We start from the raw sequence: 57,671 nt of genomic DNA on the forward strand, positions 1-57,671 counted from the left end.
TGGCTCCCCAGACTGGACTCGAACCAGTGACATACGGATTAACAGTCCGCCGTTCTACCAACTGAACTACAGGGGAATCGTTAAAGCAACTCGTCGTTGAAGACGGAGCGCATATTAAATCGCTCTTACACACGAGTCAACTCAGGTAAGGGAAAAAAGTGTAATTATGCTGTTAAGTGCTCAACTAACGCGCATCGTGTCGAGATAGTCATCAAATTGTTTATCTTATCTGCAGTTTCTCATGTTGTTAGGCTAACTGCCTGTTCATTAATTAATAAATGGCTAATTTAAGTGGCTGAATTCTTAATAAGGTTTCAATTGTAGTAAAATTACATAAACTAACAGCTTCAGCATTTTTTAATGATATACGCTTAAGGCCACGGTTTTACTACGTTTGCGTAAGTTATCCACTAAATCTGTGGATAAACCTGTGGGTGATAAAAAAAAATGGCTGCCAAAGCCCGATGGCTGTTGAAATGTGGTTAAAAAGCGTAAAATTTACTTGAAATATATAAAGTGTTAAATTACAAGTGGTTATGGTTAAGCGATTCGGTAAAGTGTTTAGCTACGTTCTGTTACATTTATGTAATGTTTTTCTGTGCGGTTGTTGTGCATTAATCTCCCCAATATTGGCGGTTTTGGTCTGTTTTTTGTTCAATTATTTGCAATATCCCCTTTGTATTAAAGTTTCATGTCAGTTTTATGTAATGGCCTTATCAATGGGGCTACTTTATCTAATTGCTACCTTGCTGATATTTATCTCATCACTCCATTGGCTAACGTCAGTGAGTCAATTACTATAGAAGGCTAAAGATTATGGAGGTCTTTGTGAGTGAATCCCCGTTTCAATTAGTCTCACCATATAAACCAGCTGGCGATCAACCTAAAGCCATTGCTCAACTCGTTGATGGCTTAGAGGCTGGATTAGCGTGCCAGACCTTGCTGGGTGTGACTGGCTCAGGTAAAACTTACACAATTGCCAATGTGATTGAGCAGATGGCACGCCCGACGATTATTATGGCGCCCAACAAAACATTAGCGGCGCAGCTCTATGGCGAGATGAAAGAGTTTTTCCCCCATAATGCGGTGGAGTATTTTGTTTCTTATTATGATTATTATCAGCCAGAAGCTTACGTTCCCTCAACCAACACATTTATTGAGAAAGATGCCTCGGTTAATGCGCATATCGAACAGATGCGTTTATCAGCCACAAAAGCCCTGCTTGAAAGAAAAGATGTGGTACTGATCGCCTCGGTTTCTGCCATTTATGGTTTAGGTGACCCAGATTCATATTTGAAAATGCTATTGCACCTGCGTCAAGGTGATTTCATGGGGCAACGGGAGATTTTAAAGCGTCTAAGCGAATTGCAATACACCCGTAATGATATCGAACTGCAGCGCGGCACCTATCGTGTACGCGGAGAAGTTATTGATATCTTCCCAGCAGACTCAGAGCGTGATGCCATTCGCGTGGAGTTGTTTGATGATGAAATTGAGCGGCTGAGCTTATTCGATCCGCTCACCGGCCATATTTTGCAACGTATTGCGCGAACCACTGTTTACCCTAAAACTCACTATGTGACCCCAAGAGAAAAAATCTTAGCGGCGACCGATCATATTAAGCAGGAGTTAAGAGAGCGTAAGCAATTTCTGCTGGATAACCATAAGCTCGTTGAAGAGCAAAGGATTTCTGAACGAGTTCAATATGATATTGAAATGATGACAGAGCTAGGTTACTGCTCTGGTATTGAAAACTACTCTAGGTATTTATCGGGACGCAGACCCGGTGAAGGGCCGCCAACGCTGCTTGATTACCTTCCCGCAGATGGCTTACTTATCATTGATGAGTCGCATGTTACCGTGTCCCAAATTGGTGCCATGTACAAGGGCGATCGTTCACGTAAAACCAATTTGGTTGAATACGGCTTTCGTTTACCTTCAGCCTTAGATAACCGTCCACTTAAATTTGAAGAGTTTGAGGCGTTAATGCCGCAAACCATCTTCGTTTCTGCAACGCCAGCGCAGTATGAGCTAGATAAATGTGAAGGTGAAATTGCCGAGCAGGTGGTTAGGCCAACAGGATTACTTGACCCTGAGATTGAGGTGCGCCCTGTTGGCATTCAAGTCGATGATCTGCTGTCAGAAATCGGAAAACGTGTCGCGGTCAATGAGCGGGTTTTAGTCACTACGCTCACTAAGCGTATGTCAGAGGATCTTACTGAATACTTGGATGAGCATGGGGTTAAAGTTCGTTACCTGCATTCAGACATCGATACTGTAGAGCGGGTAGAGATCATTCGTGATCTGCGCTTAGGCGTGTTTGATGTCTTAGTGGGTATTAACTTGTTGCGCGAAGGCTTGGATATGCCTGAGGTCTCTTTAGTCTGTATTCTCGACGCCGATAAAGAGGGGTTCTTGCGCTCAGAACGCTCATTGATCCAAACCATTGGCCGTGCTGCTCGCAACTTGAACGGTAAAGTGATCCTTTACGCTGACAAGATCACCAAATCAATGGAGAAAGCGATTGGCGAAACAGAAAGGCGCCGAGCCAAACAGCATCAGTTTAATATCGACAACGGGATTACGCCTAAAGGGGTGTCCAAGTCGATTACAGATGTGATGGATGTTGGCGAGCAAAATAAGCATACCGCAAAGGTGCTGCCAGCCTATCAACGGGTGGCTGAACCTAATGCAAAATACCAAGGCATTGATGCGGCGAGTTTAAGTCATCAAATTGATCAGCTTGAAAAGCAGATGCACCAACATGCTAGGGATCTTGAGTTTGAACAGGCGGCAGCATTGCGTGATCAGGTGCACGAGCTACGAGAAGCGTTAATTAAAGCCTAAATTATCGTAAAACACGTCGCGAAGAAAAGTCTGCGCGACGTGTTCGGTATCTAAACGTTATCTGTTTCCATTCGTCGGTATGGGCTATTTGGCTAATTTGCGAAATGCCCAGTAGCCAATAAAGCAAAGTATCCCCGTTACCACGCCGATAAGGTGTGACTCTGTTGCCACTCGCGCGTTGATTAACTGGGTGATTTGCTCTGTGGCACCATAATATTGCTCATAAATGACTTTGACACACACGCCAGCAACTAGCAGGTAGCCGGATCTTAGTCCTTTCTGGATATCCCTGAGTGCGCCGAAGGTAAAGAGTCCGTGCAGCATGCCGCTGAGTCCGACATAACCTAACAAGCTTGGGAAGAAAAGATACAGCCCAGCTCCTTGAAGCAAGCAGAGGCCAATAAACAACAGCGTAAAATTACTCAGCCGATAGTGGCACTCATGTAAGAAAGCGATAACCCAAAGGCCCGCGAGATTCATAACCAAATGCCAGTGATTGGTATGTAACAAGTTTCCCGTAAGTAGCCGCCACCACTCGCCATGACCAATCGCAGTGCGACGATAAGCCAGCTGCGAGTCTAATGGCAAAAAATAGAGTAGGGTGCACAACAGAGTGATAAACATCACCACTCCATAGGGGTTTGCACCGCTCTTAAGTTTGTTTAGCATGTTGCATCTAACTGCGCTAACACAGCGCTTTTATTGTCTAGATAATCTTGAAGGCCTTTACTGCGTAGCAGACAAGCAGGACAAGTGCCGCAACCAGAGCCTATGATACTGTTATAGCAAGTCAGGGTGTGATCTCTAACTAAGGTTAAGCTGTCATACTTATCGGCTAAGGCCCAAGTCTGTGCTTTATTTAACCACATTAATGGTGTTACCAGGTTTAGTGGTCTATCCATACCTTGCTCTAACGCTGTTTGCATCGTTTTAATAAATTGATCGCGACAATCTGGGTAACCTGAGAAGTCTGTTTCACATACACCAGTGATCACGGCTTCAGCGCCGAGTTGGTAGGCGTAGATGCCAGCTAACGTAAGGAAAAGAATATTACGACCTGGCACAAAGGTGTTAGGTAATCCGTTTTCCATTAGCTCGTTTGACACTGCGATATCGTCTCGGGTAAGAGCTGAAATAGCTAACTCGTTTAATACGTTAACATCTAACACTTTATGGCTAGCAACACCAAGCTGTTGACCTAATGTTTGTGCAGTGATGATCTCTTCTCTATGGCGTTGTCCATAGTCGAAGGTAATGGCATGGACTTCATCATATTGATGGAGAGCTTGAATTAGGCAGGTTGTGGAATCTTGTCCACCACTAAATACAACAACAGCTTTTGACATAAATTTGGATTAGGTAATCAATGTTAGGCGCTAGTTTAACTGAGCCAGACAGGGATGCAAAATTTCTTGTGCGGTCAAAATTAGGAAAAGAGGCGCCATTTATCTGATTTATACTTGCTTGTGAGGCATAAATCTCTTATAAAAGCCGACCGATAACGATGAGGTTTAAAATGAAGTATCCGGTAAATGAAGTGTTTGAGACCATACAAGGCGAGGGCGTGTTTACGGGTGTGCCAGCGATCTTTGTTCGCCTGCAAGGCTGTCCTGTTGGCTGCGCGTGGTGTGACACTAAACACACATGGGAAACCTTAGCCGAAAATCGTGTCGATCCCGCGTTAGTCATTCAGGTCGACGGAGAAGTCGGCCGTTGGTCAGAACTCGGCGCAGGGGAGCTGATTGATGCGCTTAAGCAAAAAGGCTTTACCGCTAAACATATCGTCATTACTGGTGGCGAACCCTGCATGTATGACTTACAGACACTGACTCAGATGCTTAGTGAAGCGGGCTTTCAATGTCAAATTGAAACCAGTGGAACGTTTGAGGTGAAATGCGATGATAGAACGTGGGTGACCGTATCGCCAAAGGTTAATATGAAAGGCGGCTTTGAAGTGTTATCTCAGGCATTAGAAAGAGCCAATGAGATAAAGCATCCCGTTGCTAAAGCCTCTCACGTCGCCGAGTTAGATGCGCTGCTAGAAGGGATAGTGCTCGACAGTAAAACTATTTGTCTACAGCCCATTAGTCAGAAGCCTCGTGCCACCGAGTTGGCAATGAAAGTCTGCATCGAACGTAATTGGCGACTATCGATACAGACTCATAAATACTTAAATATTGATTAAGTTAACTGACCAGATTGATTAAATTGCATTAACTGCGCCTCGTATTGGCTGATATCACCTATTTGCTGCGCAACCCAATCGGTGTTGTAGTAAGTGTCGAGATAGCGTTCTCCCGAATCACATAACAGGGTCACGATTGATCCTGTTTGATTCTTTTTCTTCATTTCACAAGCCAGTTGTAACGCACCGTAGAGGTTAGTTCCTGTTGAGGGACCCGCTTTACGGCCGATTAACGCCTCTAGCCAATTCATGGTGGCGATGGATGCAGCATCTTTAACTTTAACCATGTTATCAACCACGCCAGGTATAAAGGATGGCTCGGCTCTTGGCCTGCCAATCCCTTCTATACGACTGCCTTGAGTACAAGTGACTTGGTCATCACCACTGTGGAAATAGTCAAAAAATACTGAATGTTCTGGGTCAACCACACACAGTTTGGTCATTTCTCTTTGGTAGCGAATATAACGGCCTATGGTGGCTGATGTGCCGCCAGTCCCAGGACTCATCACTATCCATGTGGGCACCGGATGAGGCTCTCTCTGCATCTGCTCGAAGATTGAATTAGCGATATTGTTGTTACCGCGCCAATCAGTGGCGCGCTCAGCATAGGTAAACTGGTCCATATAATGACCAGATAGCTCATCGGCTAATCGTTGCGATTCGGCGTAAATCTCACTGGAGTGTTCTACAAAATGGCAACTTCCACCATAAAACTCGATCTGCTGGATCTTCTTTTTTGCTGTAGATTTAGGCATGACCGCGATAAATGGCAGTCCCAGTAAGCGGGCAAAATAGGCTTCAGATACGGCAGTGCTGCCAGAAGAGGATTCAATGATTGGGGTATCTTGTTTTACCCAGCCATTACACAAGGCGTAAAGAAAAAGCGATCGTGCTAAACGATGTTTCAAGCTGCCTGTAGGGTGGGTGCTCTCATCTTTAAGGTAGATGTCAATCCCGGTCAGGCAGGCAATATCCAATTTGATCAAGTGGGTGTCTGCACTGCGTTGATAATCGGCTTCAATTTTAGCGATTGCTTGGTTTACCCATGATCTTTCCATTGTTATTCCTGTAACGAATTGATTAAGAAATATGAACTCTATTGCTTGGACATTAATACCGTAACTGAAGGTACTTTATAAAATGATAGCACCACAGCAGCCCCCAATCTTGATACGTTGCGCCTCAAAAAGGGAATTAAGGTAACAAGATCCACCATCTTAGATAATCGCATCATACTCAATTTAAAAAGGTAATTCAGTAGTTGGTATGTAAAGTATGTGGTAGGGATGTTACGACAGTAAGCTGGGGAGCTTGGCAAGCTATATAGTGACATTGAGGTTATCAATTACATGATGCACTGTTTATGCGTGTGGCTTGTTAAGTAACGGGCGTGCTTATTTGTTGATTGGATAGCTGATAATGGACGGTAATAGCAGTAAACGAACGGTAATAGCAGTAAACGGACGATAATAACAATAAAGATTATAAGGTGCTGGTTTGGATATTGTTTTTGTAGATATGTTACGAAGAGATACTTTGAGCGAAGAGTGCGAAATGGTGGAGGGAGAAGGATTCGAACCTTCGAAGGCTGAGCCGTCAGATTTACAGTCTGATCCCTTTGGCCACTCGGGAACCCCTCCACGAATATCTCTATATCAAATTGCCGCAAATGGTGGAGGGAGAAGGATTCGAACCTTCGAAGGCTGAGCCGTCAGATTTACAGTCTGATCCCTTTGGCCACTCGGGAACCCCTCCTCAATTGCGGCGGCAATAGTAGTCAGAAACAGCCGCAGTGTAAAGGCCATAATTGAAATTATTTCTAAAGTTTCTGTTCAAGCGGTCGATTAAATAGCAACAGGCTGTTTAATCGATGTTTTTTTATGCAAACAACGCAAGTATTACTTTCAGAAGCTCATTTAGGCACCAAACTCAATCACGCCATCTCTGGTGAGCGTAGAGGAGAGTTCGGTTTGCTGTTGGCAATGTTGTCGGCCGATGCGCGTGACATGGCACAGTTCCATCTTAAAGGTTCGGACAGAGAGATTGAGCAACGTTTACATGAACAGTTTGAACTGCCTAAATCGCAGCCGCTATTAAGTGATATGTCTAAAGAACAGGTGATAGATCATAGCCTAGTATTTCAGCAGCAGGGGCTCGCCGCATTTCACTTATCGCAATGTTTGCAACCAGAGGCCGTCGTAACAAGGGGGGCTGTCCCGATAGAGGTGAGCCAAGTATTGGCAAACTGTTCATTGGTTAGCAAGGCTAAATATACGGGTGATCTGACAGATGAGGATCTGTCGATTAATACGCCGCACTTTGTTGACCAGCTCGTTCAACAGCGCTTACTTGCAGAAATAATTGTTTAGTTATGAACTGCGTCTCGAACTCATAGGCCAGTTGATACTATAATTACGCCTATTAACACCACATAGAAGTTAACGATGAAAAACATTCAAAAAGCACAGTCAAATTTAGTGAATGACACCTGTACAGATTGCGGTAGTTACGCCGATATTGGTGCAGTGATTGACGAGTATGATACGCAATTAGTCATTGAAAGAGTTGGAGACGATGCCAAGGAACAAGCACAGCAATTAATTGATCTGGCTTGCAAACGATTTGGTGACCTTCAGTGCTTAGTTTCCGAAACTGAAGGGGGCGTAAGTCTCACTATCACGTTTAACTACAGTGCAGAAAAAATGATCTTCCAACTTGAAAATAACCTTTGATTATTATCAAGATATTAGTATTGAAAAGCCTATGGCGCATGGTGTAGTCTACCGTCGAATAGCAAAAAAATAACATCAGTGAAACTTTTGGCTGTCATTTGACGGCTTTACCTCAGCAGCAACCATTTTTCCGCTGCTGGCTTTAGGATGATATGAGCAAACGCCAATACCAATACCTGTTAGAGTCGATCGTGAACTCGGTAGAAAAACAGGAAGGACAATTTGAAGAAACCGCTCAGTTAGCCGTTAGTCTGCTCACTGACGCGCTTCCTATTGGCGGTGTCGGTGTTTGCCTATTTTCAATCGATCGTGATGAGACTGTTATGGTTGCCAATACAGGTCTTATCGATACCCATTCGTTGATACGTCCGCGTCCCAGCCTTTGTCCCCATTATCTCTCGCTATTAAAGTCTGAACGGGTAATCGATGCCATTGATGTTAAGCATGAGCAAAGACTTACAGAGCTCACTACCGCGTATTTTGACAACACTCCCGTTGCGAGGACACTTGATGTTGCCATTCGTATTAATGGCCATTTAGAAGGCGTACTTTATCTAGAATGTATAGAAAACAATGAGTGGAGCGATGCTGAGGTTCACATCGTGGCGCAGGTCGCCGATCAACTAGCACTCACGTTGGCCACGCAGCGGGCGTATGCGACAGATGAACGCCTAGCGCTCTTCTTTACTGCTGTAGAGCAGTCTGAACAGATTAATATGGTGGTAAATTTGACCACCAATGTGGTCGAATATCTGAATGGTGCACACCATGCCGTCTCGGGTATACCGAAGCATAAAATTGTTGGTAAAACCTTAGATCACCTCGACTTCTTTAAGCAATCTCCAATACAGGCGAATCAGGCGTTGGCTAACGCCAAAATGGGCAGTCCAGCAAAAGGCAATGCGAAAATTGTAAGGTCTGATGGTCTGAGCTATTGGCTAAGATATTCGGTAAAACCATTTACCACGCCACGCGGTAATCATTATGCTTTAATCACGGCCGAAGATTGCTCTGAGGAGCGTCAATACCAGCAAGAGTTAGAGCGGCTAGCTTGGCAATGTGGATTAACTTCACTCTACAATCGAAGTTATTTTAATCGTGAATTAGAACGAATTGTATCGGGTCATTTAATGCTTATTGATCTGAGGGGGTTTAAACGTTTCAATGATACCAATGGCCATCAGAAGGGCGATAGGATGTTGATTGAGATGGCCCGGCGTATTAAGCATTTTGCCAGTTGTAACGATACAGAATTAGTTGCGCGGGTGGGCAGCGATGAGTTTGCCGTGGTTGTTGAAAGTATTAAAAACCAAGACGAGTTGCAATACGCCATCAAGCGCTTATATCATCAGCTCAATTTGCCAGTAAAAATTGGCCATGAGCACTTTGAGGCAAAACCTGCATTATCTGTGGTACATATTGACACCCTTGAGCCGTATTTTCCTCCGATGACCTGTGCCGACATCGCCATTCAATTTGCGAAAAAGAAACAAGGTGACGCGATACAGCTATTCAATAATGCCTTGCTAAATACATTTAAGACAGATGCTAAAATTGAACGTGATCTGCAAACTGCACTGAAAGGTCGTGAGTTTGAGTTGTATTATCAGCCACTTAAAGATTTAAAACAGCGTAAGTATATCGGGGCTGAAGCGCTTATTCGCTGGCACCACCCCAAGAGTGGTGTGTTATATCCAGGCGCCTTTATCGATATCGCTGAACAAACAGGTATGATTACCGCAATCGGTGAGTGGGTGTTAGAAGCGGCTTGTAAACAACTCAATTTATGGCAGCACCATAACCTGAATCTCTCCATGCACGTTAACGTCTCGGCTAAACAGTTTTTTAGTGCGAGCTTATATGATCAGGTGTGGCAGCTAGTTACGCGATATCGACTTAAACCAAATACGCTAATTTTAGAGATCACCGAAACCGAGTTGATGGAAGATGTGGTTTATGCGACCAACCTGTGCAAAGAGCTTGCTGAACTAGGTGTTGGGTTGGCGATAGATGATTTTGGTACCGGTTACAGTTCAATGCGTTACCTAAAGCAGTTTCCAATCTCTAAATTAAAAATAGATCGCTCTTTTATCTCTGATTTAGGTGTGAGCCATGAAAGCCGCGAAATTGTTAGCGCCATTATCGCTATGGCTTCGGCGCTTAACATTTCATTGACTGCCGAAGGGGTAGAAACCACTGAGCAAGAGCAGTTCTTATCTGGACTCAATTGTCATCAAGCCCAAGGGTTTCTCTATAGTCCAGCATTAAGAGAAGCTGAATTTAGTGCGTTTTTAGAAGAGTCGTTATTACAGAAATTGCATTAGTGCATTGCAGCGCCTTACGCTGATAGGTGTCAACAAAGGGCTTGTTTTACTCATTTTCGATGGATTAATTTGCTAGTGCGATGCAACACTGTTTGAACTTTTTACCACTGTGACACAAACAAGGCTCATTTCGCTTAGGTAAAATAGCGTTAAACTGCTGGCCTTCGGTATAAAGCCATTTGCCATTTACCCATTTAAACTGTGAAACTTCATGGATAGCATCGAGCTTTCCATTTTCAAGATACCAAGCTTGAAATGTTACTAGCCCTGTTTGCCCATTCTTTTTAGCGTTTATGATCTGTAGACCGTGCCAACGGGTTTGATTATCACTATCTAATATGGCTCGGGTCAAGCCATTGAGAAAGTCAGGATGATGGGTTGCGATAAGGTAATCATGGCGCCTTAATACAAAGGCACTGTAGCGGCTGCGCATCAACAATTCAGGGTGGCTAGGAAGATCGCCTTGATGAAAGCGGTGACAGCATTCAGCATAGGAAAGACGCTGTCCTAGTATGTCTTGTCCACAAGGACATAAGTTAATGGGCTGATTCATTGTTTGTTGTCTGACACTACTTCAGTAAACTGGCTGCCATAATACAAATTTGGTGAGGGCTTCGCATTAAAATAAAATGAGGGATCTGAGCGGTTATTGGTATCAACGGTTAGGTACCATTTCCCATCAGCTTTCTTCTTGGACACGGTAACGAACTTGCCAGCGAATTCACTGACGGGCTCTTCGGTTTCTTTTGGCGGGTGGAACCGGATCAAGTAATAACCAATATCGGTGGCATTCTCAACTTCCATTTGACGCTCTACCACGCGAAAGTCCACCTCAATACGAGCATTTTTATGTTTGATTTTGCCAAAAAAGGTTCGGTATAGATCAACAATATTCTCTCGACCTATAGTGATCTCTTTGCCTTGCTGCTCGGGTATGTAACAGGCATTCTCAGCGTACATATCTTCGATAACAGACGCATCAAGCTGGTCAAAAGCACTACTAAATTGGGTGTAAAACCGATTAAGGGCTTCATTATCACTGGCCTGACTCTGTGCCTGAACTTGAACAGCACAGAGCGTTATCAAGGTGAGTAAAGCTATTCTAATAAAATTCATTTAGCCATTCATTTCTGCTAATACTGACGTCACTATAATTGATGGACTTATTATTCGAAAGTGTTAGTTCTTTACAAAGTGTGTATCGGCGGCAATATGAATAAAATATCATCAAGAGTAGCGCTTAGTGAGGGCAAGCATATTGGCTAATTAGTCATCATCTGTATTTAATAGGTTGGATATGCGTTGAGCCTATGGATAATTTCAGCTAGATTTTGCTTATTGCCCACGCGTTAACTTAGGAGTCCATGTTATGGATAGCACAGAGTCTGCGCTTTTTCTCGCATCAATGGAAGATGTCGTTCCCTTAAAAGGAGAGCGGCGTGTGCCTACTAGTGTCGATCGCGAAGAGGAAGTACGCCGGTATCAAGCTGCGAAACGTCTGCAAGCGATCGGTTTACTCAATCACGACGTGTCGTGCATTACACCTGTTGACTCGCTGGCAGAGCTAAGTTTTCGAAAGCCTGGAATTCAGGGACAGGTTTTTAAGTTGTTTCGCCAAGGAAAATACCCTGTTGACGCTCAACTATCGCTAAAAGGTGTTGGGTTGCCGTTAGCTAAGGAGCGGCTATATGATTTTATTGAGAATGCTAAAGGAATGGGGTTTCGTAATGTCAGTGTGGTACACGGCACTGGCATAAATAATAAGCCCTTTCCAGCATTGGTAAAATCGAGTGTGGCCCAGTGGCTGAAGTCCTTGGATGGGGTTCTTGCTTATCACAGTGCACCACAGTTTTTAGGCGGAATCGGTGTCACACTAGTGATGTTGGTCAAGTCTGATGAGGCAAGATTAGTGAGCCGTGAAACCAATCACAAAGGAGTCAAGATTCGTTAACCTGCACTAAATTAAGAAGCCCCGCAATGCGGGGCTTCTTTTAAGGTGGTTACAGTTTACTGGGTAACCACTACCAGCCACATTGTCTATTGGCTGACTTGTTTTGGTCATCTAGCCATACTTTTAACGGAGCAAAGTAATCGAGTACGGCTGTTGCATCCATGCCTTTATTGCCGGTGACAACGGCTAAAGCTTCTGGCCATGGTTGGCTTTGGCCCATCTCTAACATGGTGTTAAGTTTAGCACCGGCTTCCTTATTGCCGTAGATGCTGCAACGATGGACAGGTCCTTTATCCCCTGCAACATCGCATAATGCTTTATGGAATTGAAACTGTAATATATGCGCTAAGAAGTAGCGCGTGTAGGGCACATTGCCTGGTACATGGTATTTAGCTCCAGGGTCGAAGTCCGATTCATCCCGTGTAATCGGCGATTTGACTCCTTGATACTTTTCTCTGAGCTCCCACCATGCCTGGTTGTATTGTTCTGGTGTAATTTCGCCACTAAAGACTTTCCAGCGCCATTGGTCAATCATTAAACCGAAGGGAAGGAATGCGACTTTATCAAGTGCCTGCTTTAACAGTAGGCCGATATCTTTAGATGCATCAGGGACTTCATCAAGTAAGCCAATCTGTTTTAAATAGTTGGGTGTGATGGAAAGTGCAACGGTATCGCCAATGGCTTCGTGGAATCCATCGTTTGCGCTATTTTTAAAGATAAAAGGTTGCTCTTTATACGCGCGCTGATAAAAGTTGTGACCCAGTTCGTGATGGATAACGGTAAAGTCTTCAGCGGTTTTTTGGATACACATCTTAATGCGTATATCATCGAGATTATCTAGATCCCACGCCGAGGCGTGGCAAACAACATCTCTATCTTCTGGCTGAACAAATAGTGAGCGACTCCAAAAGGTGTCTGGCAGTGGCTCGAACCCTAATGATGTAAAGAAGCTTTCGGCTTGCTTAACCATCTTATGTTCATCATAACCCTGTTTAGCCAATAGTTCGGTGACGTCATATCCGGGATCTGCGTTATCTGGTGCAACGGAATCGTAGATATTACCCCATTGTTGTGCCCACATATTACCAAGTAAATGGGCCGGTATTGGACCATTATTCGGTGCAACATCATCGCCATATTGTTCGTTTAACTCGCCGCGAACATAGCAATGAAGCGATTCATATAAAGGTTCAACTTGACCCCAGAGGCGATCGAGTTCAGCCGAAAATTCATCTGGCTTCATATCATATTGGCTACGCCACAGTTCAGACAGGTTGGCGTAGCCAAGATCTTTTGCGCCTTCATTCGCGAGCTCAACTTCTCGCTCAAACAATGGACGCATAGGTTTTGCGATATCACGCCATCCTTTCCAGACTTCTAATAACTGGGCTGGATCTTTTGACTCACCCATGATGCCTGATAGCTGTGGTTGGGTGAGGCAACGACCATCTTCGAAGCAGTATTTCCCTTTACCGTATAAGCCATTTAATTCAGCACTGATGTTTGCAAGCTCGGCATTTTTGGCGGGATCTAAGGGGGCGGGTAGGACCAGTGAACTGCGCAAGATATTAAGCTTACGCTGACTTGCTGAGTCTAAATCGAGGTTGACATAATTAGCCGCTTGAGTGGCTAATTGTACCGATGTCGCGGTTTGGCGCTCAGCAACCGATGCTGCGAGGGCAGCTGTATCTTCGGTGATAAAATTACTGTAGATCCATTCGGCTCTATTTTGTTCTATCGATAATGCCGCCAAATCAGTTTCAGCTTTTGCTAAAAAGTCATTAGCTTCTGCCACGGCATCTTTAGGTTGGCTAATCGCTGATGACTCAGCCTGTGTATTACAGCCACTAGTGGCTATTGAAAGTGCTATGGCTAACGATAAGTGCGACAGTTTTGTGCGTGCGGTGATCATCTTACCTTCCTTTGTTATTTTTCTGTGGCATAGTTTACGCAGTTTTGTGGCAATTTGCAGCGGGAGTTTTTAGAATCCCTGACCGATAACGAGCGTGACTTAACCTTAGCGACAGAATTTAATTTGACAAAAAGTGAACCAGTGTTTAATTTAAACGCATGTTTAAATCAGAGTTAAGGTCACGGAATGGCAAATCGATCCGACACTAAAACAAGAATACTGGATGCTGCAGAAAAGCTGTTTGCTGAACGTGGATTTTCAGAAACGTCACTACGGTTAATTACCAGCAAAGCCGAAGTAAATCTTGCATCGGTAAATTATCATTTTGGTTCGAAGAAAGAGTTAATTAGAGCTGTTTTGGCGCGATACCTTGATCGTTTTATGCCTGCGGCTTCAGATGAACTTGTTCAGCTTAAAGCGTCGAGTGAACCGTCATTAAATGAAATATTTTCCTCTTTAGTAAAGCCTTTACTTGAGCTTAATAAATTCAAAGCCGAAGGAACACGTACATTTTTACAACTGTTAGGCCGCGGCTATATTGAAAGCCAAGGCCACCTTAGATGGTTTATTACTACCCACTACGGTACGCATTTGAACGAGTTTGTTAAAGCTGTTGCAGAAAGTGCACCACATATTCCTCCCGCCGAGATGTTTTGGCGTTTACACTTTACCTTAGGCACTGTGGTATTTACGATGGCATCAGCCGATGCGTTAACAGAGATCGCTGCCGCTGACTTTAATGAACACAATGATATTGAAGCTGTGATCCGAAAGGTGATCCCATATCTTGCTGCTGGTGTAGCAGTACCCGTTACTTCCCAATAGGGGGCGTTATGACACTCTTAATCTTGGCACTATTAATCATAATAGTGCTTTTTGCCGTTAAAAATATCCGTATGCAGTTAATCACTCGCCCAGTGTTTGCATTCTTTAAAAAGGTACTACCGCCGCTATCGAGTACAGAGAAAGAGGCGATGGAAGCGGGCGATGTATGGTGGGAGGGTGAACTGTTTAGAGGTAAGCCTAATTGGGATACGCTGCATAGCTATGGTAAACCAACGCTGTCTGATGAAGAAAAGGCCTTCATAGACAATCAAGTAATGACTGCGCTGACGATGATTGATGACTTTGATATCGTTCAAAACCGTAAGGATCTGCCGCCAGAGTTATGGGACTTCTTCAAAAAAGAGGGCTTCTTTGCGCTAATTATCCCCAAAGAATATGGCGGTAAAGCATTTTCTGCTTACGCAAACTCAACGATTGTGGCCAAGCTTGCCAGCCGCAGCGTGAGTGCGGCCGTAAGTGTCATGGTGCCAAACTCTTTGGGTCCAGGTGAGCTATTAACTCATTACGGCACTAAGGAGCAGCGTGAATATTGGTTACCTAAATTGTCAACCGGAGAGGCGGTTCCATGTTTTGCATTAACTGGCCCAGAAGCTGGCTCCGATGCTGGCGCAATTCCAGATGAGGGCATCGTTTGCCGTGGTGAGTTTAATGGCGAACAAGTTTTGGGGCTCAAACTTAACTGGAACAAGCGCTACATTACTCTGGCACCTGTTGCGACCGTATTAGGCTTAGCGTTCCAAATGCGTGACCCAGATGGTTTGCTAGGAGATGTTGAGGATCTTGGTATTACCTGCGCCCTTATTCCAACAGATCATCAAGGGGTTGAAATTGGTCGTCGACATAACCCACTCAGTATGGCCTTTATGAATGGGACAACGCATGGCCGCGATGTGTTTATTCCACTCGATTGGATCATCGGTGGACCACAGTATGCGGGTCGAGGCTGGCGTATGTTAGTGGAGTGTCTGTCGGCAGGACGGGGGATTTCACTGCCCGCATTAGCGACGGCATCGGGTCATGTCACGACCAAAACCACTACGGCTTATAGTTATGTTCGTCATCAATTTGGTCTCGCTATCGGTCAATTTGAAGGTGTGCAAGAAGCGATGGCGAGAATTATTGCTAACACTTATCAATTAGAAGCGGCGCGTCGTTTGACCACCACAGGCATTGATTTAAAAGTTAAGCCCTCAGTGGTAACGGCTATAGCGAAATATCACATGACTGAGATGAGCCGTGATGTGCTAAATGATGCTATGGACATTCAATCTGGTAAAGGGATACAGCTTGGACCAAAGAACTATCTTGGTCATGCGTATATGGCAAATCCTATCTCGATTACAGTTGAAGGGGCTAACATTTTAACCCGTAGTCTGATGATTTTTGGCCAAGGTGCAACGCGTTGCCACCCCTATGTGCTTGCTGAAATGGAAGCGGCCGCCATGGACGATAAAAGTGAAGCCTTAGAGCGCTTTGATAACCTACTACTGGGTCATATTGGTTACGCAAGTCGCAATGCGTTCAGTGCTTTATTTAGCGCGTTAAGCGGCAGCTATTTTAATAGTGCGCCCGTGAGTGGCTGCACTAAGCAGTATTATAAAGATATGACGCGACTGTCTGCAGCATTGGCATTTATCACTGACCTGTCTATGTTGATTATGGGCGGCGATCTGAAGCGTAAAGAGATGTTGTCGGCGAGATTAGGCGACGTATTAAGTGAGCTTTATCTTGGTTCCGCCACCCTTAAGCTGTTTGAAGATAATGGGCGTCAACAAGATGATCTACCTGCGGTTCATTATGTGATGCAGATGCGTTTACAAAAAGCGGCGTTGGCTTTGCAGGGAGCGCTGAGGAACTTCCCTAATCGCCCGGTGGCTTGGTTGATGAGGGCGATCGTATTCCCAATGGGTAACCACTTTAATGGACCATCAGATAAAATGGCCGTAAACCTGTGTAGTGGCATGTTAAAGCCTGGACCTGCTCGAGATCGATTGACCTTCTTATGTCCTGATTTTGACGGTGACCAAGGTGGTATAGCCGAAGTGGAACAAGCATTTATCGCACAATATAAGTGCCAAAACCTTTACCGCACGTTGAAAAAAGCACAGCGTAATGGTGATTTACCTAGAAAATTACCGCCTCTGACACTGTTTAAGTTAGCTAAAGAGCAAGCCTTGTTATCTGATAGTGAATATCAGCAGTTAGTTGATGCAGACAAACTAAGACTGGCGGCAATTAACGTCGACGATTTTGATGTTTTGTAGAGACCGTTAATCTCAGATACAAAAAAGGTACGCATTGCGTACCTTTTTTATCAGTAATTAATTTGCCTTAGGCAACAATTAACACTTTACTGGTATTGGTGCCACCGATGGTTTCCATCGCGTCACCTTTAGTCATCAGCACCATGTCACCGCTGTTAAGGTAACCAGCTGCTTGAAGTGCTTCTAACGCTTTCTTCGCTAACTCTTCGGCACTATGTGCTGTTGAGTCGAAGAAGAAAGGCTGCACACCACGATACAATGCCATTTTTGCAAGTGTCACGTCATGACGAGACAAAGCGAAAATAGGCAGTGATGAACTGATGCGTGACATCAACTGCGGTGTTGCACCCGACTCAGTTAAGGCGACAATTGCTTTAACGCCTTCTAAGTGGTTAGCTGCATACATGGTAGACAGCGCGATGGTTTCTTCGACCGAAGTAAAGCGCTCATCTAGACGGTGCTTAGAGACTTGAACACTTGGATGTCCTTCAGCGCCTAAACAAACATTGGCCATTGCCATAACGGTTTCTTCAGGGAAGTCACCCGCTGCAGTTTCAGCCGATAGCATGACGGCATCAGTGCCATCTAGTACAGCGTTAGCCACATCCATCACTTCAGCACGTGTTGGCATTGGGCTAGTGATCATCGACTCCATCATCTGGGTCGCAGTGATCACGCTCTTGTTAAGTTGGCGAGAACGACTGATAAGCTTCTTCTGTACAGCAACAAGTGCTGCATCACCAATTTCAACACCAAGGTCACCACGAGCAACCATGACAGCATCAGAGGCTAAGATAACATCATCCATTGCTTCATCAGAAACAACGGCTTCTGCGCGCTCAACTTTAGAAACGATTAATGCATTGCTACCTGCTTTTTGAGCTAGTTCACGTGCATAGTTAAGGTCAGCGCCACTACGTGGGAAAGAAACGGCTAGATAGTCAACTTTAATTGCTGCTGCCGTAACAATATCACGCTTGTCTTTTTCAGTAAGTGCTGCAGCTGAAAGGCCACCGCCTTTTTTGTTGATCCCTTTATTGTTTGAAAGGGGACCTGCAACCGTTACTGAGGTATGAACCTTATTGCCTTCAACTTTCTCTACACGAAGTTGAACACGGCCATCGTCCAGCATAAGGATATCGCCAATGACAACATCTTTAGGTAGCTCTTTATAGTCGATACCAACTTGATGCTCATCACCTTGACCTTTTTCTAGGTCGGCATCCAAGATGAATGCTTGACCTAGGTCAAGTTGGACTTTTTTATTGTCCTTAAAAGTTGATACACGGATCTTTGGACCTTGTAGGTCGCCTAAGATAGCAACATGAACACCAAGTTCTTTTGCTATGTTACGTGTGTCAGTCGCACGTTTTAGGTGATCTTCAGGTGAGCCGTGAGAAAAGTTAAGGCGAACAACGTTTGCGCCAGCTTTGATAATACGACGTAGATTGTCGTCACGATCAGTTGCTGGGCCTAGAGTCGTTACAATTTTGGTTCTGCGGAACATGAGATACTCCGTTAAGTTTAAAAAATCTTACTCTATATTAACAGACAAAACCGACTTTTGTAGGAAAATTACAAACAAAATGATCTACCTCAAGTTATTAATTTTGTGAAGTACTACGACTTAAAGGTAAAAAAAAGGCGGATTGGGTAAACCAAGCCGCCTAAAATCCTTACAAAACTGGACTATAGTATCGGGTCTTTTTCGATACGAGACTCTTTTAACACCTCTTTAACCCGTTTTAAACTTTCCCTAAAACGTGGGCCTCGGCGAAGTGTAAAGCCTGTGGCGAGCACGTCAACAATGACCAGCTGCGCAAGACGAGAGGCCATAGGCAGATACATATCGGTATCTTCTGGCACTTCCATCGTAACTGGCAAAGTACATTCACTTGATAGTGGAGAGTTACGTGAGGTAATCGCAATCACGGCAGCACCATTTTCTCTGGCTAAACGAGCGATATCGATGAGTGATTTCGTCCGTCCTGTATGGGAAATCAATACCACCACGTCGCCTTCAGAACTATTAATACAACTCATACGTTGCATTAATACATCATCAAAACAGATCACGGGTACATTAAAGCGGAAAAATTTATTCTGAGCATCATGGGCAACTGACGCCGATGCGCCTAAGCCAAAAAACGAAATCTTCTTCGCTTGTGTGAGGATATCTACTGCTTTATTTATCGCTGCCGTATCCATGCTTTGTCTAGCAGTATCAAGGGCTGCCATAGATGACTCAAAGATTTTTGTAGTGTATGAATCAGGGCTGTCATCTTCCTCTACATGGCGGCTCACATAAGGGGTTCCGTTAGCCAGGCTCTGCGCCAAATGCAGTTTAAAGTCTGGAAATCCTTTGGTATCTAATCTGCGGCAAAAGCGGTTAACGGTTGGCTCACTGACATCGGCCATTTTTGCTAACGTAGCAATGCTAGAGTGAATGGCAGTTTGTGGTGACGCTAAAATGACTTCAGCGACTTTGCGTTCTGACTTACTGAAATGCGTTAGGCTTTTTTGAACCTTTTCTAGGGTATTCATATGCGTACATCCACTCGATAGTAATGTAATTATATTTATTCTTTTATGTCATTATAGAAGCAAACAAAAAGTGCTAAAGTTTGGACTATATAACGAATTATGATCTAACTATTCAACAAACTTTCTACTATATATAGTAATTTAATCACGAAAAGCATATCAGATTTTGTAGTCTTGTTGCTAGTTTACTAATCATGCATTTTTTGCAAAATTTAGATGCAATTAACAATTTCTGTTGTTATATTACGACAAACATGTGAATTTCCCATCGGAATGATGGCACACAGCGACAAAGGAGATTTATAAGCTATGGGCATGACATCACCAGAAGCCAAAGCTTGCGATTTTGTACTGTTTGGTACCAAAGGGGACTTAGCAAGACGCAAATTGCTTCCTTCTCTGTACCAACTTGATAAAGCCGGTTTACTTAATGAAGAGACCAAAGTGCTCGGGGTTGCTAAAGATGAGTTTACCCAAGAACAGTATCAAGAGCTTGTTGTTACTGCACTTAATAGCTTTGTAAAAGAAGACCTTTGTAAAGAGACATTAAACCGTTTCTTAAGCCGTTGTCATTATGTAGGCACAAACTTCACTGACTCGGCAGGCTATCAGGCGTTTCATGACGTATTAGAGCCCCAAAAGCGTGTCATGGTGAGTTACTTCGCGACACCGCCATCTATATTCGGTGATATTTGTCGCTGTTTACACGAACAAAACCTTATCTATCCTGATACACGTGTCGTCCTCGAAAAGCCTATTGGTTCTGATTTAGCCTCCTCAAAAGTGATTAACGACCAAGTCAGCGCCTATTTTAATGAAAATCAGGTGTATCGTATTGATCATTACCTCGGTAAAGAAACGGTTCAAAACCTGATCGCCTTGCGTTTTGCTAATTCACTGTTTGCCTCTAAGTGGGATAACCGAACGATTGACCATGTGCAGATCACGGTTGCTGAAGAAGTGGGCATCGAAGGACGTTGGGGCTACTTTGATAAAGCAGGCCAAATGCGAGATATGATCCAAAACCACCTTTTGCAAGTGCTGACGCTTGTGGCGATGGATCCACCGGTTAACCTCGATGCAGACAGCATCCGCGATGAAAAAGTTAAAGTTCTTAAATCACTGCGTAAAATCGATGCTGACAATATCTATGAGAACACGGTTAGAGGTCAGTACTCTGCTGGCTTCTTAAAAGGTGCACCTGTGCCAGGGTATCTCGAAGAGGAGGGGGCTAATACCCAATCCCATGCAGAGACATTTGTGGCATTACGCGTTGATATCGACAACTGGCGTTGGGCTGGCGTGCCATTCTACTTGAGAAGTGGCAAGCGTATGCCGACCAAGAGCTCTGAAATTGTCGTGTATTTCAAAAACCCACCTCATAACCTATATCGTTCTAGCTATCGTAATTTGCCAGCGAACAAGTTGACCATTCGTCTTCAGCCTCACGAAGGTGTTGAAATTCAAATGATGAATAAGGTGCCAGGTCTAGAGCAGAAGCAACGTCTGCAAACAACTAAATTAGATTTAAGTTTCTCTGACACCTTTAAGAATGACCGTATTGCTGATGCCTATGAGCGTCTATTACTTGAAGCTATGCTGGGCAACCAAGCATTGTTTGTTCGTCGCGATGAAGTTGAGCAGGCGTGGAGTTGGGTTGACGGTATCATTGAGGCTTGGGAAGACAGCAACGAAAAGCCTAAGCCATATCCTGCTGGCAGTTGGGGGCCTGTGGCCTCAGTTGCATTGATAGCTAAAGACGGCCGCTCGTGGGACGAATAGGAGACATTGATTATGATTAAAGACTCTGTATTCAAATCATTTGATGACAAAACCGCTCTTGAAACACAGCTTGCGGAGCGTATCGCCAATCAGCTACAAACGGCTATTGATGCGCGCGGAAAAGCAAGCTTAGTGGTGTCAGGAGGGTCGACACCCGTGGCGCTTTTTCAACAGCTCAGTAAAAAGGCGATAGAGTGGAGTGAAGTTTACATCACGCTCGCTGATGAGCGTTGGGTTGATGTTGATAGTGACGATTCCAATGAAAAGTTAGTCAAAGCGCATCTACTGCAAAACCGAGCCGCGGCGGCTAAGTTTCGTGGACTTAAAAATATGTTTGCCTCCGCAGAAGCGGGCGCTGATATGACGATTGAACAATTGGCCAATTTCCCAAAACCTTTTGATGTGGTTGTGTTGGGTATGGGTAACGATGGACACACCTGTTCATGGTTTCCCTGTTCATTAGAGATTGAACAAGCACTGTCAACCGATTCACTTTGCTTAGCTGTGAATCCGGGCAATGCGCCTCATGGTCGTATCACAATATCCAAACAGGGGATTTTGGCCAGTCGTCAGATTTATTTACACATTGTCGGTGAGCAGAAGTTGTCTGTTTACCGCCAAGCGCTTGAAAATGAAGATGAGAAAGCGATGCCTATACGCGCAGTATTGGCACAACATAGCACACCCGTCGATGTTTATTGGAGCGCTTAAGGAGCGATTATGCACGCAGTAGTACAGTCCGTAACAGATAGAATCATTGAGCGGAGCAAGCATTCGCGCGCCCAATACCTTAAAGCATTAGATGAAGCTAAGAGTAAAGGTGTCCATCGCAGCAGCCTAAGCTGCGGTAACCTTGCACACGGCTTCGCAGCTTGTAGCCCAGCGGATAAAAATACCATCAAGGCGTTGACGAAAGCCAACATTGGTATCGTCACGGCCTTTAACGATATGTTATCTGCGCATCAACCCTATGAAGATTACCCGAAACTGCTCAAGCAAGCGTGCCAAGAAGTCGGCAGTGTTGCTCAAGTAGCCGGTGGTGTTCCTGCAATGTGTGACGGCGTTACCCAAGGGCAACCAGGGATGGAGCTAAGCCTCCTAAGCCGTGAAGTGATTGCAATGAGCACTGCAGTTGGTTTATCTCATAATATGTTTGACGGTGCCTTGCTCTTAGGAATTTGTGACAAAATTGTCCCAGGTTTACTTATTGGCGCATTAAGCTTTGGTCATCTACCAATGTTGTTCGTCCCTGCAGGACCAATGAAGTCAGGCATTCCCAATAAAGAGAAAGCGCGTATTCGTCAGAAGTTTGCTCAAGGCTTAGTCGATAGAGCTGCTTTGTTAGAGGCTGAATCAAGTTCTTACCACAGCGCGGGCACTTGTACTTTTTACGGTACCGCAAACAGTAATCAGTTGATGCTGGAAATTATGGGGCTACAGCTACCAGGTTCATCATTTGTTAACCCAGATGACCCGCTCCGTGAAGCACTGAACAAAATGGCTGCAAAGCAGGTGTGTCGCCTGACTGAAATGGGCACGCAATATTCGCCTATCGGTGAAGTGGTTAACGAAAAATCGGTTGTTAACGGTATTGTTGGATTATTGGCAACTGGCGGCTCGACTAATTTAACCATGCATATTGTTGCTGCGGCGAGAGCTGCGGGTATCATCATTAATTGGGATGATTTCTCTGAACTATCAGATGCAGTGCCGTTGCTCGCGAGGGTTTATCCAAACGGTCACGCCGATATTAACCATTTCCATGCTGCTGGCGGGATGGCACTGCTGGTAAAAGAGCTGCTAGATGCCGGCCTTTTACATGAAGATGTCAATACCGTGGCAGGCTTTGGCCTAAGACGTTATACCCAAGAACCAAGACTCATTGATAATGAATTGGTTTGGGTTGATGGCCCAGCAACGTCGTTAGATAGCGAAGTGTTGACCACTGCGTCGGCGCCGTTCCAAGAAAATGGTGGTCTGAAGTTACTCAAAGGTAATTTAGGACGGGCTGTGATTAAAGTTTCGGCGGTCGCTGAGCAACATCGTCTGGTCGAAGCTCCTGCAGTGGTTATTGACGACCAAAACAAACTTGAGGCGCTGTTTCAAGCTGGTGAGTTAGACAAAGATTGTGTCGTGGTTGTGAAAGGGCAAGGGCCTAAAGCGGTTGGTATGCCTGAACTACACAAACTTACGCCAATTTTAGGTACCCTTCAGGATAAAGGTTTCAAAGTTGCCTTGCTAACGGATGGGCGCATGTCTGGTGCATCGGGTAAAGTGCCAGCGGCAATTCATTTGACACCTGAAGCATTGGACGGTGGATTAATTGCTAAGATCCAAAACGGTGATCTTATCCGCGTTAATGCCACGACCGGTGAGTTGTCGCTGTTGATTGATGAATCAACTTTGGCAGCAAGAGAAGCTGAGAAAGTTGACTTACGCAGTACAAGTTATGGAATGGGGCGTGAGTTATTTGCGGCCTTACGTTCTAATTTGAGTAGCCCTGAGACGGGCGCTCGTTGTACCACGACCATCGATGAAAATTATTAATCACTGAGGAAGAGTATTAACATGGCTCAGAATAACTGGTCTATACAACCACAAGATATTTTTAAACGCAGCCCAATCGTTCCTGTAATGGTGATTAATAAGATTGAAGATGCGGTGCCTTTGGCACGAGCTTTGGTCGCCGGCGGAATAAGTGTGCTGGAGGTGACGTTACGAACACCTTGTGCGCTCGAAGCGATTACTAAGATTGCAAAAGAGGTGCCTGAAGCACTGGTTGGCGCGGGTACGATTTTAAACGAAGCTCAGCTAAAGCAAGCCATTGATGCTGGTGCGCAGTTTGTGATCACGCCAGGTGCAACGACAGATCTATTGAAAGCGGCGATGGCAGGGACAGTTCCATTAATTCCTGGTGTGGCGAGTATTTCTGAAGTGATGGCGGGTATGGAGCTTGGCTATACTAATTTTAAGTTTTTCCCTGCTGAAGCCTCTGGTGGCGTTAACGCATTGAAAGCTTTTTCTGGTCCGTTAGCGAATATTCGTTTTTGTCCAACGGGTGGTATCACTCCAAGTAGTTATAAAGATTACCTAGCACTGAACAATGTCGATTGCATCGGCGGTAGCTGGATAGCACCCACTGATGCCATGGAGCAAGGTGATTGGGCGCGTATTACTCAATTGTGTAAAGATGCAATTAGCGGTATCTAACCTAAGCGTTTATTAGGCATAAAAAACCTCTGTGTAAACAGAGGTTTTTTTATGCCTGCTATATTAGGGTATCCATAGGGAAAAAATGATAAAGTATCTTGCACCTGAATCATTTAGTTGGATGAGGTAAATTGATACTCCATCTCAGCTGTCCAAACACGATACTTAAGTTGGGCGCCTTCTGGTAAGTAAAATACTTTTGGCAGTCGACTGTCATATTTGAGTATTAACTCTCCTGGAATGGTCAGGAACTGTTCTTTTTTTGCCTTATCAAAACAGGCCATCATTGTACTCGGTCCGTCACTGATAGTGTCTACTTGGTAGTAGTTGTAGCCCCATCCGTCTAAATTCATCTGTTTCAGTTCACCACGCAAACCATGTTTATTGCAGTCAACTAATTCAGTTCGACCAATAAGAATCTCAATTCTGTATTGTGCTTCATTCTCAAGTGCTGGCAAGTTGAGGATATGCTGCACCATGCCCTCGGTGGGTTGTGGAAACATTTTGCTTGTTTCCTCGGCTTGGTAAGTCACGGCTGTGTAGCTGCTGCTGTGAATATTCATTTGGTTTAACCCACTTGGATGGACCGGACTGGTTGCAAAGGCAGAATTGCCTGCAGCCGTGAATGCTATAACACTGGTTAAGATGAGAGACTGGATCTGTTTGTTAAGTGAAAATGTGTTCATTAAAGCTCCTGATAAAATGATAATGTTCGACTGCTTTGTGGGTATTAACGCTAGCATAATGGAAAAGGGTTATTAGATTTAAAATATTTTTGAGCTAGGACCCAAATCGATCAATCTACTCTATTTAGATCTTTACTTTGACTATCAAACTAAATAATCTCTCCATATTGTTTGATAGTCAAAGTAATTCCTAATAGATATAGGCCAAAACATGGAAAAGACAGCTCACAACAACGCACCATGGCAACACGAACATAATTTTGCCACTGTCAATACACAAGGAGAGCGAAATACCCGTTACGTTCTGTATTTGACCCTTATAACTATGGTGGCAGAGATTGTCGCCGGTACCATTTATGGTTCCATGGCCTTATTGGCTGATGGTTGGCATATGGGAACCCACGCTGCTGCGTTTTTAATCACATTGTTTGCTTACTCCTATGCAAAGAAATACGCCAAGGATCCTAAATTTGCATTTGGGGCGGGTAAGGTCAGTGTGCTGGGAGGGTTTACCAGTGCAATTGCGTTAGGTTTAGTTGCATTGCTGATGATAGTGGAGTCAGTCAACCGACTGCTTAATCCTGAAAACATCCATTTTAACGAGGCTATTTTTGTGGCGTTTATTGGCTTAACAGTTAATGTCCTATCGGTGTTTTTACTCAAAGATCACCATAGCCATGACCACGGCCATAGTCACGGCCATAGTCACGGTCATCATCATAACCATGAGCATCATCACCATGTTTCACATAAACATGACGCTGAACATTGCCACGAAGAAACGAGTGGCAATAAGGCTAAAAAGACCCATGACCATAACTTGAGAGCAGCCTATTTTCACGTGATGGCTGATGCGTTGACCTCGCTACTTGCCATTGCTGCTTTACTATTTGGTAAGTATTTAGGACTCAATTGGCTTGACCCTGTGATGGGGGTTGTTGGTGCCGTAATCATTACCAGTTGGGCGTGGGGGTTGGTTAAGCAAACAGGGCCTATTTTACTCGATGCAAGTATTGAGCAAGGCTATGTAGAGCAAGTGGTTAAGTGTATTGAACAAGCTGGAACTGATCATGTTGCCGATATTCACGTCTGGCCAGTCAGTGCGGATCACTACGCGGCGATTATCTCTGTGGTTACCCATGAAAATAAAGATGCGCGCTATTTCACTGAACAGCTATCTCGCTTTGAGCGCATTAACCATTTAACCATAGAAGTTCACTCATGTGATGACTCAAACTGTCGCCGTCACACTGTGGAGGCTTGATGAAACAAGTTGATGATCAGCTAAGCCATGAGATTGTAGAGTTTTACGAGAAGCTTTCTTCTTGGGAAGCGTCAGTTGTTAGGGGGAAGGGTCATTCGTTAGCGCAAATCCATACGGTCGAAATCTTAGGTGCCAATGGAACTATGCGTATGAAGGAGCTAGCCGAAAAGCTTGGGATCACCACAGGGACCCTGACAGTACAGATCAATAAAATGGTTAACTTAGGCTTGGTTGAACGGATGGCCCATGAGCAGGATAAACGGTCTATTTTGGTGCAATTAACGACAAAAGGGTATGAGGTGTATCATGAACATGACCAACTACATCATCAGCTAACACATCAAATTACAGAAACTTTCTCTGATATTGAGCGCTCTCAATTGTTAATGTTTTTTCAACGTATCAATCAAGGGTTTTAACAAGGGTATCCCTGTGTGTGGGGCGACAGTTTTAATCATTACTTTTATGTAGCATTTGTAGCTGTGGTTGATGCTTGGTAATATCCTTGCCTGGATCAATTGCCGTTGTAAGAGACCTAGCCCCTTTTGACGCAGCCACTATCGACAAGAGAGAATACTTAGTGCTATCACGTATCAAAACCCTATCGACAAATCAGTTTACTTTTTTACTCGCTTTGTTTTATGTCTGTGTTTTTAATATTCCCCTTTTTGGTATTGTTAAGGAGGGGATTGAAAAGCAAGCTGACGTCAATTACATTTTTATCGCGACTATTCCGCTATTTCTTGTCTTTGCACTGAGTTTTATTTTTTCTATTTTTTCAGTTAAATACATCACCAAAGGCTTTTTTATTACCTTAACGCTGTTGTCATCTAGTGTCTTTTTTGCAGCCTTGCAATACGGTGTTGTTTTCGACTACGGCATGATTGAAAACACCGTACAGACCAATACGGGAGAGGCTCTGACCTACTTAAACTTCTCTTCTGTCGTTAATTTTATCGCCACTGGCCTATTACCTGCGTTGTTAATCTATAAGGTTAATATTGATTACAAACCATTGGTTAAAGAGTTATTACACAAAATTTTATTTATGGTGGCAATGCTGGTTGGTATAGCGGTTATCGGTTTTTTCTTCTATCAAAACTATGTCTCATTTGGCCGTAATAATGACCAAATGAAACGTTATATCGTGCCAACCTACGCCGTAGGTTCCATGATCAAGTACGTAAATATCAACTATTTTCAAACACCTTTGGTTTACCTGTAACAAGGCCTAGATGCTAAAAATGTCACGGTAGACAGTAATGGTAAACCAAATTTAGTCGTACTGGTTGTGGGGGAGACGGCTCGCGCCAAAAACTATCAATATTACGGTTATGCTAAAGCCACAAACGCTCATACCAGTCAGTACGACATGGTAGCGTTTCAAAATACCACTTCATGTGGTACGGCAACCGCGGTATCACTGCCTTGCATGTTTTCCAGTATGACCCGCGAGGAGTATGAGCCCCGCAGGGCTCGGGCCCAAGATACCTTGATTGATGTACTCGATCATGGGGGGATTAATCTATTGTGGCTCGATAACGACAGCGGATGTAAAGGGGTTTGCGATCGTGTTAAGCACATCAATATTGATTTAAATAGTGATCCGCAGTTATGTGATGGGCATTATTGTTATGATCAAGTTTTGCTAAATGAGTTAGACAAAGCACTGGCGACGCCTGTTGAGCACGACACCATGATAGTGCTTCATATTATTGGTTCTCACGGCCCTACCTATTATTTACGTTATCCCGATGAACATCGAAAATTCACGCCAGATTGCCAGCGCAGTGATATACAAAACTGTTTAGATGAAGAGCTGATTAATACCTATGATAATACGATTTTGTATTCAGATTATATTATTAGCCAAGTGATTCAACGGTTACAAGCGCAGCAGACTGTCGCGGACACTGCCCTAGTCTATGTTTCCGATCATGGAGAGTCATTAGGTGAGAGTGGTATGTATCTTCACGGTGCTCCGTACTCAATCGCTCCAAGTGAGCAAATTGAGATTCCGCTATTGTCGTGGATATCGCCACAATTTAGTCAAGAGAACGGCATCGACCTTGATTGCCTAAAGCATCAAGCAGCGAGCGGGACTTATTCTCATGATAACCTGTTTTCGAGCCTTTTAGGGTTAATGAACGTACAAAGTGACGTTTACAAGGTCCAATTGGACATATTCGCACAATGCCGTACTTCTATAGAAAATAAATAATGACAAAGTAGTGGCAACTTGTTGTTTTTTCGTTATTGTAGTGGTAGCAAAGTGGTTTTTAAGTTCTTTAAACCACCTAGGCTTACACTTTTAGCACAATGCGCGAATTGGATATTGAATAATAACATGGCGATTATCTATGAATTTAGCTAAGCACCTGACAGATACGGAACTTTCGGCGAAAATCCTTAGGCATGCGGTGCCTAAGATGTCTGAGTTAAATATTCCTGTAACACCAGATAACTACTCCGTTTGGTACGAGTATTTTCGTGGTGTTAACTTAGACCTAAAAAGAGCGATAGACGGATTACTATCGAATAAGGTGGCGTTTACCGCAGAAGTTAATGCAGGACTACATAGTAATTTTATTCAAGAAAAATCGCCTGAAATCATTGAAAATGTACAGGTGGAAACTCAGCTATTAATTAATGGCTTAATGAGTAAATTGTCTAAAATGAGCCATGGCACAGAACGTTTTAGTCAAACACTTAACGAATTTCAGACCGATATTAAAAGCTCGCCAGATCCGGAGACATTAACGCGGTTGATTGATACGTTAGCCGACGAAGTCAGCGAAGTGGTCAATAGTAATCAAGAGATGGAAAAAAGCCTCACAGTCATGAGTGATGAGGTCCAATCCCTGAAGTCAGAAATGGAGAACTTAAACTTAGTTGCCATGACTGACCAACTGACATCTTTACACAATAGACGTGCGTTTGACGAAGAAGTTTTAGAGCATTTACAACGCTATAAAATGGGTGCTGTTAATAGTAGTTTGCTTATCATCGATATTGATAAGTTTAAGAATTTTAATGACACCCACGGCCATGTGATTGGTGACAAAGTATTAGCTTATATTGCGCTAGCGTTAAAACAGGGAGTGCGGGGCGAAGATTTTGTGGCTCGCTATGGGGGCGAGGAATTTGTTGTTTTACTGCCTGATACCGATCATACCGGTGCATTAGTGGTTGCTGAGCAGTTACGTAGCCGTATAGCAGAGAAAAAACTCACGGTCGGTAAAGATAAGAAGCTGTCATTGGGTGCGATCACCGTTTCGATCGGTATTGCAACGTTAGGGCATGATGATGACAGAGAAACCTATTTTGTGCGTGCTGATGAAGCGCTTTATCGTGCGAAGTCATCAGGGCGAAACTGCGTTAAAGGTTGATTGAAATAAAATAAAGCGAGGCTAAAACCTCGCTTTATTTTATTTTTTAAAACGACTATTTATTTGGCGTAGGCTTCAATGCCATATCCATTTTTATTAAATGCTCTTCCATATCAAACGTCACGGTAAAACCTAAGCGCTTTGCCAGATTAGCCATCGAACGGTTTTCAAACATGGTAAATCCCGTCAATACTTCGGTATCATTAGCTTTGTAATAGTCGATCAGTTTTTCCAGCAATAATTTCCCCAAACCTTGGCCTTGATGGTCGCTTCGAACTGCCATGGCAAACTCAGCTTCTGTATTATCTGGATCAATCGAAGCACGGATCGCACCTAAGGTTATCTCTTCACCATCGTCTCCCTTGGCGGTGGCGATAAAAGCCATTTCCCGTGCGTAGTCAATTTGGGTTAAGACTGCCATCTCTTCATGTGTCATTTTCGAGCGCACACCAAAATAGCGCTTATACCTGTCTTCATCTGACAGAGAGTTGTCAAATGCGAGATGTTTAGGTTCATCTTCTGGCAAAATTGGGCGTAGCATGATGTCGCGGCCATTTTTCAGTTGAGCCCGCTGTTCGAGCTCTTTAGGGTAGGGACAGATAGCCAATCGAGTCGAATTGTCTTGAGGGCTTTCTTGTAGCTGGATGTTAACATCAAGCAAGGTGATTTTTTCACCAGCACAGAGTACAGGGTTAAGATCGAGTCCCTGTATCTCTGGGCAATCGATGATTAGGTGTGAAATTTGAGTGAGCAGCACACATAGGGCATGCATATTTAACCCAAGTGGCAGATGCCTGTCTTTAAGTTTGTGGGTTTTAAGCGCTTGGATCACCATATAACGCGCTAATGTCATATTCAGTGGCGGTAGTGCTACCGCAGCATCGGTTGCTGGTTGCCATTCAGAACCTCCTTCGCCAAGCAAAATGGCTGGGCCAAACACTGGATCGTTGATCACTGCTACACGTATCTCTTGTGCGCCAGCCGTTAACGCCATTTTTTGCACGATAATGCCTTCAATACGTGCTTGTTCATTTAGGCTGTGTACGCGAGACATAATTGCGTCAGCTGCATGCACCACCTCCTGTTTTGACGTTAAATTCAGCATTACGCCATGAACATCTGATTTATGATGGATATCTGGTGACTGAACTTTTAGGGCAACAGGAAAACCAAGCTCTTGGGCTATCTCGCCAGCCTCTGCCGCATTGTTAGCGAAAAAGGTTTCTATGGTATTGAGCCCATAGGCTTTGAGAATTTGTGTGGACTCGTGAGTTTCAAGCACGCGCTTTTTATTTTCTAATGCAGCTTGCAGTGTTTGCCTGGCCAACTCGACATTAGTCGGCAGGTTATCGGGAATCGATTGCGGCACTTCCTGTAGTAATTTCTGATTGCGACGATACTCTACCATGTGCATAAATGCACCTACCGCTCCCTCAGGGGTTCGATAGGTTGGAATGCCGGCACGATTAAACTGCTTTCGTGCCTGATACGCTGAGTCCTCACCACTCCAGTTGGTCAGTACATTGACTCGGTTACGATTGGGGTGGTTTGCGATTAATTTGCTGAGCTGATTGGCAATTTCAACACTATCTCCTAACGCTGATGGGGAGTGCAGTACCAAGATAGCGTCGGCAATATTTGAGTCCATTAACTTTTCTAGTACTTGGGCATATCGAGTCGCATCGGCATCACCTCCTATATCCACGGGGTTTTGCCCTGACCAAGTGTTAGGCAGAAAACTATCGAGCGCTTGGAAAGTCTCACGGTCCAGCGTTGCAGCTTTGCCTCCGCCCAACATCAATTGATCTAACGCCAGTACGGCTGGTCCTCCACCGTTAGTCATAATGGCTAGACGTTCGCCAAGCAAAGGAGACGAATGGGCTAAGGTTTCAACCGCTGCAAAGAGTTCGATAAGGTCGTTCACCCTTAGCATACCTGCACGGCGAAAGGCGGCTTCATAAACCGCATCATTACCGCCGATCCCGCCAGTATGAAGTTTTGCTGCTGTTGTGCCTTCTAAACTACGGCCTGACTTAATCACTAAAATAGGTTTATTTCGTGCAGCAGCGCGCGCGGCGGATAGGAAATGGCGTTTTTCGTTAATAGAGTCGATATACAGCAAAATGGCGGTAGTTCGTGAATCTCTCCCCAAAAAGTCGAGGAGTTCATCGAACTCGATATCAGTGGCATCGCCCAATGATATGAACGATGAAAAGCCGATCCCCTTGTTATTTGCCCAGTCGAGCACGGTAGTACAAATGGCGGCAGATTGGGAAACAAAAGCAATCTTTCCGGGTAGGGCGCTGGTGTGGGCCAAACTTGCATTAAGCCCTAGGTTGGGTAGCATCATGCCCAGACTATTGGGCCCTAAAATACGCATACCGTAGCGTTTAGCGTGCTGCTGAGTGAGTTCCAATAAATTGTTACCGTCAGCGTCGGTTTGATTACCCATACCAGAGGCGTTAATAATGGCAACTTTACAACCAAATTGCGCTAGTCGCTCAACAATGGCCGGGACTTTAGGTGCTGCAGTACAGATTATCGCTAAATCAGGCTTTAGAGGCAGTGATTCGATGTTTGGGTAGGCAAGGACACCAAGTACCGCTTCATATTTGGGGGTCACTGGCATAATAGGGCCGGAAAAACCACCTGATAGTAGGTTTTTCATTACCACATTTCCCGCTCGGTTCTTACCGTTAGAGGCTCCAATAATGGCCACTGATTTAGGTTTGAACATCGAGTTTAAGGTACGTTGACTCATCCACGGCTCCAAGCATCTATCGACATTAGCAGTGTAACCTAGTTTAAATAATTTTCTCTAAGATTTTAGTAGGATAAAGCGACAATTTGTTGTTTGTAAACCTAACTAGATAACAAACGTTAGTTAACAACTCCTTATAGTGTTTTGTTATCAACTTACTGTGCTAAAGCCTGATATATTCATGTATTGGGAGAAACATACTGAAATCTGGTTTGACGGTTTGACGGTTTGACGGTTTGACGGTTTGTACATTTGGTCATGCTTGCGTTACAGCACTTTTAGATTGAACGCCTTTAATTAGGAGTTAAGGTGTCGAGCTTAAATTCGATGAGCACGCCTTAATTTAACGTATTCAGTGTGAGTTAAAAAATTTGGTGATGAATCATTAGTGTTTACTTGGTAAGAAGCAAGGTCACTAAAGAGCAAAGATGAAAGCATTATTGATACTTGGAGCGTGTTTATTGCTCTGTGTAGCCCCTAATCTGGCAGCTGTAACATACCAATTTATCGCTGTTGATAAGAGTGTTGAGTCTAAGCTCTGCGTTGCGCTAGGTAACGCTCAACGTGGGCTGCTCAGACGAAAGCTCGAAAATTATAGCCATAATGTTCGACTATCAACCACTCTGCTTAACTGAAATCGCATTAGCCTTGCCCAGTTTTCATATAAGTATGCTGCACTGAAATCTTTTGATTTTTTTAATCGTTTTACTTCTATAAAAAAACGGTGTCCGCCAGAGCGTTACCATTAAAGATATCTATGCACATAATGATGCTGATTCAACCCATGTTGTGATGATTCGGGTATCCGCCAAATAGCCGAGTTGAGGCGCAGGGGGATTGCTATAATATGGCTGGAGAGATTGTTGTTTGTAAATTTTTTGCATAAAAAAACCAGCTTTCGCTGGCTTATTACTTAAATAATTGGTTGCGGGAGCCGGATTTGAACCGACGACCTTCGGGTTATGAGCCCGACGAGCTACCATACTGCTCCATCCCGCGTCCGTATTTTTAAGTCTTAATAACTGTTTAACTTCTGCTATAAAAGAAGTGGTACAACCGAGTGGATTCGAACCACCGACCCCTACCATGTCAAGGTAGTGCTCTAACCAACTGAGCTACGGTTGTATTGTCTTATTTCTATCTGAACGTTGGCAGTTGCCATCGAACGAGCGCTATATTACGAGGGTTCTAGTATTCGTTGCAAGTAAAAAAACAGATTTTGTTGTTCAAACGGCGATTTGCTGCACAACTTGAGGCTTAATCCTCCAAGATGCACAAATTGTCACCTTGGAGGACCGTAGGTTAACTAAGGTTAACAACAGCATTACGGTTACCTTGTATATATTTAAGTCTCAGTGCAAAGAGCAGTGCTGCGCTGGTGAGACCTGCAATTAGGCCAATCCAAAAACCATGAGCTCCCATGGCGGGAACAATGATATTGGTTTGTGCTAGTAGATAACCTAGAAGCATGCCTATTCCCCAATAGGAGACCAAGGTGATGTAGAAAGCACTTCTGGTATCTTTATAACCACGAAGTGCGCCAGCAGCAACAACTTGTACTGAGTCTGAAAGCTGATACAGCGCGGCTAAGAACATAAGACTGCCGGCTAAAGTCACTACTTCAGGGTTGTTGTTATAGAGTAGGGCTATTTGCGTTTTAAATAACACGGTGATAACGGCGGTAACCAGTGCCAGACTGAAAGCGATCGTAAGGCCGACTTTAGTCACTAACTTAGCCACTTGTTCTTTCTCCTGGCCAAGATAGTATCCGACCCTTATTGAAACCGCGATCCCAATAGACAGTGGCAACATAAATACAATAGAGGAGAAGTTTAAGGCTATTTGATGCCCTGCAACAACGTTTGCCCCAAGCGGGGCCAATAGCAGTGCAATGATGGCAAATAAGCTGACTTCAAAAAAGAGTGCTAAAGCGATAGGCATACCATGTTTAGTCATTTGCCAAATCGTTGTCCATTGAGGCTTATGAAATGCACTGAAGGGAGCGAGGGCTTTGAACCGCGAATGCGCCTGCATATAAACCGCCATAGCGATAAACATCGCCCAAAAAACTAGAGCAGTAGCGATACCACAGCCGGCACCACCCATTGCAGGTACACCAAAATGACCATAGATGAATATGTAGTTTGCAGGAATATTCACCGCCAAGCCAACAAACCCTATTATCATTGTGGGTAAGGTATATGAGATCCCTTCGCTACAGCCACGAAGTACCTGATAAAGCACAAATGCGGGGACTCCCCAAGCGAAGCCATATAGATATTGCACACTTAATGCTGCTAACTGTGTCTCCAATCCCATTAGTTTAAAGATCTCTGGTGCAAAATAGAGAAACGAGATCACTAAGACGCTACCAATTATGGCAATATAGGCAGCTTGAAAGGCGATGGGTTGGATTGCTTTTTGGTCATCCGCGCCGTGGTGGTGAGCGAATACAGGCGTAAAGGCCAGCAATAACCCTTGCACAAATAGCAAAGCGGGTAGCCATAAGCTTCCGCCTATGGCTACAGCTGCCATGTCAACGGCACTGACTCGTCCGGCCATGACCGTATCAATGAAGCCCATCATGGTTTGGGTAACTTGAGCAATTAGCACGGGTAATGCTAATTGGATTAAACGTTTGGCCTGAAAGCCAGAATGATTCATGAATACAGCCCTTAATACTAGCGAGAGATAAAATGTTTACAGGTATAGTTCAAGCAACATGCGAAGTGTTGGCGATAGATAAAAAGCCGGGTTTAAATACGCTAGCGATCGCAATGGGTCCGGATTTGCGCGAGGGACTTTTGTTAGGGGCAAGTGTCGCAAATAACGGTGTTTGTTTAACAGTTACTCGAGTCGATGATGATAGGGTGTTTTTCGATGTAATGGAAGAGACGCTTCATGTGACCAACCTCAGTAAATTGAGCGTTGGATCACAGGTTAATATAGAAAGATCATTAACCTTTGGTAGTGAGATTGGTGGCCATATTCTTTCGGGCCATATCCATACTGTTGCCAAAGTGAAGTCGGTGAGTGTTACCGATGAACATTATGACCTGTGTTTAACCGTCGCTCCTGATTGGATGAAATACATACTTTACAAAGGTTTTGTTGGTGTAAATGGTTGCAGTTTAACGGTTGGCAAGGTAACAGAAAATAGCTTTATGCTTCATCTTATCCCTGAGACGTTAAAATTAACTAATCTAGATAGCTATACCGAAGGTGATGAGATCAACATTGAGATTGATAGTCAAATTCAAGCTATTGTGGATACGGTCGAACGTGTGTTAGCGCAAAGGTTGGGTTGATATTAAGATTCCAAGTTAGTAGAACTGTTCGTCATCAGAGTCGATAAACAGTTCTACTTTGTGACTTGCTGCGTCGATATGTGTCCGCATATGGATAGGGTTACAACATACCCGGCAATCATCGTAGTAGTCTTGATCGCCGCCGCTGATGTCCAAACTGATGTGTTGATGATGCCCACAATGTGGGCAATAGATCACTTGTTGAATGACTTTCATCTTGATGCTCCATTGCCGATAGCAAATCACATGTTTTTTATCACGACGTTATTGAGGTTTGAGCGCGGGAAATAGTGCTAGGCGTCAATCAAAAAGTCGCTAACCTGAAAAGTGGGTGCACATTCACTGCCACATGCTTTGTCTGATTATAGTCCATAGGATTAGAAGCGAAGGGATAATGAGTGTAGTGAAAAATTTTAATTTTTATGGAGCGGTATCTCATTTAATATTGATTATGCATTGTTATTTATGCAATTAATTGATGAAAATTATTCATTGAGTTTAAGGTGAGCCATTGGAGACGGCTAATGGCGACAAGGCTGAACCCTATGCCTTAGGCATTAACCATCAGAATAATTAATGGTTTAGTGCGATTACGATTATCACTTAATATTGGCTAAATAATTTGGTAATGATCTATGCTAGAGTGCCTCCGCCTGAACTAATCTGCAATAAAAGAGGCTGTGATTTTTGTCTCTCTTTGCCAAGATAAGGTGGTTGTTTCAATGGTGTCTGCATTTTTTATCTGTAGCAATTGCTCAGTAAGTGACTTTTCAATCTCTAGTGCTAATGCCTGGGTGTTGAAGTTTGGCGGGTTAACACCTTTTGACTGCGCCTTGACTATCAAACTGTAGTTATTTTGCTCTAATTTCCCATTTGCCTCAGTGTCAGCAGAGAAAAGTGAAGCCGTTAACAATAAAAGTTTAAGCATAGGATTAATCCAGTTCCGATTGGTGTGGCTAGGTGTGACGAATAATAGGGAACATAGATGGTAAATTGATGACAGTTCAATGGAAAAACGATGACAAAATTACCATTGTGTGGTGGTTTGTTACCGATCGCGTATATTCTTTGCGCTTCCTGTATAACTGGAGGGCTAAGCGCTTGCGATTTATCTATAGGACACCTAGAATGGCAGCCTGGTATCTGAGACCACCAAAACTCCAGTAATGTTTTGCTCTTAAGCTACCTACCTCTTTTATTAAAATGACCAAGTGGCCCTACGTGGGGGTCACCACTGGATAAGGAATTTTCATGCCTGTAATCACTCTTCCTGACGGCAGTAAACGCGAGTTTGCTCACGCTGTTTCAACTTTAGACGTCGCAGCCGATATCGGACCTGGCTTGGCCAAAGCATGTATTGCTGGTCGTGTAAATGGTGAGCTAAAAGATGCTTGCGATTTAATTGAAAACGACGCAGAACTGTCGATCATTACCGCAAAAGATGCGGAAGGCGTAGAAATTTTGCGTCACTCTTGTGCTCACTTGCTTGGACATGCAATCAAACAGATGTGGCCAGAAACTAAAATGGCAATTGGTCCAGTTATCGATAATGGCTTTTATTACGACATCGATTTAGATCACAAGTTGACCGAGGAAGATGTAGCCGAGCTAGAGAAGCGCATGCTTAAGCTAGCAAAGACCGATTATGCCGTTGTTAAGAACGTGGTGAGTTGGCAAGAAGCCCGGGATGCATTTGAGGCTCGTGGTGAAACATACAAAATGGCGATTCTTGATGAAAACATCAGCAAGGATGACTCGCCAGCGTTATATCATCATGAAGAATATGTGGATATGTGCCGCGGACCTCATGTACCAAACATGAAGTTCTGCCACCACTTTAAGCTGATGAGCGTTGCCGGTGCCTACTGGCGGGGTAATTCAGACAATAAGATGCTACAACGCGTATATGGTACGGCTTGGGCAGATAAAAAAGCGCTTAAGGCTCACCTAAATCGCCTAGAAGAAGCTGCGAAGCGTGACCATCGTAAGATTGGTAAGCAGCTTGATCTTTATCATATGCAAGAGGAAGCACCAGGAATGGTGTTTTGGCACAACGATGGTTGGAGCCTATTCCTAGAACTTGAGAAGTTTATTCGCCAAAAGCTTGGTCAATATACCTATCAAGAGGTAAAAGGTCCGTTGATGATGGATCGCGTATTGTGGGAACGTTCTGGTCACTGGGATAAATATTCAGAAGCCATGTTCACCACTCACTCTGAAAACCGCGAATACGCAGTAAAACCAATGAACTGCCCAGGTCATGTGCAGATCTTTAATCAAGGTTTGAAATCTTATCGCGATCTGCCATTACGTATGGCCGAGTTTGGTTGTTGCCATCGTAATGAACCATCAGGATCGCTCCATGGTTTGATGCGCGTCCGCGGCTTTACTCAAGATGACGCTCATGTGTTCTGTACCGAAGATCAAGTACAGCAGGAAGTCAGTGCTTGTATTAAGATGGTTTACGACACTTACGAAACTTTTGGTTTTAAAGATATCGTGGTAAAACTGTCGACGCGTCCAGAAAAGCGGATTGGTGAAGACGAAATGTGGGACAGGGCGGAACAAGCGCTCATGGACGCATTAACTGCTAATGAGATTGAATACGAGATCTTACCAGGCGAGGGTGCTTTCTATGGGCCTAAAATTGAATTTACACTGCATGACTGTTTAGACAGAGCATGGCAGTGTGGAACGGTTCAATTGGATTACGCATTACCTGGTCGTCTTGGTGCGACATATGTTGCAGAAGATAACAGTAGACAAACACCAGTGATGATCCACCGTGCAATTTTGGGTTCACTTGAACGTTTTCTTGGTATTCTTATCGAAGAGTATGCTGGTAAATTCCCAACTTGGTTGGCACCAGTGCAAGCTGTAGTAATGAATATTACTGATAAACAGTCAGAATATGTTGACGAAGTAGTCAATTTATTTAAAGATCAGGGAATTCGTGCCTCGAAAGACTTGAGGAATGAGAAGATAGGCTTTAAAATACGCGAACACACCCTAAGGCGTGTTCCCTATTTGTTGGTCATTGGTGATCAAGAAATGGAAAATAGGGAAGTAGCGGTGCGAACCAGAGATGGTGTTGACCTTGGTAAAATGCGAATCGAAGATTTTGCTGCCAAAGTTAAAGAACAGATTTCGCTCCGTAGTCTAAATATGTTGGAGGAATAGGTCATAAAGATCAAAAAAACAGATGCGCGCAAAGCAGCGGCAAACAGAATTAATGAACTCATTGTTGGTGTACCTGAGGTACGTCTTAGTGGGTTAGATGGTGAAGTAATAGGCATTGTTAGCCTCAGAGAAGCGCAAGAGCTTGCTGATGAAGCTGGTGTTGATCTCGTAGAGATTAGCCCAAATGCCGAGCCGCCTGTATGTCGCATTATGGACTACGGAAAGTTCCTTTTTGATAAAGCTAAATCTCAAAAAGAACAAAAGAAGAAGCAGAAAATCGTACAGGTGAAGGAAATTAAATTCCGTCCCGGTACTGATGAAAACGACTATCAGGTAAAACTACGCAACCTGAAGCGTTTTCTTGATGACGGCGACAAAGCGAAAGTAACGCTTCGTTTCCGTGGTCGCGAGATGGCTCACCAAAGTCTTGGTATGAATCTTTTGAATCGTATTAAAGATGATTTGGCTGAGATCGCAGTTGTGGAGGCTTTTCCAAAAATGGAAGGTCGTCAAGCTGTGATGGTTCTTGCGCCGAAAAAGAAATAGTAAGGCAACCAGAAAAGTAGCAGGGGTCTGTTAAGGTCTCTGCTCGCCTTGCGTTTTATTAATGTCCCAATGCGGAGTTTTAGCAATGCCTAAAATGAAAACAGACAAGGGTGTACAAAAGCGTTTTAAGAAAACCGCTAACGGTTTTAAGCGCAAGCAAGCCCATTTACGTCATATTTTGACAAAGAAGAGCACTAAGCGTAAACGTCACTTACGTGCAAAATGTTTAGTTGCAAAGTCTGATGTGCCAGCAATCGCACGTCAACTACCATACGCTTAATTAAAGGAGTAAAGAACAATGCCTAGAGTTAAGCGTGGTGTAACCGCTCGTGCTCGTCACAAGAAAGTACTTAAACTAGCTAAAGGTTATTACGGAGCTCGCTCACGTACATACCGTGTTGCTAAGCAAGCAGTAACTAAAGCTGGTCAATATGCTTACCGTGACCGTCGCCAAAAGAAACGTCAATTCCGTCAACTATGGATTGCACGTATCAATGCGGCTTCTCGTCAAAATGGTCTGTCTTATAGCCGTTTCATCAACGGTCTTAAGAAAGCGTCTATTGAAATCGATCGTAAGATTTTGGCAGACATCGCTGTATTCGACAAAGTTGTATTTGCAACTTTAGTTGAAAAAGCAAAAGAAGCATTAGCTAAGTAATTAGTATGTATTGCTTTAAAAGGGACCTTAGGGTCCCTTTTTTTATGAGAGAAATGCAAAAAAAAACAGGCCTGAGCCTGTTTTTTAATAGACAATTTAGCTGTTTACTTCGCGTCTAGGTAGCGCTCAGCATCTAGCGCAGCCATACAACCAGTGCCAGCTGAGGTGATCGCTTGGCGATAGTGTTGATCCATCACATCACCTGCAGCAAATACACCTTCAATGCTCGTTTGTGTCGCGTTACCGTCCAGACCACTTTGTACCTTGATGTAACCGTGGTTCATTTCTAATTGACCAGCAAACATTTCCGTATTAGGTTTGTGACCTATCGCTACAAATACACCCATGACATCTATTTCTTTAATAGCGCCATCTTTAGTGCTCTTCATTTTGAGGCCTGTAACACCCATCTTGTCACCAACAACCTCGTCCAACGTGTTGTCTAAGTGCAGAATAATATTTCCATTTTCGACCTTATCCATGAGACGCTTAGTTAATATTTTCTCTGAGCGAAAAGTATCACGACGGTGAACTAGGTGTACTTCTGAAGCGATATTGCTTAAATAAAGCGCTTCTTCAACAGCGGTATTACCACCACCAATCACAGCTACTTTCTGGTTACGGTAGAAAAATCCGTCACAGGTTGCACAGGCTGATACACCTTTACCTTTGAAAGCCTCTTCAGAATCTAAGCCCAAATACATGGCTGAAGCACCCGTTGAGATGATCAACGCATCGCAGGTATATTCTCCACTGTCGCCTTTTAGTTGGAAGGGACGAACTTCAAGGTTGACTTCATTGATATGGTCGAAAATGATTTCGGTATCAAATTTTTCAGCATGTTTCTGCATCCGTTCCATTAATGCAGGACCGGTTAAATCATCTGCATCACCTGGCCAGTTTTCGACCTCTGTTGTTGTGGTCAATTGACCACCTTGCTGCAGCCCTGTGATCATCACAGGCTTTAAGTTAGCTCTAGCAGCATATACTGCTGCCGTGTAGCCTGCAGGGCCAGAACCCAGGATTAGTAAGTTACAGTGTCTAGCTTGGCTCATCTTTTTCTCCGTGCCTTTAGCGAATTGCAGCGATTGTAGGAAATTTACGCCTTAGGGTAAAGCCAATCTTTTAGATTGTTCTAATCGAAAAAGGGAGCCATGTGGCTCCCTTGTTTTACCGCTAAAACTGATTAGCCAAGTAAAACACTTGGATTAACAAACTCAAGGTTTAACGCCTCTGCCACTTCTTTACAAGTGATCTTTCCGTGCATAACGTTTAGACCGTTTAGCAAGTGCTGATCTTGAAGCAGTGCTTTGCGGTAACCTAGGTCAGCTAACTTCATTATGTATGGTAGCGTTGCGTTATTTAGCGCAAATGTTGAGGTGCGGGCAACCGCTCCAGGCATATTTGCTACACAGTAATGGACGACATCATCGACGATATAAGTCGGATCTTGGTGAGTTGTCGCATGCGAAGTTTCAACACAACCGCCTTGGTCAATGGCAACATCAACGATTGCACTACCAGGTTTCATCTGCTTGATATGTTCTTTAGTGACAAGTTTAGGCGCCGCGGCTCCTGGTACCAGTACACCACCGATCACAAGATCAGCTTCAAGGACATGCTTTTCAATTGCATCAGCTGTCGAATAAATCGCTTTAACGCGATTATCGAACTGCGCATTCAATCGGCGTAGTGCATCAATGCTGCGGTCTAAAATAACCACATCTGCACCTAGACCTACTGCCATTTGTGCCGCATTTGTACCAACCATACCGCCGCCAATAATAACGACTTTGGCAGGCTCAACACCGGGTACGCCGCCGAGTAACATACCGCGACCACCTTTAGATTTCTCTAAGGCCATTGCACCGGCTTGAATAGACATGCGGCCAGCAACTTCTGACATAGGCGCGAGAAGGGGTAATCCACCGCGATTGTCGGTTACTGTTTCGTAGGCAATACAAACAGCACCACTTTTAACCAGATCTTCTGTTTGTGGTAAGTCTGGAGCAAGGTGAAGATAGGTAAATAGCAATTGGTCTTCACGTAACATTGCACGCTCAACTGCTTGAGGCTCTTTTACCTTTACAATCATCTCTGCTGTGGCAAATACTTCGGCAGCAGTACTTAAGATTGAAGCGCCTACATCTACATAGTCCTGATCGCTAAATCCAATTCCTGAACCGGCATTTGTCTCAACGTAAACGTCATGACCTTTGCTGGTCAATTCGCGGACACTTGACGGAACCATACCAACACGATACTCGTGGTTTTTGATTTCTTTAGGTACACCAATTATCATCTTCGAGCCTCAAAATGCATAAAAACCCATTTTTTGTGGGTTGAATTGTTATTTTATATGTCCTGAACGTGATTGTTTCAGGGAAATCTAGTATAGTATCACTTCAGCAGTTAATGCTGCTGAAGTTTGGACATACGCAGTTGTAAATGTTGTTTTAGTGATAAAGCAAGGTTAAAAATATGGTTAATAATAAAAAGAGTCCTATAAAAGACTTAGATCGGATCGATCGTAACATACTTAACGAGTTGCAAATTGATGGTCGCATTTCTAATGTTGAACTTTCAAAGCGTGTTGGGCTGAGTCCCACACCCTGTTTAGAGAGAGTTAAAAGACTCGAAAAGCAAGGTTACATCAATGGATATACAGCATTAGTAAACCCTCATTATTTAGGGGCGTCTTTGTTAGTGTTTGTGGAGATCACGCTCAATCGTGATACCGCGGAAGTATTTGATAAATTTAATCGGGCTGTACAGTTATTAGATGATATTCAAGAATGTCATTTGGTGTCTGGTGATTTCGACTATTTATTGAAGACTCGCGTATCAGATATGTCTGCATACCGTCGCTTGTTAGGAGAAACTTTACTGAAGTTGCCTTCTGTTTCTGATACTCGTACATACGTAGTTATGGAAGAAGTTAAGCAAACCAATAGAGTTGCTATCAATGTAACGCTTGAGTCATAAATCGATTTATGTCGGTAAAAAGGAGCTTTTATAGCTCCTTTTTTTTATGCTGAATATTATTTGCGCAACAAACATTAGATTAACAGCTATTCATCTGTATCCTTAGGGAAAACGCTGCATCAGTTCAATTATTTTGATATCTTAGTTTCACCTGTCATTTCTTCATTGTGGGTTTTCGTTTGTCTAAGGGAAATAGTGTCAAAACACTTAGTGGTTTGCAGCGTCTGCTTGAAGGTGGGCTTATCCTTTGCTGTATGGTTGCTACATTTATATTACTGGCCTTAAGTAGTTTTCACTCGTCGGATCCAGGGTGGAGCCAGTCAAACTTTGAAGGGCAAATAAATAATGTTACTGGTGCTGTAGGGGCATGGGTCGCTGATGTGCTGTTCTATTTTTTTGGTTATACCGCTTATATTATCCCAATCATTGTGGCGCTGACGGGTTGGCTGCTCTTTAAGCGCATTCATAAACTGTTAGAAATTGATTACTTTTCAGTTGGCCTTAGACTCATTGGCTTTTTGCTGATCATGTTTAGTCTTGCTGCGTTGGCGAGCATGAACGCTCAGGATATCTATGAGTTTTCAGCTGGCGGTGTCTCGGGTGATGTTATTGCTGGTGCTATGTTGCCCTATTTTAATCAACTTGGAACAACCCTGTTATTACTGTGCTTTGTCGGTGCGGGTTTTACGCTGTTAACAGGCATTAGTTGGCTAACGGTCGTTGATGCTGTTGGTTATGCAACTCTGTGGTTGTTTAAATGGTTAAAAACCTTACCAGAAAAGTTTTCCAGTGCCCCAGAGACGGACGATACGAAGGGCTTTATGTCTGTTGTTGATCGTTTTAAAGAGAAGCGTATTCAACGTCAACATGAAGACGATTTATTGGACGACGATGCGAGTGAAATCGATGCTCCCACAAAGCAAGCAAAACGAACATTTGCGATGCCAAGCATCAATGCGGCTGCGATTGATGAGGACCATCTTGACGATGACTCAGTCGTTTTGTCGGTGACTGCTGATGAAAATCTTGCCGTTGCAGACGACACCCAGATTGATTTCAATGCTAAACATTCTACGGGGGCTATAACGTCCGCCAAGCGCGCACAAGAAAAAGCTAAAATAGTCGATGGCATTGTTGTACTACCTGGAGGCGAGGCTGAGCAGCCAACCAAACCCATGACGCCCCTACCGGACATATCATTATTGGATGTACCAAATCGCAAAGCAAACCCGATAAGTGAAGAAGAACTCGAACAGGTTGCCCGTTTAGTCGAAGTTAAGCTTGCTGATTTTAATATTGTAGCTAATGTCGTAGGAGTGTTTCCTGGTCCTGTGGTGACACGATTTGAGTTAGAGTTGGCTCCTGGGGTGAAAGCTTCAAAAATAACAAATCTTTCTAAGGATTTAGCGCGATCTTTGTTAGCAGAGAGTGTCCGAGTTGTTGAGGTGATTCCGGGTAAAGCTTACGTCGGTATCGAGCTACCCAATAAGTTCCGTGAAACGGTTTACATGCGAGATGTGTTAGGGAGTGAAGCATTCGAGAAAAGCCCATCTCATTTGAGTATGGTGCTAGGCCAAGATATCGCTGGTGAACCTGTTGTCGTCGATTTAGGCAAGATGCCGCACCTATTGGTTGCCGGTACGACAGGTTCGGGTAAATCGGTGGGTGTGAATGTGATGATCACCAGTTTGCTGTACAAATCCGGTCCTGACGATGTGCGCTTTATCATGATTGATCCTAAGATGTTAGAGCTTTCTGTCTACGAAGGCATCCCACATCTTCTATGTGAAGTGGTGACCGACATGAAAGAAGCGGCTAATGCACTACGTTGGTGTGTAGGGGAGATGGAGCGTCGCTATAAATTGATGTCAGCACTTGGGGTCCGTAATCTAAAGGGCTACAACGTTAAGATAAAAGACGCCAAAGAGCGTGGCGAAGTGATCACCGATCCGCTTTGGCGCTCACAAGATAGCATGGAAGAAGAAGCGCCAGAGTTGGATAAGCTGCCTTCTATCGTTGTCGTCGTTGACGAATTTGCTGACATGATGATGATTGTTGGTAAAAAAGTGGAAGAGTTAATAGCCCGTATTGCACAGAAAGCACGCGCTGCGGGTATTCACCTGATTTTGGCAACCCAGCGTCCATCGGTAGATGTGATTACCGGGCTCATTAAAGCCAACATTCCCACTCGTATGGCGTTCCAAGTTTCCTCTAGAATTGACTCACGGACTATTTTAGATCAACAAGGTGCCGAGACTTTGCTAGGCATGGGGGATATGCTCTATTTGCCACCTGGAACCAGCGTTCCAAATCGTGTTCATGGGGCATTTATTGACGATCACGAGGTACATGCTGTCGTTGCCGATTGGCATAGCCGAGGCAAGCCGCAATATATCGATGAAATTCTACAAGGCTCCACTGAGGGGGAGCAGGTGCTGTTGCCTGGCGAGACGCCTGAACTCGATGAGGACACGGATGCGTTATACGATGAAGCGGTTGCTTTTGTGACTGAAACCCGTCGAGGTTCAATTTCAAGTGTGCAGCGCAAGTTTAAGATAGGCTACAACCGAGCTGCACGTATTATCGAACAGATGGAGGCACAAGGTGTCGTGAGTGCCCAAGGGCATAACGGCAATCGTGAAGTGTTAGCGCCACCTCCACCTAAAGACTATTAAGTTTGAACGTCATAGTAATGTTCTCTAAGGAAGATAGATGTTAAGACCAATTTCTATACTCGCACTAAGCTTGCCACTAATGGTCGTAAGTAGCGCGATGGCAGATGACTCACCCTCGTTAAAGCAGAAACTGGAAGAGCTAAACAGTCTGCATGCAGAGTTTAGTCAAACCGTGACTGATATTAATGGCAAAGTTATTCAGCAAGGTAGCGGTACATTTGCGTTATCGGTTCCAAATCAATTCTATTGGCATCTAACGTCACCAGATGAATCATTGATTGTTGCTGATGGTAATGATGTTTGGATCTATAACCCTTTTGCTGAGGAAGTATCCGTTCTTGATTTAAATCAGGCCATCGATGCATCACCTATCGCACTCTTAGTGCATCGAGACGAGAAGACCTGGCAACAATATAGTGTCACACTTGAAAACAGTTGTTACCAAATTGTCCCCAAGGATATTGACGCTGGCGTGACCAAAGTGGCTGTATGTTTCGATGACAATAGTCTTAGCATGATGACGCTCGAAGATCAGCAAGGCAATATCAGTGAGTTTAATTTAACCGAGCAGGGACCAGTCTCTGATAGCCAAAGCAGTTTATTTAAGTTTGTTGTACCTGAAGGGGTTGATATTGATGATCAACGCTTAAAAACAATTAATTAGGTGCACAGTGTCTAGTTTAAGTTTCGATTTCGCTCCAGATTTTAGACCGCTTGCTGCCCGCATGCGTCCTGAAACCCTAGAACAATATATGGGACAGGGACATTTGCTGGGAGAGGGTAAGCCCTTAAGGCAGGCCTTAGAGGCTGGCCGCGCCCATTCGATGATGTTTTGGGGCCCGCCAGGTACAGGCAAAACAACGTTAGCTGAACTGATAGCAAAACATACCAATGCTCATGTAGAACGAATTTCGGCGGTCACTTCGGGTGTAAAAGAGATACGTGCGGCTATTGAGCATGCAAAAAGTGTGGCCCAGAGTCGGGGTCAGAGAACCTTGCTGTTTGTCGATGAGGTGCACCGGTTTAACAAAAGTCAGCAAGATGCTTTTTTACCCTTTATTGAAGATGGCACTGTCATCTTTATCGGTGCGACAACAGAGAACCCCTCATTTGAAATTAATAATGCACTGCTATCTCGTGCTCGCGTTTATTTGATTAAACGACTTGAGAATAGTGAGATCGTCGCCATTGTTAAGCAGGCCATTACTGATGAAGAGCGGGGCTTGGGGAAGCGTCAATTGCAAATGCCAGATAGCGTGGCCAATAAGTTGGCTAATGTCTGTGAAGGTGATGCTCGCAAGGCGCTTAATCTGATTGAGCTGATGAGTGATATGTTGGCAGATGGTCAGTCGTTTACAGAGCAGTTACTCATAGATGTCGCTGGTCAGCAGTTAGCGGGTTTTGATAAGAATGGTGATCAGTACTACGATCTTATTTCGGCCGTGCATAAGTCAATTCGTGGCTCTGCGCCAGATGCGGCATTGTACTGGTTTTGCCGAATGCTAGAAGGTGGGTGTGATCCACTTTATATCGCGAGGCGATTATTGGCGATAGCTTCAGAGGATATTGGTAATGCCGACCCTGTGGCAATGACGGTTGCAGTAAATGCGTGGGAGTGCTTCCACCGTGTCGGCCCTGCTGAAGGTGAAAGAGCGATAGCGCAAGCGATTGTCTATCTTGCTTGCGCTCCCAAAAGTAATGCTGTTTATACTGCTTTTAAAGCAGCCCGTCAGCTGGCTAGAGAAACGGGGCAAGTCAGTGTGCCTAACCATTTACGTAATGCGCCAACACAATTGATGGCTGATATTGGATTAGGGCAAGGGTATCGCTATGCCCATGACGAACCTAATGCTTATGCGAGTGGCGAGTGCTATTTCCCGCCAGAACTAGCCGATAGTCGTTTCTATTATCCGACTGAGCACGGATTTGAAAAAAGAATCAAATCGAAACTTGAGCTTTTGGCCGAGCTAGATCACCAAAGTGAGTTCAAACGTTATGACTAATTTACTGTTTGTAGCATTAGGTGGCTCTATTGGTGCGGTTTTTCGCTATCTGATCTCATTATTCATGATTCAGGTATTTGGCTCTTCATTTCCTTTTGGTACACTGGTCGTCAATATCCTTGGTTCTTTTCTGATGGGAGTTATTTATGCCCTTGGTCAAGTCAGTGAAGTTAGCCCAGAATTAAAAGCTTTAGTTGGTGTTGGTCTTTTAGGCGCACTGACAACGTTTTCAACCTTCTCAAATGAAACCTTGTTGTTAATCCAAGAAGGGGATTGGCTGAAAGCATTTTTGAATATCGCTCTGAACCTTTGTCTATGTATTTTCATGGTCTATTTAGGACAGCAGTTGGTTTTTTCTCGCATTTAACTATTAAGAAACTAAAAACATGTTAGATCCCAAATTTTTACGTACAGAATTAGAGGCGACTGCTGAGCGCCTAGCTACTCGCGGATTTATCCTAGACGTTGATCGTCTAAGTAAGTTAGAGGAAAAGCGTAAGTTACTTCAAGTGGCTACCGAAGAGTTACAAGCATCGAGAAATGCGATATCCAAATCTATTGGTCAGGCTAAAGCAAAAGGCGAAGATGTCGCGCCAATTATGGCTCAGGTCGGTGATTTAGGTACCGAGCTAGATAGTAAAAAGGCAGAGCTTGCAGTGTTGCTTGATGAGCTGAACAACATTGCCATGAGCGTCCCCAACTTGCCAGATGAGTCGGCGCCAATTGGTGCTGATGAAAATGAGAATGTTGAAATTCGTCGTTGGGGTGAACCTAGAACGTTTGATTTTGACGTGAAGGACCATGTTGATCTTGGCGAAAATCTGAAAGGCTTAGATTTTAAAAATGCTGTAAAAATCACTGGCTCTAGATTCATCGTAATGAAAGGCCAAATTGCTCGCATGCATCGTGCACTGTCACAATTTATGCTAGATCTTCATACAACAGAACATGGCTACACTGAAGCATATGTGCCGTTATTAGTTAATGAAGACAGTTTATTAGGAACAGGCCAGCTACCTAAATTTGGTGAAGACCTATTTCATACTAAGCCTGCAACGGAAGAGGGCCAAGGGCTTAGCTTAATCCCTACCGCTGAAGTGCCTTTAACTAACCTTGCTCGCGATACGATCATCGATGAAGAAGAGTTACCCGTTAAGATGACTGCCCATACCGCTTGTTTTCGAAGTGAAGCAGGATCTTATGGCCGTGATACTCGTGGACTTATCCGCCAGCACCAGTTTGACAAGGTAGAACTCGTTCAACTTGTGAAACCTGAAGAGTCTATGGCAGCGCTCGAAAGTTTAACGCAACATGCTGAAACCGTTTTGCAGAAATTAGGCCTTCCATACCGCACAGTAGTACTTTGTACTGGAGATATGGGCTTTGGCGCGGCAAAAACCTTCGATATTGAAGTATGGTTACCCGCTCAAAATACCTACAGAGAGATCTCTTCTTGCAGTAACATGCAGGACTTCCAAGCCCGTCGTATGCAAGCTCGTTACAAAGCTAAGTCGGCTAAAAAGCCCGCACTATTACATACACTAAATGGTTCTGGTCTTGCTGTAGGACGTACCTTAGTTGCTGTGTTGGAGAACTATCAAAACGCTGATGGCACGATTACGGTACCTGAAGTGTTGCGCCCTTATATGGGTGGTTTAACCCAAATCGGTTGACGTTATAGAGAGTACTAGATGGACAAGGGCGGACGCTATTTTCAGTGGCTGACCTATGTAGTAATTATCGCTATTTTTGGTGGTGTGATGTTAGCTACGTTTGGTAAAGCTGCTCTGTTAGTGCTAAAAAATCTGTAATAAAAAAGCCTAGCGAATGCTAGGCTTTTTTAATTTTAACATTTGTTGTTGTTTATATACATTTAGCTGGCTTGGGTAAACCTGCAACTTTTGTTGCTTGCTTTGCTGGCCCCGTAGGGAAGAGCGTATATAGGTACTTAGAGTTACCTTTTTCTGCGCCTAAACTTTGGCTGATAGCTTTAACTAACACCCTGATCGCTGGGCTAGTATTGAATTCAAGATAGAAATTTCTTACAAAGTGAATGACTTCCCAGTGTGCATCGCTAAGTTCGATATTCTCTTTACTTGCGATAATCATCGCGACCTCTTCGTTCCAATCGCCCACATTGAGCAAGTAACCTTGGGGGTCAGTTTCAATCTGCTTTGATTGATATTGAATAAAGTTTACCAACTTATAACCTTAGAATGATTGAGTGAAAGTGATACAAATTCTTGATAACTAATTTGAGTACAATGACTTAAACGTTGTGTTAGTCCTCTGGCTTGGACATCAACGGTTAGCATCCGAACGTTTAATGGCTGAAGCCTATTTTGCCATTCGCCCAGCAGTAGGGCATTGATGCTGTCACCCAGTAACATAATCGTGTCGTGGTTTTGCACAAATGGAAGGCAACACGCTAACGCGCGGTCTTGATTTGGTGATTGCTGAATAAGATGGAGAATCATTAGTACACAAATACCTCATCAGCGGTGTTAAGTTGTTCGGTTATCATCGGGTTATCCACCCGTTTTACGTCAATCACGCAGTCAGTGAGTGCAACATTATAGGTGTCCATCGCTTCACTAGCCACCCATACCTCTTCAATGTCATAGAGCGGCAGGGCCTTGAATGTAGAGATATAGTCACGACAGCCTATCTGGCTAGGTTGCTGATGGGGCAATAGGTTTAGCACACCATCATCGATAAAAATCAGTGTCACTTGCTGCTCGAAACTGGCGCTCAACAAGGCAAAATCAAGCCCCTCGCGGCTACTGGCGTTGCCGTGAGGTGGGTGACGAAATACGATAGTAATATTTTTCATTAACGGCACCTAAAAGCTGATAACACGATCAGCATGCTCAATACCTGTAACTAACTCACCTAAACCACCCATCTCAAATGGCGGCAAAAGGTTCCATTGTGCTACGCGATTCTCTTTAGCTTCAACAGGTGACAACACACCGCGGCGTAATGCGGCAGATACACAGTTTATCAGTGGAATGTGATGAGTCTGTGCAAATGCTTGCCACGCCTGAGTGAGATGATATTCATCCGAGGCCGGACTATTGAGGCTATTGGTCGATAACACGCCGTCTTGGTAAAAAAACACGCGCACAATTTGGTGACCTTCCGCGACAGCGGCTTTTGCATAGCATAATGCATGATAACTGCTGTTTTTGCCGTATGCGGGCTGATTCACTTGAATTAAGATTTTACTCATTGACTGCCTAAACAAAAATTGAGGCAAAAAAATAGCCCCTACAATGTGGGGCTATTCTATCTTAAAAAGTGTTCTATTCCCAAATATCCAATCGCGATTAATGGGGGAAAGTAAACGGTTTAGTCGTCGTTACCCATTCCCATTAAATGTAGGATAGAGATGAACAGGTTTAAGAAGTCCAAATAAAGTGAAACAGTCGCACGGATATAGTTGGTTTCACCGCCGTTGACGATGCGACTGGTATCAAACAGGATAAAACCTGTCATCAGTAGGGCGATACCGGCGTTGAGTGCCATAAACACGGTGCCGCTACCGATAAATATATTGGCTATACCGGCTACAATGGCAATAACTAGGCCAGCTAATAGAAAGCCGCGCATAAACGAGAAGTCTTTTTTGGTCGTTAGTGCATAACCCGATAGGGTAACAAACACTACAGCCGTTAAGCCAAGTGCTTGCATAATAAGCTGTGGGCCATTAGCCATGCCCGCATAATGATTTAGCATATAACCTAGTGAGGCGCCTTCCATCCCCGTAAATGCAAATACCCACAATAGACCTGCGGCGGATTCGGCTTTACGTAAGGTAACAAATAGCAAGACTAAACCACCCAATGACAGGCCAATCGACATCATTGGACCTATTTGCATCATCATGGCAATGCCGGCGCATAATGCAGAAAATGCCAATGTCATCGACAGCAACATATAGGTGTTTTTTAGTAGTTTATTCACTTCCTGTGTGGAAGCTTGTCCAGCGTACAGTGTTTGTTGGGTCATCTTTATCTCCAAAGATCCTTTATTTCAATAAGATCGCCACCAGTTCAGCGTTGACCTCAGTGAGTGTTATCTCATTTGAGTGTTAATTGACTCATGAGTTCCATTTCATGAATAGAGATTAACATTAGAACGAAAAAATTTAATAAATCATACCTGAGCTGCGGTATAGGTAAAAGGCATTATTAGCAAAAACACGACTTAAGGTTAATTGAACCAATCTTTTTGCAATTGAGCGCTGTCACCTAAGTAATCTAACACCCAGGCCATAGCTGGCGACATATTGGCCCCATTCCATGCCAAGCAACACGGACTTGGTGATTTAGGTCTTTCAAGCTGTTTTTCTACTAACGAGCCACTATTAACAAAAGGCATAGCAAAATGCTTTGGCATATAGCCTATGCCTAATCCCTCTCGGAAACAGTTGATGGCACGGATCCAGTCTGGGACCACCAAACGTCGCTGATTCTCGAGTAACCAGGTCATGCGTTTTGGGATCTCCCTGGAGGTATCTTCGAGACAAATGGCAGGAAAAACCCTTAACTCTTCATCTTTTAATGGTCTATCAACCGCTGCCAGCGGGTGGTGCTTGCTGACTAAGAAGGTCCATTCAATATCACCCATATCTTTAAAGTGGTAATCGCCACCCACTGGGATAGCGGTGGTTGCACCGATAGCGATATCACTCCTGCCAGTTGCTATTGATTCCCACACTCCGTTGAACACTTCAATGCGAATAATCAATTCGACATTATGAAAGTGGCGATAGAAATCCGCAATTAAAACGCTAATTTTGTCGGCGCGGACGATATTGTCTAATGCAATGGATAGAGTAGGCTGCCAGCCATTTGCGACTCGCTTAGTATCATCTTTTAAGGATTCTATATTGGTAAGCACTAAACGTATCTGTTTGACAAAATGCTCACCGGCAGCGGTTAAGCTGACGCTGCGATGGTGGCGTTCAAAAAGCGTTACCCCGAGCTCTTCTTCTACCTGTTTTACCGCGTAGCTTACAGCAGAAGGGACTTTATGAAGTTTATTGGCTGCAGCGGTAAAGCTGCCTACGCGAGCGACCATATCTATAAGAAGCATCGATTGTTCTGAAAGCATACCTTCATTCCTTTGCTGTGATATTTTTTGATGGCTATGTACAAAAATAAACGTTTCACAACCAATAATCAAGACAATAGACTGCGCTTCTTTATTCTTTACGGCTGTATGTTTGTATGAAATTTATTAATAAAAGCACTAATTTGCTATTCTTATCTTACTTAGCGTTATTAAGTATGCTGGGTTTTGTTGCAACTGATATGTATTTACCTGCTTTCAAAGCAATTGAAACAACTTTTAGTACTAGCGCATCTCAGGTAGCAAGTTCACTAACGTTCTTTCTGGCTGGTTTAGCAATTGGTCAGTTACTTTATGGGCCATTAGTACAGCGTATTGGCAAGCGTAATAGCTTGTTAGTGGGTTTGTTTCTATTTGGGCTATCCAGTTACGGTATTGCCACTAGCGAGTCGATGTTGATGTTCAATATCTGCCGCTTTATACAAGCGATTGGAGCATGCAGTGCAGCAGTCATTTGGCAGGCGATCGTGATTGATAAGTATGAGGCTGATGAAGCTCAAAAGGTGTTTACTAATATTATGCCTTTAGTGGCGCTATCGCCTGCTTTAGCGCCGATTCTAGGTGCCTTTATATTAGAGCACGGAGAGTGGCGTAATATTTTCCTCATTTTAACGGCGCTAGCAGCTGGGCTAATGATAGCGACGAGGTTTTGGGTTAAACCTGAACTGACTAAAGCCACCAGCGCTGATTCAAGTCAATCATCTATTGGCTATTTAACGATGTTAAAAGCGCCCAAATATGTAGGGAATGTACTGATATTCGGTGCGTGTTCTGCAGCCTTTTTTTCCTACTTAACGTTATGGCCGATTGTTATGGAGATGCACGGCTATGAGGCGACGGAGATAGGATTAAGTTTTATTCCACAAACTATTATGTTTATCGTGGGTGGCTACTTAAGTAAAGTGCTAATAAGAAAGGTAGGGGCTGAACGTACGCTGTCGGTATTACTCATGTTATTTGGGACGTGTGTTGCAGCCATTTCATTCAGCGTACTAATTATTCAAGCCAAGAGTATTTGGCCACTGTTAACTATCTTTTCTGTGTTAGCTGCTGCCAATGGTGCTAGCTATCCAATAGTCGTCAATTGCGCACTACAGGTCTTTAAGCAGTGTTCAGCTAAAGCGGCTGGATTACAAAACTTTTTACAAATCAGCTTAGCCTTTGGTGCATCATCCATTGTTGCGTTATGGGCATCGGCTGGCGAAGTTGCGATAGCTATTGGTATTCTAGTCAGTGCGGTTGGCGTCTTCTTGGGCTATAAAGTTCGCCAATTGGATACCTGGGACGGAATGAGCAAAAAGTTGACGTTTCCCGATCCTGCTCGCATTGCGGTCCATAAGGTCAAAGATGAGGATTGATGTATAGTTAGGCGCTTGGTGGGAAGAGGGTATTTTTTACTTTACAACTCCCATACATCGCTATATGATTCGCGGCGTTCGGAGAGATGGCAGAGTGGTCGAATGCACCGGTCTTGAAAACCGGCACGGGTTTATAGCCCGTCTAGGGTTCAAATCCCTATCTCTCCGCCACATTAGAAAAAAGGCTACTCGAAAGAGTAGCCTTTTTTCGTTTAAGTAATGTCCTTTTTAAAAGGCTCATAAAAACGATTTGAACTCTTGGGTTCCTGTTAGTTAAAACCAGTAATCTCTGCACAGCTTTAAATTGGCCGTGATCAAAACATAGCGGGCTTTCGCTATATGAGTTTCATCGATATTTGAGTGGGCAGTTTTAACCAGAGTGTTCCTACTGTTTAAAGTTTGCAACCTCAAGGTTAGAGCAAAAAAATGCTCTCCTGTTATCGTCACCTCGTTTGCTTAAATGGTAAAAGTTCGTGCCATTGACGATCCAAAAAAAGCCCGCTAGTTTTAGCGGGCTTTTATCCTACGTTATACGTTAGTGCTGTTGGGCTGCATCTTGGTTTGTACTACTACCAAAGAAGTTGTGGCCAATTCGGCTCACAATCTGTTTCATATCCTCGATCATTACATAGAGACAAGGGATGAGTACAAGTGTCACGACGGTAGCAAACAGGACGCCAAAGGCCAGTGACACAGCCATAGGGATAACCATTTGAGCCTGCATACTTGTCTCAGTCATTATGGGTACCAGACCAATAAACGTGGTAAGAGACGTCAACAAAATTGCTCTAAATCGTCGACAGCCAGCCTGAATCACAGCGACTTTCATTGCCACACCGGCAAGCCTTGCACGGTTAACATAATCAACCATGACGAGGGAGTCGTTGACGACTACACCCGCCGCAGCAATGATGCCAAATAGCGATAGGGCACTTAAGTCAATACCAAGTATCATGTGTCCCAGCACCGAGCCAATCACTCCAAATGGGATCACTGACATGATCATTACTGGCTGTAGATACGATTTTAACGGGATAGCAAGCAAACTATAAATTACCAATAGAGAGATGATGAAATCTCTCATTTGGGTATTGGCACTATCTAGCTGCTCTTGAATATTTCCTGACACCTCGGTTTTTACCCGTGGATACTTCTTTAATAACTCAGGCATAAAATTGTCGCGAATATCTTGAGCTAACTTAAACGGCTCAGCTTGCGCGGCATCAACAGAGCCCCATACATTAATGGTTCTATTGCCATTTTCACGACGTATTCCACTAACACCTTGAGTAACTTCAATGTCAGCAATCTCAGATAGCGGGATCTCAGCACCTTGTTGGGTTTGGATCATCACCTCAGTGACATGTGCGATAGAGTTGCGCTGCTCTTCAGGGTAGCGAAGCATGACTTTTATCTCTTCGCCGTTTCGTAAAATACGTTGTGCTTCCATACCATAGAAGCTAGCACTGACTTGAGAAGCCACATCGGCAAGGGTCAGCCCAACGCTGTTTGCTAACGGTTTGAGTTTAAATTGCACTTCTTTAGCGCTTGATTGTCGACTGTCGTTAACATCACCAACCCCCTTAAGGGTATTAAGCTTGTCTTTAAGCTCTTGAGCTGCGGCAATTAGCTGAGCGTCGTCTTTACCTTCAAGACGGAAACTAATATCACCATCATCTCGGCCGCCCCCAAAGAGGTTATCTTGGATCTTAAATGATTTAACTCCTGGGATAAGGGGCATGGCTTGACGCCACAGTTCAGCCAATGCGAATGTATCGATAGGGCGTAACTCTGGGTCGACAAGTTTAGTCATGATTTGTGCACGAGTGCGACCCTCTAGGTCAACTTGCATGTCAGAAATCATTTTCTGACCATACTGCGCCTCAAGTTTTTTATCGACATTATATAGCGCTTTTTCAATTGCTAACGCAGCAGATAGGGTAGCATTTTCAGATGCGTCGACATTCATCTCTACGCTGATCCGTGGAAAGTCATGAGGGATTTTGGGTTGACCCACGTAACGGATAATACCGCCGGTATAGAGACCAGCACACACCATGATAAAGGCGATAAACAGGGTGATCACCGCATAGCGGTATTTTACGGCTAAGGTCAACGATGGGTGATATAAGTCCTTTATCACAAACTGTAACCCTTTATCGACTTTCGCTTGAAGGAAATTCACTCCCATACGAAGAAAATCGATAGGATTTTTGGTGCCAGGTTTGATCACTGTTTTTTTCTTCATGCGCGCAAGGTGAGCGGGTAAAATAAGTTTTGATTCTACCAACGAAAATAGTAAACAGAGGATCACCACAAAACCAATCGCTTGGCCAAAGGCTGAAGAGGGACCTTCATCGAGTGTAATAGGTAAAAACGCTGCTATGGTCGTTAGCACCCCAAATGTTGCTGGCATCGCGACCTTTTGGACACCTCGAATAACATTTTCAATATTTTGCCCATGTTCTTCACATTCAGTATGGGCGCTTTCACCCATCACAATGGCATCGTCGACAACTATCCCAAGTACCAGAATAAAGGCAAACAAACTGATGACATTAATCGTGACATCAATCATCGCCATTGGCATAAAGAGTAGGGTACCTAGGAAACAAACTGGCAGTCCCATCATGACCCAAAATGCCAGCCTAACGCGCAGGAAAAGCGCCAGCATAAAGAACACTAACACCGCACCACTCTTCATGCTGTCCAACATGAGGTTAAGTCGTCCCTCTAGGTAGTAGGTCATATCTACCCAAGTCTCTAATTTTAGCCCCTGGGGCAATACATCCTGTTTATCGGCGACATATTGATTAACAACTTTGGCGACATCGGTCATGCTTTGATCGTTGGACGCGCCAACAAAAAAGGTCACCGAGTTTTTACCATTAAACTTAGAGTATTGAATGCCTTCTTCAAAACCGTCAATGACGGTCGCGACGTCTCCAAGTAGTAGCTTAGTGCCATCCTCTAAGGTAATGAGTGGGAGGTTTTCAAACTCATAACCCACGTAGGCCTGATTTTGAACCCTTAAGTTGATGTAGCCATTCTCCGCGCGGATTTGTCCAGCTGACATATTGCGTGAATAGCCACGAACCGCTTTGGCGACATCGTTAAAGGACAGG

49 protein-coding genes, 6 tRNA genes and 1 pseudogene (1 of these 56 only partly in view) are annotated in these 57,671 nt (G+C 44.0%); 29 read left to right on the plus strand and 27 right to left on the minus strand.

Annotation, left to right across the window (positions count from 1 at the left end; genetic code table 11):
• Window positions 1–76 (minus strand) — tRNA-Asn (locus L876_RS0117760).
• 752 nt (window positions 77–828) lie between these two features.
• Between L876_RS0117760 and uvrB the strand changes: the two genes are divergently transcribed.
• Complete coding sequence (gene uvrB, locus L876_RS0117765; protein ID WP_028765031.1) at window positions 829–2,847, plus strand: excinuclease ABC subunit UvrB; 2,019 nt, start codon at window positions 829–831, stop codon at window positions 2,845–2,847.
• A gap of 84 nt (window positions 2,848–2,931) precedes the next feature.
• Here uvrB and rrtA read toward each other — a convergent pair whose 3' ends face one another.
• Both rrtA and queC read right to left on the minus strand, forming a co-directional pair.
• Window positions 2,932–3,516 (minus strand): rhombosortase, encoded by a 585-nt coding sequence (gene rrtA / locus L876_RS0117770; protein WP_028765032.1) that lies wholly within the window; start codon window positions 3,514–3,516, stop codon window positions 2,932–2,934.
• A complete protein-coding gene (queC, locus tag L876_RS0117775) occupies window positions 3,510–4,193 on the minus strand; it encodes a 7-cyano-7-deazaguanine synthase QueC (RefSeq protein WP_028765033.1) in 684 nt (227 codons plus the stop codon). The genes rrtA and queC overlap by 7 nt, the downstream gene beginning before the upstream one ends.
• 170 nt (window positions 4,194–4,363) lie before the next feature.
• Between queC and queE the strand changes: the two genes are divergently transcribed.
• Window positions 4,364–5,032 (plus strand): 7-carboxy-7-deazaguanine synthase QueE, encoded by a 669-nt coding sequence (queE, locus tag L876_RS0117780; RefSeq protein WP_028765034.1) that lies wholly within the window; start codon window positions 4,364–4,366, stop codon window positions 5,030–5,032.
• On the opposite strand, the gene L876_RS0117785 is transcribed toward queE, so the two are convergent.
• The 3 genes from L876_RS0117785 to L876_RS0117795 all read right to left on the minus strand — a co-directional run bounded on the left by L876_RS0117785 (window position 5,029) and on the right by L876_RS0117795 (window position 6,787).
• Window positions 5,029–6,090 (minus strand): PLP-dependent cysteine synthase family protein, encoded by a 1,062-nt coding sequence (locus L876_RS0117785; RefSeq protein WP_028765035.1) that lies wholly within the window; start codon window positions 6,088–6,090, stop codon window positions 5,029–5,031. The genes queE and L876_RS0117785 overlap by 4 nt on opposite strands.
• Window positions 6,091–6,587: 497 nt before the next feature.
• Window positions 6,588–6,672: transfer RNA gene (locus L876_RS0117790), tRNA-Tyr, on the minus strand.
• A gap of 30 nt (window positions 6,673–6,702) precedes the next feature.
• A tRNA-Tyr gene (locus L876_RS0117795) sits at window positions 6,703–6,787 on the minus strand.
• Window positions 6,788–6,912: 125 nt separating this feature from the next.
• Between L876_RS0117795 and L876_RS0117800 the strand changes: the two genes are divergently transcribed.
• The 3 genes from L876_RS0117800 (at window position 6,913) to L876_RS0117810 (ending at window position 10,088) form a co-directional block, all read left to right on the plus strand.
• Window positions 6,913–7,401 carry a VC2046/SO_2500 family protein gene (locus L876_RS0117800; RefSeq protein WP_028765036.1) on the plus strand — a complete coding sequence of 163 codons (489 nt, stop codon included), beginning with the start codon at window positions 6,913–6,915 and terminating at the stop codon, window positions 7,399–7,401.
• A gap of 75 nt (window positions 7,402–7,476) precedes the next feature.
• Window positions 7,477–7,764, plus strand: coding sequence for a DUF406 family protein (locus L876_RS0117805; RefSeq protein WP_028765037.1), 288 nt, complete (start codon window positions 7,477–7,479; stop codon window positions 7,762–7,764).
• 152 nt (window positions 7,765–7,916) lie between these two features.
• Window positions 7,917–10,088: a sensor domain-containing phosphodiesterase gene (locus tag L876_RS0117810; protein ID WP_028765038.1), complete on the plus strand. Its 2,172-nt coding sequence runs from the start codon at window positions 7,917–7,919 to the stop codon at window positions 10,086–10,088.
• Window positions 10,089–10,152: 64 nt separating this feature from the next.
• Here L876_RS0117810 and L876_RS0117815 read toward each other — a convergent pair whose 3' ends face one another.
• Both L876_RS0117815 and L876_RS0117820 read right to left on the minus strand, forming a co-directional pair.
• On the minus strand, window positions 10,153–10,641 hold the full coding sequence (locus L876_RS0117815; protein ID WP_028765039.1) for a YchJ family protein: 489 nt from the start codon (window positions 10,639–10,641) through the stop codon (window positions 10,153–10,155).
• Window positions 10,638–11,204 carry a YybH family protein gene (locus L876_RS0117820; RefSeq protein ID WP_028765040.1) on the minus strand — a complete coding sequence of 189 codons (567 nt, stop codon included), beginning with the start codon at window positions 11,202–11,204 and terminating at the stop codon, window positions 10,638–10,640. Before L876_RS0117820 ends, L876_RS0117815 begins: the two co-directional genes overlap by 4 nt.
• A 253-nt stretch (window positions 11,205–11,457) precedes the next feature.
• On the opposite strand from L876_RS0117820, the gene L876_RS22070 reads away from it, so the two are divergent.
• The gene (locus L876_RS22070; protein ID WP_051413182.1) at window positions 11,458–12,039 is read left to right on the plus strand and encodes a Smr/MutS family protein; all 582 of its coding nucleotides are present in this window, start codon (window positions 11,458–11,460) and stop codon (window positions 12,037–12,039) included.
• Between the two features lie 70 nt (window positions 12,040–12,109).
• Here the strand turns inward: L876_RS22070 and L876_RS0117830 are convergent, their stop codons facing one another.
• A complete protein-coding gene (locus L876_RS0117830) occupies window positions 12,110–13,951 on the minus strand; it encodes a M2 family metallopeptidase (RefSeq protein ID WP_028765041.1) in 1,842 nt (613 codons plus the stop codon).
• A 186-nt stretch (window positions 13,952–14,137) separates the two neighbouring features.
• Here L876_RS0117830 and psrA point away from each other — a divergent pair, with 186 nt between their 5' ends.
• Both psrA and L876_RS0117840 read left to right on the plus strand, forming a co-directional pair.
• Window positions 14,138–14,776 (plus strand): TetR family transcriptional repressor PsrA, encoded by a 639-nt coding sequence (psrA, locus tag L876_RS0117835; RefSeq protein ID WP_028765042.1) that lies wholly within the window; start codon window positions 14,138–14,140, stop codon window positions 14,774–14,776.
• Between the two features lie 8 nt (window positions 14,777–14,784).
• Entirely contained in the window at window positions 14,785–17,061 is a 2,277-nt protein-coding gene (locus tag L876_RS0117840) for an acyl-CoA dehydrogenase (protein ID WP_028765043.1), read from the plus strand.
• A 67-nt stretch (window positions 17,062–17,128) separates the two neighbouring features.
• Here L876_RS0117840 and pyk read toward each other — a convergent pair whose 3' ends face one another.
• Window positions 17,129–18,568 (minus strand): pyruvate kinase, encoded by a 1,440-nt coding sequence (gene pyk, locus L876_RS0117845; protein WP_028765044.1) that lies wholly within the window; start codon window positions 18,566–18,568, stop codon window positions 17,129–17,131.
• A gap of 182 nt (window positions 18,569–18,750) precedes the next feature.
• Window positions 18,751–19,605 carry a MurR/RpiR family transcriptional regulator gene (locus L876_RS0117850; protein ID WP_028765045.1) on the minus strand — a complete coding sequence of 285 codons (855 nt, stop codon included), beginning with the start codon at window positions 19,603–19,605 and terminating at the stop codon, window positions 18,751–18,753.
• A 309-nt stretch (window positions 19,606–19,914) separates the two neighbouring features.
• Between L876_RS0117850 and zwf the strand changes: the two genes are divergently transcribed.
• Genes zwf through L876_RS0117870 form a run of 4 tightly spaced genes read left to right on the plus strand, consistent with a single transcriptional unit; the run spans window position 19,915 to window position 24,597 of the window.
• Entirely contained in the window at window positions 19,915–21,387 is a 1,473-nt protein-coding gene (gene zwf, locus L876_RS0117855) for a glucose-6-phosphate dehydrogenase (RefSeq protein ID WP_028765046.1), read from the plus strand.
• A gap of 12 nt (window positions 21,388–21,399) precedes the next feature.
• Window positions 21,400–22,098, plus strand: a complete 699-nt coding sequence (pgl, locus tag L876_RS0117860; RefSeq protein ID WP_028765047.1) for a 6-phosphogluconolactonase — start codon at window positions 21,400–21,402, stop codon at window positions 22,096–22,098.
• A gap of 9 nt (window positions 22,099–22,107) precedes the next feature.
• A complete protein-coding gene (gene edd, locus L876_RS0117865) occupies window positions 22,108–23,934 on the plus strand; it encodes a phosphogluconate dehydratase (RefSeq protein WP_028765048.1) in 1,827 nt (608 codons plus the stop codon).
• 21 nt (window positions 23,935–23,955) lie between these two features.
• On the plus strand, window positions 23,956–24,597 hold the full coding sequence (locus L876_RS0117870) for a bifunctional 4-hydroxy-2-oxoglutarate aldolase/2-dehydro-3-deoxy-phosphogluconate aldolase (RefSeq protein WP_028765049.1): 642 nt from the start codon (window positions 23,956–23,958) through the stop codon (window positions 24,595–24,597).
• A 113-nt stretch (window positions 24,598–24,710) separates the two neighbouring features.
• Here L876_RS0117870 and eco read toward each other — a convergent pair whose 3' ends face one another.
• Window positions 24,711–25,283, minus strand: a complete 573-nt coding sequence (gene eco, locus L876_RS0117880; RefSeq protein WP_028765050.1) for a serine protease inhibitor ecotin — start codon at window positions 25,281–25,283, stop codon at window positions 24,711–24,713.
• A gap of 211 nt (window positions 25,284–25,494) precedes the next feature.
• On the opposite strand from eco, the gene dmeF reads away from it, so the two are divergent.
• From dmeF to L876_RS0117900, 4 genes and pseudogenes are all read left to right on the plus strand, one after another.
• Window positions 25,495–26,547 carry a CDF family Co(II)/Ni(II) efflux transporter DmeF gene (gene dmeF / locus L876_RS0117885; protein WP_028765051.1) on the plus strand — a complete coding sequence of 351 codons (1,053 nt, stop codon included), beginning with the start codon at window positions 25,495–25,497 and terminating at the stop codon, window positions 26,545–26,547.
• Window positions 26,547–26,966, plus strand: a complete 420-nt coding sequence (locus L876_RS0117890; protein WP_028765052.1) for a MarR family winged helix-turn-helix transcriptional regulator — start codon at window positions 26,547–26,549, stop codon at window positions 26,964–26,966. Before dmeF ends, L876_RS0117890 begins: the two co-directional genes overlap by 1 nt.
• 161 nt (window positions 26,967–27,127) lie before the next feature.
• Window positions 27,128–28,768, plus strand: a pseudogene (locus tag L876_RS22075) (phosphoethanolamine transferase).
• A 139-nt stretch (window positions 28,769–28,907) separates the two neighbouring features.
• On the plus strand, window positions 28,908–29,936 hold the full coding sequence (locus tag L876_RS0117900; protein ID WP_028765053.1) for a GGDEF domain-containing protein: 1,029 nt from the start codon (window positions 28,908–28,910) through the stop codon (window positions 29,934–29,936).
• Window positions 29,937–29,991: 55 nt separating this feature from the next.
• Here L876_RS0117900 and L876_RS0117905 read toward each other — a convergent pair whose 3' ends face one another.
• The 4 genes from L876_RS0117905 to L876_RS0117925 form a co-directional block, all read right to left on the minus strand.
• Window positions 29,992–32,697, minus strand: a complete 2,706-nt coding sequence (locus tag L876_RS0117905; protein ID WP_028765054.1) for a bifunctional acetate--CoA ligase family protein/GNAT family N-acetyltransferase — start codon at window positions 32,695–32,697, stop codon at window positions 29,992–29,994.
• A 922-nt stretch (window positions 32,698–33,619) separates the two neighbouring features.
• A tRNA-Met gene (locus L876_RS0117915) sits at window positions 33,620–33,696 on the minus strand.
• A 49-nt stretch (window positions 33,697–33,745) separates the two neighbouring features.
• Window positions 33,746–33,822, minus strand: a tRNA-Val gene (locus L876_RS0117920).
• A gap of 177 nt (window positions 33,823–33,999) precedes the next feature.
• Window positions 34,000–35,361: an MATE family efflux transporter gene (locus L876_RS0117925; RefSeq protein WP_028765056.1), complete on the minus strand. Its 1,362-nt coding sequence runs from the start codon at window positions 35,359–35,361 to the stop codon at window positions 34,000–34,002.
• Window positions 35,362–35,393: 32 nt separating this feature from the next.
• Here L876_RS0117925 and L876_RS0117930 point away from each other — a divergent pair, with 32 nt between their 5' ends.
• Window positions 35,394–36,005 carry a riboflavin synthase gene (locus L876_RS0117930; RefSeq protein ID WP_028765057.1) on the plus strand — a complete coding sequence of 204 codons (612 nt, stop codon included), beginning with the start codon at window positions 35,394–35,396 and terminating at the stop codon, window positions 36,003–36,005.
• A 15-nt stretch (window positions 36,006–36,020) separates the two neighbouring features.
• On the opposite strand, the gene L876_RS0117935 is transcribed toward L876_RS0117930, so the two are convergent.
• A complete protein-coding gene (locus L876_RS0117935) occupies window positions 36,021–36,221 on the minus strand; it encodes a CPXCG motif-containing cysteine-rich protein (protein ID WP_028765058.1) in 201 nt (66 codons plus the stop codon).
• 442 nt (window positions 36,222–36,663) lie between these two features.
• Window positions 36,664–36,933 (minus strand): hypothetical protein, encoded by a 270-nt coding sequence (locus L876_RS0117940; RefSeq protein WP_028765059.1) that lies wholly within the window; start codon window positions 36,931–36,933, stop codon window positions 36,664–36,666.
• Window positions 36,934–37,256: 323 nt separating this feature from the next.
• Between L876_RS0117940 and thrS the strand changes: the two genes are divergently transcribed.
• The 4 genes from thrS (at window position 37,257) to rplT (ending at window position 40,389) form a co-directional block, all read left to right on the plus strand.
• Window positions 37,257–39,185 carry a threonine--tRNA ligase gene (thrS, locus tag L876_RS0117945; RefSeq protein ID WP_028765060.1) on the plus strand — a complete coding sequence of 643 codons (1,929 nt, stop codon included), beginning with the start codon at window positions 37,257–37,259 and terminating at the stop codon, window positions 39,183–39,185.
• A 3-nt stretch (window positions 39,186–39,188) separates the two neighbouring features.
• Window positions 39,189–39,731, plus strand: coding sequence for a translation initiation factor IF-3 (infC, locus tag L876_RS22595; protein ID WP_081730742.1), 543 nt, complete (start codon window positions 39,189–39,191; stop codon window positions 39,729–39,731).
• Window positions 39,732–39,816: 85 nt separating this feature from the next.
• Window positions 39,817–40,011 carry a 50S ribosomal protein L35 gene (gene rpmI / locus L876_RS0117955; RefSeq protein ID WP_011865828.1) on the plus strand — a complete coding sequence of 65 codons (195 nt, stop codon included), beginning with the start codon at window positions 39,817–39,819 and terminating at the stop codon, window positions 40,009–40,011.
• An 18-nt stretch (window positions 40,012–40,029) separates the two neighbouring features.
• Window positions 40,030–40,389, plus strand: a complete 360-nt coding sequence (rplT, locus tag L876_RS0117960; protein ID WP_011865827.1) for a 50S ribosomal protein L20 — start codon at window positions 40,030–40,032, stop codon at window positions 40,387–40,389.
• A gap of 104 nt (window positions 40,390–40,493) precedes the next feature.
• On the opposite strand, the gene trxB is transcribed toward rplT, so the two are convergent.
• Both trxB and ald read right to left on the minus strand, forming a co-directional pair.
• Window positions 40,494–41,444, minus strand: a complete 951-nt coding sequence (gene trxB, locus L876_RS0117965; protein WP_028765062.1) for a thioredoxin-disulfide reductase — start codon at window positions 41,442–41,444, stop codon at window positions 40,494–40,496.
• A gap of 131 nt (window positions 41,445–41,575) precedes the next feature.
• The gene (gene ald / locus L876_RS0117970) at window positions 41,576–42,691 is read right to left on the minus strand and encodes an alanine dehydrogenase (RefSeq protein WP_028765063.1); all 1,116 of its coding nucleotides are present in this window, start codon (window positions 42,689–42,691) and stop codon (window positions 41,576–41,578) included.
• A 179-nt stretch (window positions 42,692–42,870) separates the two neighbouring features.
• Between ald and lrp the strand changes: the two genes are divergently transcribed.
• From lrp to serS, 6 genes are all read left to right on the plus strand, one after another.
• Window positions 42,871–43,374, plus strand: a complete 504-nt coding sequence (gene lrp, locus L876_RS0117975; protein WP_028765064.1) for a leucine-responsive transcriptional regulator Lrp — start codon at window positions 42,871–42,873, stop codon at window positions 43,372–43,374.
• A gap of 179 nt (window positions 43,375–43,553) precedes the next feature.
• On the plus strand, window positions 43,554–46,049 hold the full coding sequence (locus L876_RS0117980; RefSeq protein ID WP_028765065.1) for a DNA translocase FtsK: 2,496 nt from the start codon (window positions 43,554–43,556) through the stop codon (window positions 46,047–46,049).
• A 37-nt stretch (window positions 46,050–46,086) separates the two neighbouring features.
• Window positions 46,087–46,713, plus strand: a complete 627-nt coding sequence (gene lolA, locus L876_RS0117985) for an outer membrane lipoprotein periplasmic chaperone LolA (protein ID WP_028765066.1) — start codon at window positions 46,087–46,089, stop codon at window positions 46,711–46,713.
• A gap of 7 nt (window positions 46,714–46,720) precedes the next feature.
• Entirely contained in the window at window positions 46,721–48,052 is a 1,332-nt protein-coding gene (locus L876_RS0117990; protein WP_028765067.1) for a replication-associated recombination protein A, read from the plus strand.
• Entirely contained in the window at window positions 48,045–48,419 is a 375-nt protein-coding gene (gene crcB, locus L876_RS0117995) for a fluoride efflux transporter CrcB (protein ID WP_028765068.1), read from the plus strand. The genes L876_RS0117990 and crcB overlap by 8 nt, the downstream gene beginning before the upstream one ends.
• Window positions 48,420–48,438: 19 nt before the next feature.
• Entirely contained in the window at window positions 48,439–49,725 is a 1,287-nt protein-coding gene (gene serS / locus L876_RS0118000) for a serine--tRNA ligase (protein WP_028765069.1), read from the plus strand.
• A 190-nt stretch (window positions 49,726–49,915) separates the two neighbouring features.
• On the opposite strand, the gene L876_RS0118010 is transcribed toward serS, so the two are convergent.
• From L876_RS0118010 to punR, 6 genes are all read right to left on the minus strand, one after another.
• A complete protein-coding gene (locus L876_RS0118010) occupies window positions 49,916–50,254 on the minus strand; it encodes a TusE/DsrC/DsvC family sulfur relay protein (protein WP_028765071.1) in 339 nt (112 codons plus the stop codon).
• Window positions 50,248–50,529 carry a sulfurtransferase complex subunit TusB gene (gene tusB, locus L876_RS0118015; RefSeq protein WP_028765072.1) on the minus strand — a complete coding sequence of 94 codons (282 nt, stop codon included), beginning with the start codon at window positions 50,527–50,529 and terminating at the stop codon, window positions 50,248–50,250. Before tusB ends, L876_RS0118010 begins: the two co-directional genes overlap by 7 nt.
• Window positions 50,529–50,885: a sulfurtransferase complex subunit TusC gene (gene tusC / locus L876_RS0118020; RefSeq protein WP_028765073.1), complete on the minus strand. Its 357-nt coding sequence runs from the start codon at window positions 50,883–50,885 to the stop codon at window positions 50,529–50,531. The genes tusB and tusC overlap by 1 nt, the downstream gene beginning before the upstream one ends.
• A gap of 9 nt (window positions 50,886–50,894) precedes the next feature.
• Window positions 50,895–51,284: a sulfurtransferase complex subunit TusD gene (gene tusD, locus L876_RS0118025; protein ID WP_028765074.1), complete on the minus strand. Its 390-nt coding sequence runs from the start codon at window positions 51,282–51,284 to the stop codon at window positions 50,895–50,897.
• Between the two features lie 119 nt (window positions 51,285–51,403).
• Window positions 51,404–52,063: a Bax inhibitor-1/YccA family protein gene (locus tag L876_RS0118030; RefSeq protein WP_028765075.1), complete on the minus strand. Its 660-nt coding sequence runs from the start codon at window positions 52,061–52,063 to the stop codon at window positions 51,404–51,406.
• Window positions 52,064–52,267: 204 nt separating this feature from the next.
• The gene (punR, locus tag L876_RS0118035) at window positions 52,268–53,170 is read right to left on the minus strand and encodes a DNA-binding transcriptional activator PunR (protein ID WP_028765076.1); all 903 of its coding nucleotides are present in this window, start codon (window positions 53,168–53,170) and stop codon (window positions 52,268–52,270) included.
• Window positions 53,171–53,286: 116 nt separating this feature from the next.
• Here punR and punC point away from each other — a divergent pair, with 116 nt between their 5' ends.
• Window positions 53,287–54,546: a purine nucleoside transporter PunC gene (punC, locus tag L876_RS0118040; protein ID WP_028765077.1), complete on the plus strand. Its 1,260-nt coding sequence runs from the start codon at window positions 53,287–53,289 to the stop codon at window positions 54,544–54,546.
• An 80-nt stretch (window positions 54,547–54,626) separates the two neighbouring features.
• A tRNA-Ser gene (locus L876_RS0118045) sits at window positions 54,627–54,717 on the plus strand.
• Window positions 54,718–55,081: 364 nt separating this feature from the next.
• On the opposite strand, the gene L876_RS0118050 is transcribed toward L876_RS0118045, so the two are convergent.
• Window positions 55,082–57,671: the 3' portion of an efflux RND transporter permease subunit gene (locus L876_RS0118050; protein WP_028765078.1), read on the minus strand. Its footprint extends 593 nt past the window's final position; only the last 2,590 of its 3,183 coding nucleotides appear in the window; its start codon lies off the right edge, out of view — the gene reads right to left on this strand; the stop codon is at window positions 55,082–55,084.

The sequence above is a fragment of the Shewanella colwelliana ATCC 39565 genome, from assembly GCF_000518705.1.
Lineage (GTDB): Bacteria > Pseudomonadota > Gammaproteobacteria > Enterobacterales > Shewanellaceae > Shewanella > Shewanella colwelliana.

What these genes read in the sequence shown, in the direction of transcription:
- rrtA (WP_028765032.1), bottom strand. Translation starts at nt 3,516, where the DNA reads ATGCTAAACAAACTTAAGAGCGGTGCAAACCCCTATGGAGTGGTGATG.
- queC (WP_028765033.1), bottom strand. Translation starts at nt 4,193, where the DNA reads ATGTCAAAAGCTGTTGTTGTATTTAGTGGTGGACAAGATTCCACAACC.
- queE (WP_028765034.1), top strand. Translation starts at nt 4,364, where the DNA reads ATGAAGTATCCGGTAAATGAAGTGTTTGAGACCATACAAGGCGAGGGC.
- L876_RS0117785 (WP_028765035.1), bottom strand. Translation starts at nt 6,090, where the DNA reads ATGGAAAGATCATGGGTAAACCAAGCAATCGCTAAAATTGAAGCCGAT.
- L876_RS0117800 (WP_028765036.1), top strand. Translation starts at nt 6,913, where the DNA reads ATGCAAACAACGCAAGTATTACTTTCAGAAGCTCATTTAGGCACCAAA.
- L876_RS0117805 (WP_028765037.1), top strand. Translation starts at nt 7,477, where the DNA reads ATGAAAAACATTCAAAAAGCACAGTCAAATTTAGTGAATGACACCTGT.
- L876_RS0117810 (WP_028765038.1), top strand. Translation starts at nt 7,917, where the DNA reads ATGAGCAAACGCCAATACCAATACCTGTTAGAGTCGATCGTGAACTCG.
- L876_RS0117815 (WP_028765039.1), bottom strand. Translation starts at nt 10,641, where the DNA reads ATGAATCAGCCCATTAACTTATGTCCTTGTGGACAAGACATACTAGGA.
- L876_RS0117820 (WP_028765040.1), bottom strand. Translation starts at nt 11,204, where the DNA reads ATGAATTTTATTAGAATAGCTTTACTCACCTTGATAACGCTCTGTGCT.
- L876_RS22070 (WP_051413182.1), top strand. Translation starts at nt 11,458, where the DNA reads ATGGATAGCACAGAGTCTGCGCTTTTTCTCGCATCAATGGAAGATGTC.
- L876_RS0117830 (WP_028765041.1), bottom strand. Translation starts at nt 13,951, where the DNA reads ATGATCACCGCACGCACAAAACTGTCGCACTTATCGTTAGCCATAGCA.
- psrA (WP_028765042.1), top strand. Translation starts at nt 14,138, where the DNA reads ATGGCAAATCGATCCGACACTAAAACAAGAATACTGGATGCTGCAGAA.
- L876_RS0117840 (WP_028765043.1), top strand. Translation starts at nt 14,785, where the DNA reads ATGACACTCTTAATCTTGGCACTATTAATCATAATAGTGCTTTTTGCC.
- pyk (WP_028765044.1), bottom strand. Translation starts at nt 18,568, where the DNA reads ATGTTCCGCAGAACCAAAATTGTAACGACTCTAGGCCCAGCAACTGAT.
- L876_RS0117850 (WP_028765045.1), bottom strand. Translation starts at nt 19,605, where the DNA reads ATGAATACCCTAGAAAAGGTTCAAAAAAGCCTAACGCATTTCAGTAAG.
- zwf (WP_028765046.1), top strand. Translation starts at nt 19,915, where the DNA reads ATGGGCATGACATCACCAGAAGCCAAAGCTTGCGATTTTGTACTGTTT.
- pgl (WP_028765047.1), top strand. Translation starts at nt 21,400, where the DNA reads ATGATTAAAGACTCTGTATTCAAATCATTTGATGACAAAACCGCTCTT.
- edd (WP_028765048.1), top strand. Translation starts at nt 22,108, where the DNA reads ATGCACGCAGTAGTACAGTCCGTAACAGATAGAATCATTGAGCGGAGC.
- L876_RS0117870 (WP_028765049.1), top strand. Translation starts at nt 23,956, where the DNA reads ATGGCTCAGAATAACTGGTCTATACAACCACAAGATATTTTTAAACGC.
- eco (WP_028765050.1), bottom strand. Translation starts at nt 25,283, where the DNA reads ATGAACACATTTTCACTTAACAAACAGATCCAGTCTCTCATCTTAACC.
- dmeF (WP_028765051.1), top strand. Translation starts at nt 25,495, where the DNA reads ATGGAAAAGACAGCTCACAACAACGCACCATGGCAACACGAACATAAT.
- L876_RS0117890 (WP_028765052.1), top strand. Translation starts at nt 26,547, where the DNA reads ATGAAACAAGTTGATGATCAGCTAAGCCATGAGATTGTAGAGTTTTAC.
- L876_RS0117900 (WP_028765053.1), top strand. Translation starts at nt 28,908, where the DNA reads ATGAATTTAGCTAAGCACCTGACAGATACGGAACTTTCGGCGAAAATC.
- L876_RS0117905 (WP_028765054.1), bottom strand. Translation starts at nt 32,697, where the DNA reads ATGAGTCAACGTACCTTAAACTCGATGTTCAAACCTAAATCAGTGGCC.
- L876_RS0117925 (WP_028765056.1), bottom strand. Translation starts at nt 35,361, where the DNA reads ATGAATCATTCTGGCTTTCAGGCCAAACGTTTAATCCAATTAGCATTA.
- L876_RS0117930 (WP_028765057.1), top strand. Translation starts at nt 35,394, where the DNA reads ATGTTTACAGGTATAGTTCAAGCAACATGCGAAGTGTTGGCGATAGAT.
- L876_RS0117935 (WP_028765058.1), bottom strand. Translation starts at nt 36,221, where the DNA reads ATGAAAGTCATTCAACAAGTGATCTATTGCCCACATTGTGGGCATCAT.
- L876_RS0117940 (WP_028765059.1), bottom strand. Translation starts at nt 36,933, where the DNA reads ATGCTTAAACTTTTATTGTTAACGGCTTCACTTTTCTCTGCTGACACT.
- thrS (WP_028765060.1), top strand. Translation starts at nt 37,257, where the DNA reads ATGCCTGTAATCACTCTTCCTGACGGCAGTAAACGCGAGTTTGCTCAC.
- rpmI (WP_011865828.1), top strand. Translation starts at nt 39,817, where the DNA reads ATGCCTAAAATGAAAACAGACAAGGGTGTACAAAAGCGTTTTAAGAAA.
- rplT (WP_011865827.1), top strand. Translation starts at nt 40,030, where the DNA reads ATGCCTAGAGTTAAGCGTGGTGTAACCGCTCGTGCTCGTCACAAGAAA.
- trxB (WP_028765062.1), bottom strand. Translation starts at nt 41,444, where the DNA reads ATGAGCCAAGCTAGACACTGTAACTTACTAATCCTGGGTTCTGGCCCT.
- ald (WP_028765063.1), bottom strand. Translation starts at nt 42,691, where the DNA reads ATGATAATTGGTGTACCTAAAGAAATCAAAAACCACGAGTATCGTGTT.
- lrp (WP_028765064.1), top strand. Translation starts at nt 42,871, where the DNA reads ATGGTTAATAATAAAAAGAGTCCTATAAAAGACTTAGATCGGATCGAT.
- lolA (WP_028765066.1), top strand. Translation starts at nt 46,087, where the DNA reads ATGTTAAGACCAATTTCTATACTCGCACTAAGCTTGCCACTAATGGTC.
- crcB (WP_028765068.1), top strand. Translation starts at nt 48,045, where the DNA reads ATGACTAATTTACTGTTTGTAGCATTAGGTGGCTCTATTGGTGCGGTT.
- serS (WP_028765069.1), top strand. Translation starts at nt 48,439, where the DNA reads ATGTTAGATCCCAAATTTTTACGTACAGAATTAGAGGCGACTGCTGAG.
- tusB (WP_028765072.1), bottom strand. Translation starts at nt 50,529, where the DNA reads ATGATTCTCCATCTTATTCAGCAATCACCAAATCAAGACCGCGCGTTA.
- tusC (WP_028765073.1), bottom strand. Translation starts at nt 50,885, where the DNA reads ATGAAAAATATTACTATCGTATTTCGTCACCCACCTCACGGCAACGCC.
- tusD (WP_028765074.1), bottom strand. Translation starts at nt 51,284, where the DNA reads ATGAGTAAAATCTTAATTCAAGTGAATCAGCCCGCATACGGCAAAAAC.
- L876_RS0118030 (WP_028765075.1), bottom strand. Translation starts at nt 52,063, where the DNA reads ATGACCCAACAAACACTGTACGCTGGACAAGCTTCCACACAGGAAGTG.
- punR (WP_028765076.1), bottom strand. Translation starts at nt 53,170, where the DNA reads ATGCTTTCAGAACAATCGATGCTTCTTATAGATATGGTCGCTCGCGTA.
- punC (WP_028765077.1), top strand. Translation starts at nt 53,287, where the DNA reads ATGAAATTTATTAATAAAAGCACTAATTTGCTATTCTTATCTTACTTA.